General features: G+C 69.1%; 56 protein-coding genes and 1 pseudogene (2 of these 57 running past the window's edge). 39 read left to right on the top strand and 18 right to left on the bottom strand.

What is annotated here, in order from left to right:
• The 5 genes from M9M90_RS03335 to M9M90_RS03315 all read right to left on the bottom strand — a co-directional run.
• Positions 1-797: the beginning of a M28 family metallopeptidase gene (locus M9M90_RS03335; RefSeq protein WP_254835747.1), read on the bottom strand. Its footprint begins 856 nt before the window's first position; the window shows 797 of its 1,653 coding nt (coding positions 1-797); the start codon lies at positions 795-797; its stop codon lies beyond the left edge, outside the window.
• A 166-nt stretch (positions 798-963) separates the two neighbouring features.
• Positions 964-2,835, bottom strand: coding sequence for an ABC transporter ATP-binding protein (locus M9M90_RS03330; RefSeq protein WP_254835746.1), 1,872 nt, complete (start codon positions 2,833-2,835; stop codon positions 964-966).
• Entirely contained in the window at positions 2,832-4,643 is a 1,812-nt protein-coding gene (locus tag M9M90_RS03325; protein ID WP_254835745.1) for an ABC transporter ATP-binding protein, read from the bottom strand. Before M9M90_RS03325 ends, M9M90_RS03330 begins: the two co-directional genes overlap by 4 nt.
• 192 nt (positions 4,644-4,835) lie before the next feature.
• Entirely contained in the window at positions 4,836-5,615 is a 780-nt protein-coding gene (locus M9M90_RS03320) for a DUF1365 domain-containing protein (protein ID WP_254835744.1), read from the bottom strand.
• Positions 5,612-6,949, bottom strand: coding sequence for an NAD(P)/FAD-dependent oxidoreductase (locus tag M9M90_RS03315; RefSeq protein WP_254835743.1), 1,338 nt, complete (start codon positions 6,947-6,949; stop codon positions 5,612-5,614). Before M9M90_RS03315 ends, M9M90_RS03320 begins: the two co-directional genes overlap by 4 nt.
• A gap of 137 nt (positions 6,950-7,086) precedes the next feature.
• On the opposite strand from M9M90_RS03315, the gene M9M90_RS03310 reads away from it, so the two are divergent.
• Positions 7,087-8,121, top strand: coding sequence for a cyclopropane-fatty-acyl-phospholipid synthase family protein (locus M9M90_RS03310; RefSeq protein ID WP_254837211.1), 1,035 nt, complete (start codon positions 7,087-7,089; stop codon positions 8,119-8,121).
• The gene (locus M9M90_RS03305) at positions 8,121-8,537 is read left to right on the top strand and encodes a DUF2177 family protein (RefSeq protein ID WP_254835742.1); all 417 of its coding nucleotides are present in this window, start codon (positions 8,121-8,123) and stop codon (positions 8,535-8,537) included. Before M9M90_RS03310 ends, M9M90_RS03305 begins: the two co-directional genes overlap by 1 nt.
• On the opposite strand, the gene M9M90_RS03300 is transcribed toward M9M90_RS03305, so the two are convergent.
• Complete coding sequence (locus tag M9M90_RS03300) at positions 8,534-10,213, bottom strand: response regulator (RefSeq protein WP_254835741.1); 1,680 nt, start codon at positions 10,211-10,213, stop codon at positions 8,534-8,536. The genes M9M90_RS03305 and M9M90_RS03300 overlap by 4 nt on opposite strands.
• A 35-nt stretch (positions 10,214-10,248) precedes the next feature.
• Positions 10,249-11,751, bottom strand: a complete 1,503-nt coding sequence (locus M9M90_RS03295) for an ATPase domain-containing protein (RefSeq protein WP_254835740.1) — start codon at positions 11,749-11,751, stop codon at positions 10,249-10,251.
• Positions 11,752-12,031: 280 nt separating this feature from the next.
• Here M9M90_RS03295 and M9M90_RS03290 point away from each other — a divergent pair, with 280 nt between their 5' ends.
• From M9M90_RS03290 to M9M90_RS03275, 4 genes are all read left to right on the top strand, one after another.
• Positions 12,032-13,618: an AMP-binding protein gene (locus M9M90_RS03290; RefSeq protein ID WP_254835739.1), complete on the top strand. Its 1,587-nt coding sequence runs from the start codon at positions 12,032-12,034 to the stop codon at positions 13,616-13,618.
• A gap of 162 nt (positions 13,619-13,780) precedes the next feature.
• Entirely contained in the window at positions 13,781-15,073 is a 1,293-nt protein-coding gene (locus tag M9M90_RS03285) for an amidohydrolase family protein (RefSeq protein WP_254835738.1), read from the top strand.
• Between the two features lie 98 nt (positions 15,074-15,171).
• Positions 15,172-16,071: a LysR family transcriptional regulator gene (locus tag M9M90_RS03280; protein WP_254835737.1), complete on the top strand. Its 900-nt coding sequence runs from the start codon at positions 15,172-15,174 to the stop codon at positions 16,069-16,071.
• Between the two features lie 89 nt (positions 16,072-16,160).
• Positions 16,161-17,324, top strand: coding sequence for a DegT/DnrJ/EryC1/StrS aminotransferase family protein (locus M9M90_RS03275; protein WP_254835736.1), 1,164 nt, complete (start codon positions 16,161-16,163; stop codon positions 17,322-17,324).
• A gap of 153 nt (positions 17,325-17,477) precedes the next feature.
• On the opposite strand, the gene M9M90_RS03270 is transcribed toward M9M90_RS03275, so the two are convergent.
• Positions 17,478-19,163 (bottom strand): alpha/beta fold hydrolase, encoded by a 1,686-nt coding sequence (locus M9M90_RS03270; RefSeq protein ID WP_254835735.1) that lies wholly within the window; start codon positions 19,161-19,163, stop codon positions 17,478-17,480.
• Positions 19,164-19,359: 196 nt separating this feature from the next.
• Here M9M90_RS03270 and M9M90_RS03265 point away from each other — a divergent pair, with 196 nt between their 5' ends.
• The 4 genes from M9M90_RS03265 to M9M90_RS03250 all read left to right on the top strand — a co-directional run bounded on the left by M9M90_RS03265 (position 19,360) and on the right by M9M90_RS03250 (position 22,727).
• Positions 19,360-20,325: a zinc-binding alcohol dehydrogenase family protein gene (locus M9M90_RS03265; RefSeq protein WP_254835734.1), complete on the top strand. Its 966-nt coding sequence runs from the start codon at positions 19,360-19,362 to the stop codon at positions 20,323-20,325.
• Between the two features lie 175 nt (positions 20,326-20,500).
• Positions 20,501-21,340, top strand: coding sequence for an alpha/beta fold hydrolase (locus M9M90_RS03260; RefSeq protein WP_254835733.1), 840 nt, complete (start codon positions 20,501-20,503; stop codon positions 21,338-21,340).
• Between the two features lie 14 nt (positions 21,341-21,354).
• Positions 21,355-22,140, top strand: a complete 786-nt coding sequence (locus M9M90_RS03255; protein ID WP_254835732.1) for an SDR family NAD(P)-dependent oxidoreductase — start codon at positions 21,355-21,357, stop codon at positions 22,138-22,140.
• On the top strand, positions 22,137-22,727 hold the full coding sequence (locus M9M90_RS03250) for a histidine phosphatase family protein (protein ID WP_254835731.1): 591 nt from the start codon (positions 22,137-22,139) through the stop codon (positions 22,725-22,727). Before M9M90_RS03255 ends, M9M90_RS03250 begins: the two co-directional genes overlap by 4 nt.
• On the opposite strand, the gene M9M90_RS03245 is transcribed toward M9M90_RS03250, so the two are convergent.
• Complete coding sequence (locus tag M9M90_RS03245) at positions 22,678-22,908, bottom strand: DUF4342 domain-containing protein (RefSeq protein WP_254835730.1); 231 nt, start codon at positions 22,906-22,908, stop codon at positions 22,678-22,680. The genes M9M90_RS03250 and M9M90_RS03245 overlap by 50 nt on opposite strands.
• Before the next feature lie 129 nt (positions 22,909-23,037).
• On the opposite strand from M9M90_RS03245, the gene M9M90_RS03240 reads away from it, so the two are divergent.
• A complete protein-coding gene (locus tag M9M90_RS03240) occupies positions 23,038-23,784 on the top strand; it encodes a YebC/PmpR family DNA-binding transcriptional regulator (protein WP_254835729.1) in 747 nt (248 codons plus the stop codon).
• A gap of 16 nt (positions 23,785-23,800) precedes the next feature.
• Here the strand turns inward: M9M90_RS03240 and M9M90_RS03235 are convergent, their stop codons facing one another.
• Positions 23,801-24,694 (bottom strand): LysR substrate-binding domain-containing protein, encoded by an 894-nt coding sequence (locus M9M90_RS03235; RefSeq protein WP_254835728.1) that lies wholly within the window; start codon positions 24,692-24,694, stop codon positions 23,801-23,803.
• 112 nt (positions 24,695-24,806) lie between these two features.
• Between M9M90_RS03235 and M9M90_RS03230 the strand changes: the two are divergent.
• The 4 genes and pseudogenes from M9M90_RS03230 (at position 24,807) to M9M90_RS03215 (ending at position 27,982) form a co-directional block, all read left to right on the top strand.
• Positions 24,807-26,225 (top strand): annotated as a pseudogene (locus M9M90_RS03230) (cytochrome P450).
• 154 nt (positions 26,226-26,379) lie between these two features.
• Positions 26,380-26,994 (top strand): PEPxxWA-CTERM sorting domain-containing protein, encoded by a 615-nt coding sequence (locus tag M9M90_RS03225; RefSeq protein WP_254835727.1) that lies wholly within the window; start codon positions 26,380-26,382, stop codon positions 26,992-26,994.
• 67 nt (positions 26,995-27,061) lie between these two features.
• Positions 27,062-27,469 carry a YqjD family protein gene (locus M9M90_RS03220; RefSeq protein WP_254835726.1) on the top strand — a complete coding sequence of 136 codons (408 nt, stop codon included), beginning with the start codon at positions 27,062-27,064 and terminating at the stop codon, positions 27,467-27,469.
• Between the two features lie 45 nt (positions 27,470-27,514).
• Entirely contained in the window at positions 27,515-27,982 is a 468-nt protein-coding gene (locus M9M90_RS03215) for a ribonuclease H (RefSeq protein WP_254835725.1), read from the top strand.
• On the opposite strand, the gene M9M90_RS03210 is transcribed toward M9M90_RS03215, so the two are convergent.
• The gene (locus tag M9M90_RS03210; RefSeq protein WP_254835724.1) at positions 27,979-29,967 is read right to left on the bottom strand and encodes a translation factor GTPase family protein; all 1,989 of its coding nucleotides are present in this window, start codon (positions 29,965-29,967) and stop codon (positions 27,979-27,981) included. The genes M9M90_RS03215 and M9M90_RS03210 overlap by 4 nt on opposite strands.
• A 169-nt stretch (positions 29,968-30,136) precedes the next feature.
• Here M9M90_RS03210 and M9M90_RS03205 point away from each other — a divergent pair, with 169 nt between their 5' ends.
• The 3 genes from M9M90_RS03205 to M9M90_RS03195 are packed head-to-tail and all read left to right on the top strand — an operon-like array spanning position 30,137 to position 32,069.
• On the top strand, positions 30,137-30,841 hold the full coding sequence (locus M9M90_RS03205; RefSeq protein ID WP_254835723.1) for a hypothetical protein: 705 nt from the start codon (positions 30,137-30,139) through the stop codon (positions 30,839-30,841).
• A gap of 54 nt (positions 30,842-30,895) precedes the next feature.
• Positions 30,896-31,252: a TonB family protein gene (locus M9M90_RS03200; RefSeq protein ID WP_254835722.1), complete on the top strand. Its 357-nt coding sequence runs from the start codon at positions 30,896-30,898 to the stop codon at positions 31,250-31,252.
• 34 nt (positions 31,253-31,286) lie between these two features.
• Entirely contained in the window at positions 31,287-32,069 is a 783-nt protein-coding gene (locus M9M90_RS03195) for a site-2 protease family protein (RefSeq protein ID WP_254835721.1), read from the top strand.
• On the opposite strand, the gene M9M90_RS03190 is transcribed toward M9M90_RS03195, so the two are convergent.
• Positions 32,066-32,275, bottom strand: a complete 210-nt coding sequence (locus M9M90_RS03190) for a hypothetical protein (protein ID WP_254835720.1) — start codon at positions 32,273-32,275, stop codon at positions 32,066-32,068. The two genes, M9M90_RS03195 and M9M90_RS03190, sit on opposite strands and share 4 nt — an antisense overlap.
• 59 nt (positions 32,276-32,334) lie before the next feature.
• Complete coding sequence (locus M9M90_RS03185; protein WP_254835719.1) at positions 32,335-33,093, bottom strand: D-alanyl-D-alanine carboxypeptidase family protein; 759 nt, start codon at positions 33,091-33,093, stop codon at positions 32,335-32,337.
• Positions 33,094-33,322: 229 nt separating this feature from the next.
• Between M9M90_RS03185 and M9M90_RS03180 the strand changes: the two genes are divergently transcribed.
• The 3 genes from M9M90_RS03180 (at position 33,323) to M9M90_RS03170 (ending at position 35,331) form a co-directional block, all read left to right on the top strand.
• Positions 33,323-34,453: a L,D-transpeptidase gene (locus M9M90_RS03180; protein ID WP_254835718.1), complete on the top strand. Its 1,131-nt coding sequence runs from the start codon at positions 33,323-33,325 to the stop codon at positions 34,451-34,453.
• 78 nt (positions 34,454-34,531) lie between these two features.
• Positions 34,532-34,852 (top strand): helix-turn-helix transcriptional regulator, encoded by a 321-nt coding sequence (locus M9M90_RS03175; RefSeq protein WP_254835717.1) that lies wholly within the window; start codon positions 34,532-34,534, stop codon positions 34,850-34,852.
• Positions 34,849-35,331: an SRPBCC domain-containing protein gene (locus M9M90_RS03170; RefSeq protein WP_254835716.1), complete on the top strand. Its 483-nt coding sequence runs from the start codon at positions 34,849-34,851 to the stop codon at positions 35,329-35,331. Before M9M90_RS03175 ends, M9M90_RS03170 begins: the two co-directional genes overlap by 4 nt.
• A gap of 57 nt (positions 35,332-35,388) precedes the next feature.
• On the opposite strand, the gene M9M90_RS03165 is transcribed toward M9M90_RS03170, so the two are convergent.
• Positions 35,389-36,021 carry a protocatechuate 3,4-dioxygenase gene (locus M9M90_RS03165; protein WP_254835715.1) on the bottom strand — a complete coding sequence of 211 codons (633 nt, stop codon included), beginning with the start codon at positions 36,019-36,021 and terminating at the stop codon, positions 35,389-35,391.
• Between the two features lie 203 nt (positions 36,022-36,224).
• Here M9M90_RS03165 and M9M90_RS03160 point away from each other — a divergent pair, with 203 nt between their 5' ends.
• The 4 genes from M9M90_RS03160 (at position 36,225) to M9M90_RS03145 (ending at position 39,251) form a co-directional block, all read left to right on the top strand.
• Complete coding sequence (locus M9M90_RS03160) at positions 36,225-36,437, top strand: hypothetical protein (protein ID WP_254835714.1); 213 nt, start codon at positions 36,225-36,227, stop codon at positions 36,435-36,437.
• Positions 36,430-36,741 (top strand): hypothetical protein, encoded by a 312-nt coding sequence (locus M9M90_RS03155; protein ID WP_254835713.1) that lies wholly within the window; start codon positions 36,430-36,432, stop codon positions 36,739-36,741. The genes M9M90_RS03160 and M9M90_RS03155 overlap by 8 nt, the downstream gene beginning before the upstream one ends.
• 100 nt (positions 36,742-36,841) lie before the next feature.
• Positions 36,842-37,912: a DMT family transporter gene (locus M9M90_RS03150; protein WP_254835712.1), complete on the top strand. Its 1,071-nt coding sequence runs from the start codon at positions 36,842-36,844 to the stop codon at positions 37,910-37,912.
• 88 nt (positions 37,913-38,000) lie between these two features.
• Positions 38,001-39,251 (top strand): alpha/beta fold hydrolase, encoded by a 1,251-nt coding sequence (locus tag M9M90_RS03145; protein ID WP_254835711.1) that lies wholly within the window; start codon positions 38,001-38,003, stop codon positions 39,249-39,251.
• Positions 39,252-39,279: 28 nt separating this feature from the next.
• Here the strand turns inward: M9M90_RS03145 and M9M90_RS03140 are convergent, their stop codons facing one another.
• Together M9M90_RS03140 and M9M90_RS03135 are read right to left on the bottom strand one after the other, a co-directional pair.
• Positions 39,280-40,008 (bottom strand): TylF/MycF/NovP-related O-methyltransferase, encoded by a 729-nt coding sequence (locus tag M9M90_RS03140; protein ID WP_254835710.1) that lies wholly within the window; start codon positions 40,006-40,008, stop codon positions 39,280-39,282.
• Positions 40,005-40,847, bottom strand: a complete 843-nt coding sequence (locus M9M90_RS03135) for a phytanoyl-CoA dioxygenase family protein (protein WP_254835709.1) — start codon at positions 40,845-40,847, stop codon at positions 40,005-40,007. Before M9M90_RS03135 ends, M9M90_RS03140 begins: the two co-directional genes overlap by 4 nt.
• 75 nt (positions 40,848-40,922) lie before the next feature.
• Here M9M90_RS03135 and M9M90_RS03130 point away from each other — a divergent pair, with 75 nt between their 5' ends.
• The gene (locus M9M90_RS03130; RefSeq protein ID WP_254835708.1) at positions 40,923-41,849 is read left to right on the top strand and encodes a hypothetical protein; all 927 of its coding nucleotides are present in this window, start codon (positions 40,923-40,925) and stop codon (positions 41,847-41,849) included.
• 121 nt (positions 41,850-41,970) lie between these two features.
• Here M9M90_RS03130 and M9M90_RS03125 read toward each other — a convergent pair whose 3' ends face one another.
• Positions 41,971-42,690 carry a helix-turn-helix domain-containing protein gene (locus M9M90_RS03125; RefSeq protein ID WP_254835707.1) on the bottom strand — a complete coding sequence of 240 codons (720 nt, stop codon included), beginning with the start codon at positions 42,688-42,690 and terminating at the stop codon, positions 41,971-41,973.
• A gap of 110 nt (positions 42,691-42,800) precedes the next feature.
• Between M9M90_RS03125 and M9M90_RS03120 the strand changes: the two genes are divergently transcribed.
• The 13 genes from M9M90_RS03120 (at position 42,801) to tilS (ending at position 54,699) form a co-directional block, all read left to right on the top strand.
• Entirely contained in the window at positions 42,801-43,220 is a 420-nt protein-coding gene (locus M9M90_RS03120; RefSeq protein ID WP_254835706.1) for a hypothetical protein, read from the top strand.
• A 684-nt stretch (positions 43,221-43,904) separates the two neighbouring features.
• On the top strand, positions 43,905-45,068 hold the full coding sequence (locus M9M90_RS03115) for a hypothetical protein (protein ID WP_254835705.1): 1,164 nt from the start codon (positions 43,905-43,907) through the stop codon (positions 45,066-45,068).
• Between the two features lie 257 nt (positions 45,069-45,325).
• Positions 45,326-45,829 carry a crossover junction endodeoxyribonuclease RuvC gene (gene ruvC, locus M9M90_RS03110; protein WP_254835704.1) on the top strand — a complete coding sequence of 168 codons (504 nt, stop codon included), beginning with the start codon at positions 45,326-45,328 and terminating at the stop codon, positions 45,827-45,829.
• Entirely contained in the window at positions 45,826-46,443 is a 618-nt protein-coding gene (gene ruvA / locus M9M90_RS03105; protein WP_254835703.1) for a Holliday junction branch migration protein RuvA, read from the top strand. The genes ruvC and ruvA overlap by 4 nt, the downstream gene beginning before the upstream one ends.
• Before the next feature lie 265 nt (positions 46,444-46,708).
• Positions 46,709-47,749, top strand: coding sequence for a Holliday junction branch migration DNA helicase RuvB (ruvB, locus tag M9M90_RS03100; RefSeq protein WP_254835702.1), 1,041 nt, complete (start codon positions 46,709-46,711; stop codon positions 47,747-47,749).
• 224 nt (positions 47,750-47,973) lie between these two features.
• A complete protein-coding gene (gene ybgC, locus M9M90_RS03095; RefSeq protein ID WP_305885135.1) occupies positions 47,974-48,408 on the top strand; it encodes a tol-pal system-associated acyl-CoA thioesterase in 435 nt (144 codons plus the stop codon).
• Positions 48,409-48,509: 101 nt separating this feature from the next.
• Positions 48,510-49,211 (top strand): protein TolQ, encoded by a 702-nt coding sequence (gene tolQ, locus M9M90_RS03090; protein WP_254835701.1) that lies wholly within the window; start codon positions 48,510-48,512, stop codon positions 49,209-49,211.
• A 3-nt stretch (positions 49,212-49,214) separates the two neighbouring features.
• A complete protein-coding gene (locus tag M9M90_RS03085) occupies positions 49,215-49,697 on the top strand; it encodes an ExbD/TolR family protein (protein WP_254835700.1) in 483 nt (160 codons plus the stop codon).
• A gap of 7 nt (positions 49,698-49,704) precedes the next feature.
• Entirely contained in the window at positions 49,705-50,502 is a 798-nt protein-coding gene (locus M9M90_RS03080) for an energy transducer TonB (RefSeq protein ID WP_254835699.1), read from the top strand.
• 20 nt (positions 50,503-50,522) lie between these two features.
• Positions 50,523-51,818 (top strand): Tol-Pal system beta propeller repeat protein TolB, encoded by a 1,296-nt coding sequence (gene tolB, locus M9M90_RS03075; protein WP_254835698.1) that lies wholly within the window; start codon positions 50,523-50,525, stop codon positions 51,816-51,818.
• Positions 51,819-52,007: 189 nt separating this feature from the next.
• A complete protein-coding gene (gene pal, locus M9M90_RS03070; protein WP_254837209.1) occupies positions 52,008-52,496 on the top strand; it encodes a peptidoglycan-associated lipoprotein Pal in 489 nt (162 codons plus the stop codon).
• Positions 52,497-52,621: 125 nt separating this feature from the next.
• Positions 52,622-53,458, top strand: a complete 837-nt coding sequence (ybgF, locus tag M9M90_RS03065; protein WP_254835697.1) for a tol-pal system protein YbgF — start codon at positions 52,622-52,624, stop codon at positions 53,456-53,458.
• A complete protein-coding gene (tilS, locus tag M9M90_RS03060; protein ID WP_254835696.1) occupies positions 53,446-54,699 on the top strand; it encodes a tRNA lysidine(34) synthetase TilS in 1,254 nt (417 codons plus the stop codon). Before ybgF ends, tilS begins: the two co-directional genes overlap by 13 nt.
• On the opposite strand, the gene M9M90_RS03055 is transcribed toward tilS, so the two are convergent.
• On the bottom strand, positions 54,696-54,964 hold the final stretch of the coding sequence (locus M9M90_RS03055; RefSeq protein WP_254835695.1) for an alpha/beta fold hydrolase. Its footprint extends 589 nt past the window's final position; 269 of the gene's 858 nt are visible here — the last part of the coding sequence; its start codon lies beyond the right edge, outside the window; its stop codon occupies positions 54,696-54,698. The two genes, tilS and M9M90_RS03055, sit on opposite strands and share 4 nt — an antisense overlap.

Below are 54,964 nucleotides of genomic sequence, written 5' to 3'. Positions count from 1 at the left end.
GCGGCGACCTTCTGCGCCTCCAGGTCGAGGCCGGCCTTGGCGAACAGGTCGGCCGCCGCCTCGCGGGTCAGCCACCCCTGCAGCAACAGCTTGTCCTTGGCCGGGTCGGCGCGGACGATGTCGAAGGCTTCGCCATTGGAGGCGATCACCGTCGACCAGCCATAGCCCGCTCCCGGCGCCTCGTGGACGATAAGGGCGCCCAAGGCGCCTCGCCGCGCCGCCTCCTCGTACTTGTAGGTCCAGCGGGCGTAATAGGTGGCCGCCTGGCCGCCGAACGTCCCGGCCACCGGCTCACCGGCCTTGGCCTCGAAGTCGGGGTCGCTGATCAGGAAGACGGCGATCTTGCCCTTCAAGTCGACGTCCTTGTAGTCGTCCCAGCCGCGCTCCGGGGCGGTGACGCCATAGCCCACGAAGACCAGCGGCGCGTCCTTGATCGCCACCCTATCGACCGGCCGCAGGGTCGAGACCGAGATGTCGGTTCCGCGCACCAGGGGCCGGACCGCGCCGTCCTGGCTGAGCGAGATCGTCGAGGCGCCTGGCAGCTCGAACTTCACCAGGGCCACGTCCTGCGTCCAGGCGCCCTTCTCGCCGGCCGGCTCCAGGCCCAGAGCTGCGAACTCCTGCGTCAGATAGGCGATGGTCTTGGCCTCGCCGGCCGAGCCAGGGCCACGTCCCTCGAACTCGGGCGCGGCCATGGTCTTGACGATCGCCGACAGCCGCGCCGGATCGATGGGGCCGGAGTCCTGGGCCTGGGCGGCGGTGGCGAACAGCGAGAGTGCGAGGGCGGTGCGGAGCATGGGGGAGACTCTGACGACGGCGGGAGGGTCAATATAGTCAGATGCTCCCCCTCTGGGGGAGCTGTCAGCGAAGCTGACTGAGGAGACATTGACCCTTGCCTGTGGGCTTCAACCCCCTCCACCGCTTCGCGGTCCCCCTCCCCCAAGAGGGGAGGATCTAGCTCGCTCAGGTCCGCGTCGCGAACTCCGCGTCGCCCGTCACCGCCACCACCTGGTCGTCGAACGAGGCGTGGGCCGAGGTGTAGAGGTGGGCGTACAGCCCGCCATGGGCCATCAGCTCGTCGTGCGGCCCCTGCTCGAGGATGCGGCCCTGCTGCAGCACCACGATGCGGGCCGCGTCGCGGATGGTGGCCAGCCGGTGGGCGATGACCATGCAGGTGCGGCCGGCGAACAGCACCTTCAGCGCCTTCTGGATCGCCTGCTCGGTGAAGCTGTCGATATTGGCCGTCGCCTCGTCGAGGATCAGGATCTGCGGGTCGGCCACCAGGGCGCGGGCGAACGAGATCAGCTGCCGCTGGCCCATGGAGATGTTGCGTCCCCGCTGGCCCAGCATGGTCTGGTAGCCCTCGGGCAGCCGCATGATGAAGTCGTGGGCCGAGACCGCCTTGGCCGCGGCGATGACGTCCTCGGTGGTGGCGCCTTCGGTGTTGTAGCGGATGTTCTGCTCGATGGTGCCGGTGAACAGGAACGGCTCCTGCAGCACCATGCCGATGGTGGCGCCCAGGCTGTCGAGGGTGACGTCGCGCACGTCGTGGCCGCCCACCAGGACCTGACCCTTGTCGACCTCATAGAAGCGGTGGGTGAGCGCGATGATCGAGGTCTTGCCCGAACCCGTCGGCCCGACCAGGGCCACCACCTCCTTGGGCCGCACCGTCAGGCTGATATCGTGCAGCACCGGGCGCTTGGGATCGTAGCCGAAGGTGACGTTCCTGAACTCGACCGTGGCCGGGATGTCCTTCAGCGGAATCGCGTCGGGCTTGTCCTGGATGGCGATGGAGACGTCCAGCACCTCGAAGATCCGGTGCCCCGCGGCCATGGCCCGCTGCATGATCGTATACTGCATGGACAGCATGCGGACGGGATCGAAGAACCGCTGCACATAGAAGATGAAGGCGACCATGACGCCGACATCCAGCCGCCCGCCCAGCACCGCGCCGCCGCCCACCACGATGACGATGGCCACGGCGAAGCCGGTCAGCACGTCCACCGTCGGCACCATGATCTGGGTCATCCAGGCCGCGCCGTTCTGCGCGTCCATGTTTTCGCGGGCCTTCTCCTTGTAGAGCTCGAAGTTCACCGCCTCACGCCGGGTCTCCTGCACCGTGCGGATGCCGTTGATGTTCTCGGCCAGGGCCGAGTTGGCGGTGGAGGAGGCGTCGCGCGCCTCCCGGAAGCTGGACTTCGAGAACGGCAGCCAGATCGCCCGGATCAGGATCAGGGCCGGCAGGACGGTGAGGGTCAGCAGGCCCAACTTCAGGTCCATGCTGAGCAGAACCGCGGTGATCCCCACCAGCATGACCACGTCGCCGATGGCGCCTGTGGAGCTCTCCAGGAACTCCTGCAGGGCGTTCACGTCGCCCTGCAGCCGGGCCATGATCCGGCCCACATGGGTCTTGTCCATGAAGGACAGCGACACATCCTGGAAGTGGTCGAACATCTTGCGGCGGATGTCGAAGATCACCCGTTGGGCCAGCCGCGCCGACAGCCACTGCTCCATGAAGAAGGCGATCGAATAGACCACCACCAGGGCCGCGAAGGCCAGCAGGGTGCGGTCCAGCTTGGCCCCGTCCCCGGCCACCGCCGAATTGACCGCCTGTCCGATCAGGGCCGGGATGGCCACCACCGAGATCGCCGCCACCAACACAGCGACCACCGCCATGGCGAAGGCCTTCTTGTGCGGCTTGAGGAAGACGAAGAACCGCCGCGCGACCTTGGTGTCGAAGGTCCCGAAGATGTCGTCGCCCTCGGAGGAGCCCAGGGAGGCGCGCGGCTGGCGCGGCGCCTCGTTCGAGGGGATGTCGGCCGTGATGTCGCTCATCCGCGGACCTCCTCGGTCTCGAGCACGGGCGCATCGTCCAGCACCGCCTCTGCGTCGGAGCGGGTCTGCAGCTCATAGAGATCAGCATAGACCCCACCCTGCCGGACCAGCTCGGCATGGGTCCCACGCTCCACCACCTGGCCGTCGTCCAGGACGATGATGTGGTCGGCGTGCATCAGGGACGACAGCCGGTGAGCGATAACGATGGTGGCCTTGGTCTGGGTGGCGTGGGCGAGCGCGTCGCGCACGCGGCGTTCGGTCACCGCGTCGATGGCGGCCGTGGAGTCATCGAAGATCATCACGCCGGGGCCCGGCACCACGCCGCGGGCGATGCTCATCCGCTGTCGCTGGCCGCCGGACAGGGCCACGCCGCGCTCGCCGACCCGGGTCTCATAGGTCTCCGGCAAGCCGGCGATGTGGTCGTGGATCTGGGCGGTCTTGGCGGCGTCGACGATGCGATCTTCGGCCGCCCAGGGATCGGCATAGGCGACGTTGTGGCCGATGGACGAGTCGAACAGGAAGGCCTCCTGCTGCACCAGGCCGACATATTCCCGCAAGGACGCCAGGGTCACGTCGCGGATGTCCTGGCCGTCGATGGTGATCGCACCGCCGGTGACGTCGTAGAAGCGCGGGATCAGGTTGGCGAGGGTCGACTTGCCGCTGCCCGGCGGCCCGACGACGCCCAGGGTCTGGCCCGCGCGCACCTCGAAGCTGACATCCTTCAGGATCTGCTTGCCGCCCGGGTCGTAGGCGAAATCCACATGGTCGAAGCGCAGGGTTCCCTTGGTCGGCGCCAGCGCCTTGGCGCCGGGCGCGTCGGCGATCTCCGGCTCCAGATCCAGCACCTCGAACAGCCGCGCCCCCGAGGAGGTGGCCCGCGCCGCGGCGTTGAAGATCATGGCGATCTGGCGGATCGGGGTCTGCAGCAGGGTCATGTAGGTGAGGAACTCGGTCAGCTTGCCCACCGACATCGTCCCGTCGATCACCTTGTGGCCGCCGTACCAGAGCAGCAGGCCCATGGAGCCGTAGAACGACACCTGCATCACCGACACCGCCCGGAACCGCAGGGTGATGCGCTTGTAGGAATAGTGGAGCGCGTCCAGCGAGGCGGCGTCGAACTTGGCCATCTCGAAGCGCTTGCCGGCGAAGGCGCGAACCACGCGGATGCCCTGCAGGTTCTCCTCCATGGTGAGCGTCAGGATCGCCATCAGCTCCTGCACTCGCAGCCAGGTGACCCGCAGCAGGAAGCCCATCCGCCCCAGCGCCGCGCCGGCGATCGGCACGAAGGCCAGGCCGATCAGCCCCATGACCACGTCGGTCGACAGCATCATGTAGCTGGCGAAGCCGAGCAGCAGGGTGAGCGTCAGGGCCTGCATCATCCCGCCCTGGATGAAGACCCGCGCCCCCTCCAGATCGAGCATGCCCCGGGTGATCAGGTCGCCCGAATGGATGCGGTCATGGAAACCGAAGCTGAGCCGCTGCAGCTGCTGGAAGAAGCGCAGGCGCAGGTCGTAACCGACCTGCTGGCTGACATATTCCCCGTGATAGCCGGCGGCCATGGTCATCAGGCCGCGCACGATGGTGGCGGCGATCACCAGCAGGGCGGTGCCCCACAGCGCCGCCTGAGCCTCCCCCGCATGGCCGGCGCCGGCCGTGAGCAGCACCTGGGCCTGATCGACCGCGTTGCCGAACAGGCGCGGCAAGGTGAGGCTCGCCACGGCGGACCCCAGCGAGCAGATAATGGCCAGCGACACGCGACCCGGATACTTCAGGGCCAGGGCGGTGATCCGCTGCAAGACCCTGGGCATCTGACTGACATCCACCTTCGGTGCGGAGTCAGAAGGTCCCGCCCTCCGCTGGGAGGGGGGAGAATCACTCATCACAATTTCCATGTCCGAGTATGGAAACTATTTTGCGGCGCCGGTTCCCCGTGCGCCAGACACGATTTGACGACACAGATGAAATATAGATTTGTCCGTATGCGCCGTTCTAGGCGCGCTTCAACCGCCTGCGGGCGAAGGATTGCGCGCCCGGACGACGGTGACCGGAGCCGCCGGCGGCGCGGGCCGCCGCCGCACTCGCTCGCCCTTGCGCCAGATCTTCAGGGCCTCCCAATGGATCGCGGCCATGACGCCCAAGGTCATCAGGGGATGGTCTCGCCAAGCCCGGAACAGAGCGCGGTCCGAGAGCTCCACGCGCCTTCCCCCGAAGGCCGTCGCCAGCACCAGGCCATCGGCGTCATAAACATCCACGCCAACCGAGACCCGCTCGCCCGGAGGCGCGATCCGAAAGACGTAGGAGAGCTCCATGTCCATGAACGGCGAGACAAAGAAGGCCTTGTCACAGCCTTGCCGGCCGCCGGCGTCGATCACGTAGCTGTGCCGCTCGCCGAAGGTGTTGGTCACCTCATAAAGGATCGCCGACAGGATCCCGTCTCGCCGGTGGCAGAAATAGACAGTGAGCGGATTGAACACGCCGCCCAGGATTCGCGGCATGGCCAGCATCCGCACCGCCCCGCCGTGGGCGACGCCGGCGGCGGCGAGATGGGCCTCCACCTGGGCCTTCAGGTCCGCCCCCGAGCCGTTCAGATGATCGGCCTCATGGAAGCCGGTGAGCGCGAACCGATTGTGGGCGAACAACCTCAGCCCCCGGTCCAGGGCGGAGATCTCGTCCAGATCCAGCAGCAGCATGAAGATGCGGTAGCGCAGCCGATGCGCCCGGGGCTTGACCCGCGTGTGGGTCACGACGCCCGGATAGATTCCGGACGCGAACGGCGTCACGCGGCTCGCTCCAGGGGCTGCGCCGGTCGCGCATGGATGCGGCCCGACTCGTCGTCGACGGTCCAGGGCCGGCGCACATCACCCAGCGTCTCGGCGACGGCCAGGCCCGACTGCAGGGCGTCCTCGTGGAAGCCGTGGCCGAAATACGAGCCGCAGAACCAGGTCCGACGCACGCCCTGCAGCGACCAGAGTTGTTCCTGGGCGGCGATCGCCCCGGCGTCGAACAGCGGGTGGTCGTAAACGTCGGTATGGATCACGGTCTCGGGCGCGATCTCGCGGGTGGGGTTGAGGGTGACGAACAGGTCGCCGGCGTCCTTGATCGACTGCAGCCGGTTCATCCAATAGGTGACGCAGCCCTCATTGGGCGCGTCGCGCCGGCCGATATGATTCCAGCTCGTCCAGGCTGCCCGGCGCCGCGGCATCAGGCTCGGATCGGTGTGCAGCACCGCCAGGTTTCGCGTGTAGCGGAAGGCCGACAGCAGCCGCCTCTCCTCCGGGCCCGCGTCATCCAGCAGCGACAGCGCCGTGTCCCCATGGGTGGCGATCACCACCTGATCGAAGCGCTCGGCATGGCCCCGGGCGTCGCGGATCGTCACGCCTGTCGCATCCCTTTGGATGGAGCTGACCCGCACCCCCGTTCGGATCTCGCCGCCGAAGGCCGCGGCCAGAGGGCCCACATAGGCGCGGCTGCCGCCGGCCACCGTGCGCCATTTGCCGCGCCCGAACAGGCTCATCATCCCGTGGTTCTGGAAGAAGCGGATCAGCGCCGCCGCCGGATAGTCGGCGATCGCGCCCACCGGGGTCGACCAGATGGCGGCGGCCTGAGGGATCAGGTGGTCGTCCCGGAAGGCCTGGCAGTACCCCTTCTCCGTCAGGTAGTCGTCCAGCGAGGTGAGCGGCGCGTCCAGGCCGGCCAGGTCACGCGGCCCCTGGCGGTAGAACCGGTTCACGTCGCGCAGCATCGACCAGAACCGCGCCGAGAACAGATTGCTGAGCTGGGCGAACAGGGCGCCCGAGGAGTACTCGAACTCGCCCTCGTCGAAAGAGACGCTGAGCGCCATGTCGGCGGGGCGGCTTGCCACGCCCAGGTGCTCCAACAGGGCGGTGAAGTTCGGGTAGTTGGGCTCGTTATAGACGATGAAGCCGGTGTCCACCGGGACTGGTCCCTTGCGGCCGGGCGCCTCGGCGGTGTTGGCATGGCCCCCCACGCGATTGTCGCCCTCGAACAGCACGACCTGATGGCGTTGTCCCAGCATCCAAGCGGCGGACAGGCCGGCGATACCTCCGCCGACTACGGCGATGCGAAGCGGAGTCTCGGCTGCAGTCACGGTCACCTGGCTTGGTCCCTTATCCTCGAGCGCGATCGCTCTCCCCTCGGAGCATTACGGTTGCGGCTGGAAATGGATGCAGGCCGCATCCGAAACGGACGGCGGTGCGTATGGCTGATGACGTCCGCACCCGAGAGATCGACATGAGCCTGGTCGCCAACACTATCCATGCCTTCGAGGGCGCGCCCCTACCCGACCTGGTGCGCCGGGCGGCGGTTGACCTGCTGGTCGCCCAGGCCCGCCGTCAGCTGGCCGCCAGCCCTCCCGAGGCGGCGGCCGTCTTCGCCCGCGAAATGGAACTGCGCCCCATCGCCGAGCACACCGGCGCGGCCAATGAGCAGCACTACGAACTCCCCGCCGCCTTCTTCGAGGCCGTGCTGGGGCCGCAGCTCAAGTATTCCTCCGGCCTCTATCCGACCCCGACCACCACCTTGGCCCAGGCCGAGGAAGCCGCCCTGCTGGAGACCGCCGTCCACGCCGACCTCAAGGACGGACAGCAGATCCTGGAGCTCGGCTGCGGCTGGGGATCGCTATCGCTGTGGATGGCGCGGACCCTGCCCATGGCCCGGGTCACCTGCGTGTCCAATTCCGCCAGCCAGGGGGCGTTCATCCGTGCCCGCGCGGCCGAGCAGGGCCTGACGAACCTCACCGTCATCACCGCCGACATGAACGATTTCGACGCCCCGGCCGCCGACTTCGACCGTATCGTCTCGGTGGAGATGTTCGAGCACATGGCCAACTGGCGGGCCCTGCTGACCCGCGCCAGGGGCTGGCTGAAGCCCGACGGGCGGCTGTTCCTGCACGTCTTCACCCACAAGACCACGCCCTATCGCTTCGATGTGGACGACGAGGCCGACTGGATCGCCCAGCACTTCTTCACCGGCGGGGTCATGCCCAGCCACGATCTGGCGGGCCAGTTCCCCGACCTGTTCACGATCGAGGCCGATTGGCGCTGGAGCGGCGCGCACTATGAGCGGACCGCCAACGACTGGCTGGCCAATTACGACCGCAACGCCGCGATGATCCGTACGATCCTGGCCGAGGTCTATGGCGACCAGGCAGTGTTGTGGCGCCGGCGTTGGCGGCTGTTCTTCCTCGCCACGGCCGGCCTGTTCGGCCATCGCCGCGGCGCCGAGTGGGGTGTCAGCCACTATCGGCTGCGGCCGGTGGCGGCCTGATGCTGAAGTTCGTCATCGCCTATTTCGCCTGTGCTGGAACTTTCGCCGTCGTCGATGCGATCTGGCTGACCATGGTCGGCCCCAGGCTCTACCGACCCGCCCTCAATGAGGTCCTGGCGGACGCCTTCCGCTTGGCGCCCGCTGTGGCCTTCTACGTGATCTATATCGGCGGCGTTCTGTTGCTGGCCATTCTGCCCGCCGCGCGGGAGAACGCCGGCTGGACCCGGGCTCTGCTCAACGGCGCCCTGCTGGGGTTCGTGGCCTACGCCACCTACGACCTGACCAACCAGGCGACGCTGAAGGTCTGGTCCACAAGGATCACCCTGGCCGACATCGGCTGGGGGACCTTGCTCACGGCCTGCGCCGCCACGGCGGGATACTTCGCCTATCGCTGGGCGGAGGCGAAGTTCGGCTAGGCCTCGGAGCGTCCCCGAAAAGCCACCACCGTCGGATCGGCGGGCCGCAGGACGGAGCCGACCTTGGTCGCCAGTTCATGATCGTCGAACGGCTTCTGGATGATCCCGCATTCGTCGGCATGGGCGAGCGCCTCGGTGTCGGCATAGCCGGTGACGAACAGGATCGGCAGGTCCGGTCGTCGGGCCCGGGCCTCGCGCGCCACCTCCGCGCCGTTCATCCCGGGCATTGCGAAGTCGAGCAGCATCAGATCGATGTCGGCGCGCCGTTGCAGCATGTCCAGCGCCGCCCCGCCGCTGCCGGCCTCCACCACCGTATAGCCCAGCTCGGTCAGCAGGGTGGCGGTGATCTCCCGCACTGCGCTGTCGTCATCGACCAGCAGCACCACCCGATCGCCATCGGCTCTCGGCGGGACCGCCGCCCGGCGTTCCGTCCGCGGCGCGCTCGCGGCCCGCGCCCGGGGTAGATAGACCTTCACCGAGGTTCCCTCGCCTGGCCGGGTGTCGATGCGCACCCCGCCGCCGGATTGCTTGGCCAGCCCGAACACCTGGCTCAGGCCCAGGCCCGAACCCTTGCCGACCATCTTGGTGGTGAAGAACGGTTCGAAGGCCTTCGCCAAGACCTCGGGGCTCATGCCCGAACCCGTGTCGGACACCGAGACCATCACATATTCGCCCCCCGGAGGCTCCTCGGGCCGCTGTGGTTCTCCCAGGGTCGCGTTGCCGGTCTCGACGACCAGGGTGCCGCCCACCTCCATGGCGTCGCGGGCGTTGATCGCCAGGTTGAGGATGACCAGCTCGATCTGGGTCGGGTCGATCAGCGCGGTCCACAGCTCCGGATGCAGCACGGTCTCGATGCGGGTGGAGCCCCCCATGGTGCTGTGCAGCAGGTCGCGCATGTTGGCGACCGTGTGGTTCAGGTCGACGAGCTGGGGCTCCAGCTTCTGGCGGCGTGAGAAGGCCAGCAGCTGAGCGGTCAGCTTCGCGCCGCGGGAGGCGGCCTGTTCCATCATCTCCAGCCGGCGACGGACGTTGGGCTCCACATCGCCCTTGGCGAGCTGACGGGCGTTGCCGATCACCACGGTGAGCAGGTTGTTGAAGTCGTGGGCCACGCCGGAGGTGAGCTGTCCGACAGCCTCCAGCCGCTGGGCCTGGCGAAGGGCGGCTTCGACCTTCTCGCGCTCCTCTATCTGGCCGAGCAGCTGGCGGTTGGCGGCGGCCAGCTCGGAGGTCCGCTCCTCGACGCGGCGCTCCAAGGTGTGTTCCGCCTCGCGGATCTCCTCGATGCGCTGGCGTGACTCGTACTGCCGCCGACGGCCGCGCAAGGCGGTGCGCGCGACGCTCACCAGGCTGGTGGGGTGGAAGGGCCGCTCCAGGAAGATGACATTGCCGAGGGCCGAGGTGAGCCGCGAGGCGCTGGGGTTGCGTTCCAGGCCGCCGCCGCGCTCGGTAAGCAGGACGAAGGGAAAATCCGACCACGGCGGTTGCTCGCCGACCCAGGCTGCGAGTCCGGAGAGATCGGAGGACTGCAGGGCGTCGTCGGTGACCAGCGCGAATCCCGCTCCATAGGTCAGCTCATGGCACAGGGCTTCCAGCGTCGAGCAGACCAGCACCTCGATGCCGGCCTCGCGCATCAGCGAGGCGGCGATCTCGGAGTCACGACCGAGCGGCGTCAGCACGAGGGCGACTTCCGCTCGGGGATGTCGAGCCGGACTCACGCGCCGGAGTCCGCCAGCAAGGAATGGTTCTGGCCGACATAGGTCGGGACGCCCCGAAGCACGCCCTGGAAACCGACCACGGGCGCGCCGACGGTGAGGCCGTCCGCGCCGATCTGGTATTCCCGGATCGTGTCCTCATGGGCGCTGGTGCGCTTCTTGATCACCGACATCGCCCGCCGCACGCGCCCATTGGCCTCGAAGTAACGCAGCAGGATCACCGTGTCGGCCAGGTAGGTGATGTCCACCGGGGCCTGCATGTCCCCCACCAGCCCGTGCTGGGCGATGGTCAGGAAGGTTGTGACCCCGCTGCGGTTCAGGAACTGCAGCAGTTCGTGCATGTGCAGGACCAGGAACTGCTCTTCCGGCATGGCCGCCTGGTAGCCGTTCAGGCTGTCGATCACGATGGTGCGGAGATCCTTGGCCTCCATGCAGGCTCGAACTCGATGCGTGAACTCCCCCGGCGCCAGTTCGGCCGCGTCCACCTGCTCGATCAAAAGGCTCCCGGCATCGCGCAGGGCTTCCAGGTCAAACCCCAGGCCCCGGGCGCGATCGAACAGCAGGTTGATCTCTTCGTCGAAGACGAACAGCGCCGCCTTCTCGCCCCGCGCGATGGCCGAGGCCACGAACTGCAGGGTCATCAGGGACTTTCCCGCCCCAGCCGGCCCTAGAATCAGGGCGCTCGATCCCCGTTCGACGCCTCCGCCCAACAGGGTGTCTAGGCCCGCCACCCCACTGGGCAGCGCTTCGCGTGTGAAGCTGGCCCGATGCTCAGCGGCCACCAGGCGCGGAAACACCACCAGCCCACCCGGACGGATGGCGAAGTCGTGATAGCCGCCGCGGAACTCCTGGCCGCGATACTTGATGATCCGCAGCCGTCGGCGCTCCTTGCCGTAGATCGGCGCAAGTTCCTCCAGCCGCACGACGGCGTGCGCCACGCTGTGGACAGTCTTGTCCAGGACGTCCGCGGTCATGTCGTCCAAGAGCATCACGGTGGTGTTGTGCTTGGCGAAATAGTGCTTGAGCGCCAGGATCTGGCGGCGATAGCGCAGGGAGCCGCCGGCCAGCAGCCTGATCTCGGACAGACTGTCGATCACCACCCGGGTCGGCTTGGCATTCTGGATCTGGTTGAAGATGATTCGCGTGGTCTCGCCCAGTTCCAGGTCCGACGAATAGAGCAGGCTCTGCTGCTGCTGCTCGTCGAGCAGGTTCTCAGGCGGCGTCAATTCGAAGATCTCGATGAGATCGCTAATCGTCCAGCCGTGCGATCGCGCCGTCTCCAGCAGCTCTTCCCGGGTCTCCGACAGGGTGATGTACAATCCCTTCTCGCCTAGCTCCGCGCCGGCCATCAGGAACTGCAGGGCCATCGTCGTCTTGCCGGTGCCGGGCGTACCCTCGATCAGATAGACCCGCCGCCGGGCGAAGCCGCCGCGCAGGATATCGTCCAGGCCATCTATTCCGGTGCTCGCCAGGTCGCGGACGCCCGCTGCCTTATCCTTCACTCGCTCTCTCGCTTGCCACGAGGCTCCTGGCCCCTTCAGGCGATTTCAACGCCCTGTTTTCGGGCGCGTTCCCGGACCGCTCGGCCGCCCATCCAGTCATTGTTTGGATCGGGGGCGCCGTTGTCCGCGCCGTGAAGCCCTGTCATGGTGGGCTTACGAGACGGAAGGGCCCGCCTCGCCAGCGCATATTTCGCGCCGGATCGGGCCCCACAGATTCGTTTCGCACCATAGAAAAGAGCCGCGCCGCCGTTCCTCCGGCCCGCGGCGACGGGAGGATTTGATGGAAGATTTGAAAGAGCGCGTGAGCCTGGATCAGGCCCTGGAAGCGGCCGCGGCGACCGGCATGACGACGGCGGTCTGGGCCAAGGTGCATCCAGACAAGCCAGCGGTCATCGACCCCAACGGCCGCGTCAGGACCTTCGCCGAGGTCAACGCCAACGCCAACCGGCTCGCCCGCCTCTTCCGTCAACACGGCCTGGAGGCCGGCGATTCGCTGGCCCTGGTCTGCTCCAACCGCGCCGAGTTCGTGGAGGTCCTGGCCGCCACCCTGCGCGCCGGCATCCGCTTCACGCCGGTCAACTGGCACCTGACGGTCGACGAGGTCGCCTACATCATCAAGGATTGCGAAGCCAAGGTCCTGGTCGGCGAGGTCCGCGTGGCCAGCGTCGGGCCAGCCGCCGAGCAATGCCCCGACCTGGTGCTGAAGCTCTCCATTGGCGGCGACATCCCCGGCTTCGTCGACTACGACACCGCGCTCGCGCCGCTCGACGGCTCAGACATCCCTGATCCCATTCTCGGCAACTCGATGATGTACACCTCGGGCACCACGGGCCGGCCGAAAGGTGTGTTCCGCCCGGTTCCCGCGGTGACGCCGCAGGCCATGTACGCCATGCGCGGCTATGATCACGAGACCTCGGTTCAGCTCTGCGCCGGTCCCGCCTATCATGCCGCGCCGCTGGCCTTCGACGTCCGCGCCGCCATGGGCGCCGGCGTGCCGCTGCACTTCATCGACAAGTGGGATTCCGAACAGGTCCTGAAGACCATATCGGAACAGAAGGTCACGCACCTGCACCTGGTGCCGATCATGTTCCAGCGCTTGCTGGCCCTGCCGCCGGAAGTGAAGGCCAAGTACGACGTCAGCCACGTGAAATACATCGTTCACGGCGCGGCGCCCTGCCCGCCCGAGGTCAAGCACGCCATGATCGAGTGGTTCGGCCCGATCCTGTCGGAGTACTATGCGGGCTCGGAAGGCGGCGCGGGCTTCGCCATCAGTTCCGAGGAATGGCTCAAGAAGCCCGGCAGCGTCGGCAAGCGCCCTGCGCTGCTGCAGTGCCGGATCCTCGACGAAGAGGGCAACGAACTGCCCAATGGCGTGCCCGGGGCCATCTACCACCAGCTGCCGCCTGGCGGCGGCTTCACCTACTACAAGGACAACGCGAAGACCGAAGCCTCCCGCAAGGAGGGCTTCTTCACCATGGGCGACGTCGGATATTTCGACGAGGACGACTACCTGTTCCTCACAGGCCGCAACGCCGAGACCATCATCTCGGGCGGGGTGAACATCTATCCCCAGGAAGTCGACAATGAGCTGATCAAGCACGACGCCGTCGCCGACTCGGCCACGGTCGGCGTGCCGCACGACGAGTGGGGCGAACAGGTCAAGGCCGTGATCCTGCTGGAGCCGGGCTACCAGCCTTCCGACCAGCTGGCCCAGGAGATCCTCGACTTCGGCCGCAAGACCCTGCCCGCCTTCAAGGTGCCCCGCAGCCTGGACTTCGTCACCGAACTGCCGCGATCCGAGGCCGGCAAGATCCAGCGCAACAAGGTCCGCGCCCCCTATTGGGAAGGCCGCACCCGGCAGATCTGAAGGCAAAAGCCCCCGTTCACCCCCCCTTCGAGGGGATGAACGGGGGATGCCGGTTCCTGAAAAACAGTCGTTTTGACCGCAAGGCCTTGGCCACCCCGCGGGGCCCCGCATAGGATCGCGCCTTCTCGGGGCGCGGCCTCGAAATCCAGTGGGGCTGACGACGTGAAATACCTGATTTCGGGCGCCGCGCTCGCCGCGACGCTCGCCCTGGCCGCCTCTGCCCAGGCCGCCGGGCCCCTGACCTTCGTCCAGGCCGGAAAGGTGCTGATCGACCCTGCCTCGGGCAAGGTCGAGACAGCCAAGACCCTGGTGGTCCAGGACGGCAAGGTCGTGCGCATCGCCGACGGCTATGTCTCCGATCCCGGCGCCGGCGTGGTCGACCTGAAGGACAGCTTCGTCCTGCCCGGCCTGATCGACAGCCACGTCCACCTGACCAGCCAGCAGAATCCCAACAGCCGCCTGGAGGAGGTCACCCAGTCCTCGGCCGACCAGGCCATGGTCGGCGCGCGCTACGCCCGACGCACGCTGATGGCCGGCTACACCACCGTCGCCGACCTGGGCGCCGACAATGCCGCGATCTTCGCCCTGCGCGCAGCCACCGCCAATGGCGACGTCCCCGGGCCGCGGATCATCGCCTCGGGTTCGGCGATCTCGGTCCATGGCGGCCACGGCGACGTCAACGGCTTCAGCGAGGAGGTCATGCACGTCCTGCGGCCGGGCTCTGTCTGCTCGGGCCCCGACGACTGCCGACGCGCGGTGCGCGAGCAGGTCTGGAAGGGCGCCGACATCATCAAGATCACCGCCACCGGCGGGGTGCTGTCCAACACCGCCGCGGGCCTGGGCCAGCAGTTCTCCGACGAGGAGCTGGCGGCCATCGTCGACGCCGCCCACCGCATGGGCCGCAAGGTCACCGCCCACGCCCACGGCCTCGACGGGGTCAACGCCTTCCTCAAGGCCGGCGGCGATTCCATCGAGCACGGGACCTATCTCGACGCCTCGTCCGTCGCCCTGTTCAAGAAGTCCGGCGGCTACCTGGTCCCGACCCTGATGGCCGGCGACTATGTCGCGCGGGTCGCCGCCGGCCCCGGTAACTTCCTCACACCGGCTCAGTCGGCCAAGGCCCTGGAGGCCGGCCCCAGGATGCTGGACATGGCGCGGCGCGCTCATGAAGGCGGGGTCAAGATCGCCTTCGGCACCGACACGGGGGTCTCGGCCCACGGCGACAACGCGCAGGAGTTCGCCCTGCTGGTGAAGGCCGGCCTCACCCCGCTGGAAGCCGTCCAGTCCGCCACGGTGGTCGCCGCCGAGCACCTTGGCCTCTCCAAGGAGGTCGGCGCCCTGACGCCAGGCCACGCCGCCGACCTCATCGCCGTGAAGGGCGACCCGCTCAGCGACGTCACGGTCCTGCAGAAGGTCGGCTTCGTGATGAAGGGCGGCACGGTCCACAAGGACTAGCTGACGGCTCACGGCCGAGAATGTCTTGCGCCGGCCCACCGGCGGGGGCGCCGCAAAGCCTGGACCTCGGTTAGATTGCGATTTATCGAATTCACGTCATGAGTGAATTCGATCTCAATCAAATACGTCGGCTGGACGGCGGCCTGCTGCTGGTCTTCCGCGAGCTGCTCCGCTGCGGCCGGGCCAGCGAGACCGCGCGCCGCCTGGGGCTCACACCATCGGCGGTCAGCCACGCCCTGACCCGCCTGCGCGACCTGTTCGACGATCCGCTGTTCGTGCGCCGGCCCCACGGCCTGGAGCCGACCCGCCGCGCCCTGGAACTGGGCCCGCGCATCGAGGCCTTGATCGAGATGGCCGGCCAGGCGCTCAAGCCCCATGACGGCTTCGATCCCGCCCGCAGCGGCCGTCGCTTCAACATCGCCGCCCCTGAGTTCGTCACCGCCCTGATCGGCGGACCGATGATCGAGGCGCTGCGCCAGGAAGCGCCCGGCGTTTCCTTCGCCATCGGACACGCGGCCCAGGCGGCGGCGCTGGACGGGCTGCGCCGGGGCGAGGCCGACCTGGCGATCGGCCGCTTCGGGGCCCTGCCGGCCGGCGTAACCGCCGAGCCCTTGTTCTCAGACCGCTACTGCGTGGTTGCGCGGCGCGACCATCCGACCCTCAGGGGCGACATAGACTTGGCTGCCTACAACGCCGGCCGTCACATCTTCGCCTATGCACAAGGCGAGGTGGGAGTTCAGGCTTCGGAGACCGCGGACACTGGAAACATGGTCGCCGCCGTTCCCGGCTGGCTGACCGCCCTGGACATGGTCTCGGTCACCGACGCCCTCGCCACCTGCCCGGAACGATTGGCCCGGCGATACGCCGAGCGGCTGGGTCTGCAGATCCTTAAGGCCGACTTCGAGCTCTGGTCCTTCGACATCCAGGCGGTGCGCCGCGAAGGCGCCGATCCGGGGGTCGACTGGTTCCTGGGTCTCGTACGGGCCACGATGGCCTGAGCGGACGCAAAAATCCGTCACCAAGCGTGTTTGGCTCCGATAGACTCCCCATGCCATGAAGCGCGCCGCTTCAATCGCCGGATCGCCAGATGCCCATTCCGTTCATCGACCTCCAGGCCCAGCGGGCCCGCCTCGGCCAGCCGCTGGAGGACGCCATCCTCAAGGTGGTGCGCTCGGGCGCCTACATCATGGGGCCGGAGATCGCCGAGTTCGAACGGGCGATGTCCGACTATGGCCAGGCGCCGTTCGTGCTGTCCTGCGGCTCGGGGACCGAAGCCCTGGTTCTGCCGCTGATGGCGTGGGAGATCGGGCCGGGCGACGCGGTCTTCTGCCCGTCCTTCACCTTCGCCGCCACCGCCGAGGCCATGCCCCTGGTCGGCGCCTCGCCGGTCTTCGTCGATATCCTGCCGGACACCTACAATCTCGACCCAGCCAAGCTGGACGCCGCCGTCGCCGCGGTGAAGGCCGAAGGCAAGCTGACCCCAAGGGCCGTGATCGCCGTCGACCTGTTCGGCCAGCCGGCGGACTATCCGGCCATCGCCGCGGTGGCCCGCAAGCACGGCCTGAAGCTGATCGCCGATTCCGCCCAGGGCTTCGGCTGCACGCTGAACGGCCGGCACCCGATCCATTGGGCCGACGTCACCACCACCAGCTTCTTCCCGGCCAAGCCGCTCGGCTGCTACGGCGATGGCGGGGCGGTGCTGTGCAAGGACGAGCGGCTGAACGACCTGCTGGTCAGCCTGCGCGTGCACGGCCAGGCGGTGAAGTCCGACCTGGTGGGCCGCACCTTCGAGCACGACCCCAAGTACCTGAACCTGCGCATCGGCATGAACAGCCGCATGGACACCATCCAGGCCGCGGTCTTGCTGCAGAAGCTGACCATCTTCGACGACGAGATCCGAGCGCGCAACGAGGTCGCCGACCGCTACGCCCAGGGTCTCGGCGACCTGGTGACCGTGCCGAGGGTGATCGATGGCGGGGTCTCGGTGTGGGCCCAGTACACCATCGAGACGCCGGACCGCGACGGCCTGGCCGCGCACCTGAAAAGCCAGGACATCCCCAGCGCCGTCTACTATCCGATCCCGATCCACAGGCAGGACGTCTATTCGGTCTATCCGGCGCCTGGAGGGCTGCCGGTCACCGAGGCCAAGTCGAAGGTGGTGATGAGCCTGCCCATGCACCCCTATCTCACCCCCGACCACCAGGACCAGGTGATCGCCGCCATCCGCGCCTATGTGAAGCGCAACGGCTGACCTTCAATCGTCGTCCTGAAACGACAACGGACGCAGCCCGTGGGGGGCCGCGTCCGCCTTTGAGCTGTGATCGACCGAAACTCCCCCAAGCTCGGCCTCTCCAGTCGGAGCGAAGGAAACACAGGTGCGACGGCCGCGCATGACGCAAATGGACTATGCCGCGGCGTCGCGCAGGATCTCCTCCCAATGCTTCAAGGCCAGCAGGTGGCCTATGCCCGGCTTGATCCGCACCTCGTGGGGGGTGTCGCCCAGGAAGGCCAGCAGGTCGGGGAGCGGGGCCATCACGTCCTCCGCCCCGTGCCAGACCACCAGCGGCGCCCGCAGCGCGCTTATCGTCTGGTTCTGGCCTCGTCGGAAGGCGCGTACCTCGTCGGCCGGCCCACGGCTCGTGCGCGCCAGGGCCTCGGCCACATAGGCGGAGATGAAGGGCAGCACCTCGGGGTGCGCCTCCACGAAGGCCCGGTCGCTGGGGGAATGGGCGATCGATCGGCGCACCACCTTCTCCACCTGGGCCGGCGAGTTCCGCAGCCGCAGCACCGCGAACAGGGTCTCGACCACCCAGGGATTGCTCTCGATGCGGGCGCGGAACTGTGCGAGCGCGCTGCGAGGGGCGTTTTCCAGCCGCCGGGGCGGCCGGCCGGAATAGAGGTGGACCTGAGTGACCCGTGATCCCAGCCGAATCGCAGTTTGCAGGGCCGAGGGGGCGCCCGACAGCAGGGCGCCGATCTGCAGCTTCCTGAGCTCCAGTCGGTCGCACAGTTCGACCATGTCCTGGGCCACGCCATCGAAACTGTAGTCCGGCCGCGGATCGGACTGGCCGAACCCGGGCCGTTCGGCGCTGATGATCCGCAGGCCCAGCTCGCGGGCCAGCCCATGGGTGCCCGGCGGCATCAGCGACGAGCCCAGGCCCTCGTGGAAGGACAGGATCGCCCGGCCGTCGGGATCGCCATAGTCGCGATAGGCCAGCCGCCGGCCGTCGCCCAGCACGATGCTGCGCACCGTGGGCGCGTCGGCGACAGGGTGCGCAATCTGCGGTTCGGGCCCGGCGGCGTCCATGGCGTTGGCCACGGCCGACAGCTCCGTCAGAGCCCGGATCAGGTCGCTCTGCCGGTTCAACCCCATCTTGTCGAAGATGGCGCGAAGCTGGTTGCGCACGGTGTTGACGCTGACCTCCAGCTCGTCCGCGGCCTCCTTCAGGGTGCGCCCATCCCTCAGCTTGACGGCCAGCCGGACCTCGGCGGCGGTGAGGCCGAAGCTCTCCCGCATGGCCGCCCACAGCCGCCCAGTCTCCTCGATAGCCGGGAACACGACTGCGAAGGCGTCCTCCGCCAGCTCCGCGGGACCTACCCCGCCGGGCAGGTCGCGGGCCGGGATCAGGTAGGCGAAGCGCGGGCCCTCCTCGGCGTCGCGCTGCAGCTTCAGGATGATGCGACCTCCGGCCAGACCACGGGCCTGGCCCAGCGCCTGGGTCAGGGCCTCTCCGTTCGCCGGATCGGAGAAGGCTGGCGCGTCTCCGAGCCGCAACTGGCCCAGGCCATCCTCGATCACCGCATGGGCCGCCGGGTTGGCCGCGATCGCCCGCCCCTGCGGCGACAGCACCATCCAACCGATGTCGCGTCGGAGTTGGTGACCGGCGCCCGGCCCCTCGTCGGCCCGGCTCAGCAGGCGGGCGATGTCCTCGCTGTGAGCCAGGTCGCGGATCGACTGGACGGAAGGGTCTTCATCCTCGCCCTCGGCGCCCAGGGCGTCGATGAGCTGTTCCCAGTTCTCCAGGTCCGCGGCGATCCGATACATCGCCTCGATGACCAGGGCGGCCTTGGCGTCTCGTTCGGCGTCCATGCGATTGGGTCGCCAGTTCCTGCGGGAGAATCAGGTCTCGACCCTAGCGAACAGAACCGCCGAACACGACAATCTAAACACTCCCGGCGCTGCGCCCGCCAAATCCGCAGGCGACGCCGGGCTTTCCCTTGCGCGGCGCCCTTCCGCCCGGTTAGCTTCCGGTCAAACATTTGTTTAAGTTATTGGGAGAAGGCGCATGAAGGCGGCGGTCTATTACGAGAACGGCGGTCCCGAGGTCCTGAAGTACGAGGATGTCCCCGACCCCGCCTGCCATCCCAAGGGCGTCGTGATCCGCGTCGAGGCGGTGGCCATCGAGGGCGGCGACACCCTCAATCGCTGGCGCGGCCCGCTGATGACCGTTCCCCACGTGGTCGGCTACCAGGCCGCCGGCGAGATCGTCGAAGTCGGCGCCGAGGTCACCCATCTGAAGGTCGGCCAGAAGGTCGCCACCGTGAACAACTGGGGCAGCCATGCCGAGCTGCGCTCGGTCCCCGCCCGCAACTGCTGGCCGATCCCCGACGGCTTCGACGTCAAGAAGGCCGCGGCCATCCCGGTGACCTTCGGCACCGCGCACGATTGCCTGTTCGAGTTCGGCCGCCTGAAGAAGGGCGAGACGGTCCTGGTCCAGGCCGGCGCCTCGGGCGTCGGCGTGGCCGCTATCCAACTCGCCAAGCGCGGCGGGGCCAGCCTGATCCTCGCCACCGCCTCCTCCGACGAACGGCTGGAGCGGCTGAAGCCGCTCGGCCTCGACCACGGCATCAACTACACCCGTGACGATGTGGTCCGCGAAGCCAAGCGTCTGACCGACAACAAGGGCGTGGATGTCATCGTCGACTCGGTCGGCGGTCCCACCCTGCAGGGCTCGATCAACGCCCTGGCCTATCGCGGCCGGGTCTCCATGGTCGGCGCCGCCGGGCGCGAGCCCATGGTGGTGGATGTGGGCTCGATGATGGGCGGCAACCGCTCGCTGTCGGGCGTCTTCCTGGGCGCTGAGATCGGCACGGACCGCGTGCACGACAACATCCAGCAGCTGATCAATGACGCCGCCAAGGGCGAACTCGAGGTGGTGGTCGACAAGGTCTTCAAGCTGTCGGAAGCCGCCGAGGCCCACGCCTATATCGAAAGCCGCGCCGCCGTCGGCCGCGTTGTGCTGGTGCCGTAGCCGCGAACGACGAATGATAGATGCTCCCCCTCTGGGGGAGCTGTCGGCGAAGCCGGCTGAGGGGGACTTGACTCGCTTTCGGGCGTTTCAACCCCCTCCGTCTCTCCGCTTCGCTCCGAGCCACCTCCCCCAAGCCGCTGCGCGCTGGGGGAGGATCTGAGGAGGAAGGACACCCATGCCCCGCGCGAAAAACGGCGCCGTCGAGATCGAGTACGAGAGCTTCGGCCCCGCCGAAGCGCCCGCCGTCCTGCTGATCAACGGCTTGGGCTCGCAGATGACCCGCTGGCCGGCGGCTTTCTGCGAGAAGCTGGTGGCCAAGGGCTATCGCGCCATCCGCTTCGACAACCGCGACACCGGGCTCTCCACCTGGTTCAAGCCGGGCGAGTCCTATTCGCTCTCCGACATGGCCGCCGACGCCGTGGCGGTGCTGGACGCCGTCGGCGTGAACAAGGCCCACGTGGCCGGGGTCTCCATGGGCGGCATGATCGGCCAGGCCGTGGCCATCGAGCATCCGGACCGCGTGCTGTCGCTGACCTCGATCATGTCGGCCAGCGGCGCGCCGGGGACCATGGACCCGACCCCGGAGGCCGGCGCGGTCCTGACCACCGCCCCGCCGGATCCCGAGGCGGACCGGGAAGCCTTCATCGCCCATGGTGTGAAAAACGCCCTGACCATCGGCAGCCCAGGCTATCCCTGGCCCGAGGGCGCCCTGCGCGAGCGGGTCATCGCCGAGCATGGGCGAGCCTTCAATCCCACCGGCTCGGCCCGCCAGATGGCCGCTATCCGCGCAGACGGCGACCGCACTGAACGGCTCGCCAAGCTGAGTGTCCCCACCGTGGTCCTGCACGGCGACGACGATCCGCTCGTTCGGCGGGTCGGCGGCGAAGCCACCGCCAGCGCCATTCCCGGCGCCGAGCTGCGGGTGATCCCCGGCATGGGCCACGATCTGCCGCCGGCCCTCCACGACATCTTCATCGACGCCATCCTGGCCGCCGCCGCGCGCGCCCAAGCTTGAACAAGGAAACCATCATGGGACGACTTTCCGGCAAGACCGCCGTCATCACTGGCGCGGCCAGCGGCATCGGCCGGGCCAGCGCCATCCTGTTCGCGAAAGAGGGCGCGAACCTGGTCATCGCCGACAAGGCCGAGGCGGTGAACGACACCGCCAAGCTGGTGACCGACGCCGGCGGCAAGGCGGTCGCCATGGTCGGCGACGCCGGCGAGGAGGCCTTCGTCGAGAGCCTGATCGCCCGGGCGGTCAAGGATTTCGGCGGGCTCGACATATGCTGGGCCAATGCCGGCGTCTCCGGTGGCTGGACGCCCTTCGACGAGCAGGACGGCGCCTTCTGGGCCGAGATCCTGCGCATCAACCTGATCGGCGCTTTCCTGGCCGTGAAGCACGCCTCGCGCGTGATGATCCCGGCTGGCAAGGGCTCGATCATCTGCACCGCCTCGGTGGCCGGCATCCGCTCGGGCGCGGGCGGCTCGCCCTATTCGGCCTCCAAGGCCGGCGTCATCAGCCTGGCCCAGACCGCGGCCAACGAGTTCTACGGCACGGGCGTGCGGGTCAACGCCATCTGCCCCGGCCTGATCGAGACCGGCATGACCCAGCCGATCTTCGACGGCGCCCGGGCCCGCGGGAACGAGGACAAGATCGGCCAACTGAACCCGCTCACCCGCGGCGGCGTGCCCATCGAGATCGCCAACGCCGCCCTGTTCCTGGCCTCCGATGAGGCCTCCTATGTCAACGGCCACGCCATCGTGGTCGACGGCGGGCTGTCCTCCTCCCACCCGGTGGTCCGCCGCAAGCGATGATCTATCTGGCGCGGCACGGCGAGACGGCGTTCAACGCCGAGGGGCGGATGCAGGGTCACCTGGACTCGCCCCTCACCGAGCGCGGCCGCGCCCAGGCGCAGGCCATGGGCGAGCGGCTGGCCGAGCTGATCGGCGATCCGTCCGGCTGGCGGCTGATCTCCAGCCCGCTCGGCCGCGCCCAGGCCACCGCCAGGGCGATCGCCGCGCGGGTCGGGATCATGACGGAGATCGACCACCGGCTGATCGAGGTGTCGTTCGGCGCCTGGGACGGACGGCTGCGCGCCGAACTGGCGCGAGAGAACCCCGACACCTTCGCCCGCGGGCAGTGGCAGTTCGCGGCGCCCGACGGCGAGAGCTATGAGGCGGTCGAGGGGCGCGTCGCCGACTGGCTGGCCGAGCTGCCGCCCGAGCCGGAGCGCAAGATCGTCATCGTCTGCCACGGCGGATCGGGCCGCGTGGTCCGCGGCGCCTATCTCGGCCTTTCACGCGCTGAGACCTGGGCCCAGGACGTCCCGCAGGACGCCGTCTATCGCCTGCTCAATGGATCGAGCGAGAGAATAGATTGTTCCAGCGTGGCCGCGGAGTGATCCGGGTCGAGAGCACGACCAGCCCCAGGGCCGCCACGGCCCCCAGCAGGAAGGCGCCGGCCACCGCGCCGGAAAGTCCCGCGGCCCCGATGGTCATCGGGCGGCGATCCATCCAGTGGACGACCTCGGTCTCCGGGGGCTCGGCGAGGTTGTCGTCGGTATAGTCGCTGTAGTCGGTCATCTCTGGGCTCCACCTCGTCCATGGGCTCAACCCCCAGGCGCGGCCCTGGTTCCTCCGGCCCGGCTGGCCTTCGCCGCCGTCCAACGCTAGAAGCGCCCACCTGCTGCAAGAAAAGCCAGAACGAGACCCATGGCCGGACACTCGAAATTCAAGAATATCATGCACCGCAAGGGCCGCGCCGACGCGGTGCGGTCCAAGCTGTTCTCCAAGCTCAGCCGCGAGATCACGGTGGCCGCCAAGGCCGGCCTGCCCGATCCGGCGATGAACGCCCGCCTGCGCCTGGCGGTGGCCAACGCCAAGGCCGAGTCCATGCCCAAGGACAATATCGACCGGGCGATCAAGAAGGGCGCCGGCGGCGACGCCGAGAGCTATGACGAGGTCCGCTACGAGGGTTTCGGCCCCGGCGGCGTGGCCATCATCGTCGAGGGCCTGACCGACAATCGCAACCGCGCCGCGGCCAATATCCGCACCATCTTCTCGAAGAACGGCGGCAATCTCGGCGCCTCCGGCTCGGTGGCCTTCCAGTTCGACCGACTGGGCGAGATTACCTACCCCGCCAAGGTGGGCACCGAGGACGCGGTCATGGAGGCGGCCATCGAGGCAGGGGCCCAGGACGTGGAGTCCGACGAGGACGGCCACACCATCTACACCGCCTATGAGGACTTCGCCGAGGTCGCCGCGGCGCTGGAGGTTGCGCTCGGCGAGGCCAAGACCACCAAGATCGTCTGGCGCGCCCAGAACCTCACCCCGATCTCCGGCGAACCGGTGGGCACGTTGATGAAGCTGCTCGACGCCCTGGACGACGACGACGACGTGCAGAACGTCTACGGCGACTACGACATCTCCGACGAGGACCTGGAGAAGTACGGCGGCTGAGACGGCGGAGCTGGCTTCAGCCCCGCCCTGGCGGCGCGGGCGCCTCGGCGGCCTGCTCGACCAGCCAGTCGCGGAACGCCGCCACCGCCGGCTTGACCTCCCGCGAGGGAGTCAGGAACCAGAACCGCGAGGGCGTGGGGGCGAAGCCTAGCGGCGCGGCCAGCCGCCCGGCGGCGATGTCGCCCGCCACATAGATCCACGGGCTCAGGCCCACGCCCATCCCGGCGGCGGCGGCCTCCAGCACATAGAAGACGTGCTCGAACTCCTGGACCTCGGGCGCCGGCGGCAGGGTTATGCCCGAGTGGTTCTCCCACTCGATCCAGGCGGTCTGGCGGGTGCCGGTGGTCAGCCGGGTCAGGCCTTCCAGTCCCGTCGGCCCGTTGCCGACCAGCCGCGGCGCCGTCACCGGTCCGGTGAAGTTCTCCAGGAAGGCCGTGGCGTGAGCCCCGGTGATCGGTGCGGTCTCGTTCACTCGGATGGCCGCGTCGAACCGCTCGCGGGCGAAGTCCACCGGGGCGTAGGACTCCGTCACCCTGACCCGCACGCCGGGATGGAGCGCGTGGAAGGCCGACAGGCGCGGGATCAGCCAGCGGATGGCCAGGGTGCCGACGCAGGAAAGATGCAGTTCCTCGTGCGCCGTGGACTTCAGGTCGGCGACCGTCCGTTCCACCTGATCGAAGGCGCCCGACAGTGTCGCGGCCAGCCTCGCCCCCGCCTCGGTCAGTTTCAGCCGGTGGCGCGGGCCTTCGGTGAGAACGAGGCCCACGGCCTCTTCCAGGCTGCGGATCTGGCGGCTTACGGCCCCGTGGGTGACGCACAACTCGTCGGCCGCGAGAGTCATGCGACCCCGCCGTGCGAAGGCCTCGAAGGCCCGAAGCGCCGTCAGCGACGGTAGCGAACGCTTTTCCACGACCCCGCCCCCTGTGATCTCAGCTCACAAGCATATCGCGGTTATATCGTTTGGTGCAATGCAGCATCGCGCCCCATCCTAAGGTTGTCGAAAGGCTCGCAAGAACAACGCCATGACGGATATCAACTTCGCCGCCCCCCTCGCCCAGGACATGTCGCCGCCGCGCGTACCTCCCACGCGCTTTCGGCCCGCCGCGCCGGATCAGACCGACCACTGGCCGACCCTGCTCGACCTGTTCCTGGGCGAGACCTCGCGCAATCCGCTGGTCGGCTGGCCGAAGGAGACCTTCGACCTCTTCAATCGCCGGACCAAGGTCCTGCACCTGACCTATCACGGCATCAGCGACCCCGAGGGGATCAAGCGTGTCTTCCTCGACAACGCCGCCAACTATCCCAAGCCCGGCCTGGTGCGCAGGATGGTGGCGCCCGCGATCGGCGAAGGCCTGTTCTCCGCCGAGGGTGAGTCGTGGCGCGGCCAGCGCCGGCTGATGGCCCCGGTCTTCACGCCGGCGGCGCTCGCAGGCTTCAATCCCACCTTCGCGCGCGTGGCCAGGCGCACCGCCGACCGCTGGGCCATGGCCTCGGCCGACCAGGTCGACATCGCGGCCGAGGCCACCCGCACCACCTTCGAGATCATCGACGAGGCCCTGTTCTAGGGCGCGGCGGGCCTGGCCTTCCATGACACCGCGCCGCACCTGGACGCCGTGATCGCCGCCACCGCCGAGTACCGGCTCGGAATCCTGTTCGGCATGCCCTGGCTGGACAACAGCGCCATCCAGCGTCGCGGCGCGCGCGGCCGCAAGGTGCTGCTGGGCAAGCTCGCCGACTTCATCGCGCGCCGCCAGGCCAGCCGCGCGCCCACCGACGACTTCATGACCCGGCTGCTGGACAGCTTCGCCGAGCATCACGAGCCGCGGGCCGCCGCCAAGCTTGCCCTCGACAACGCCGCCACCTTCTTCGTCGCCGGCCACGAGACCACCGCCAACGGCCTGGCCTGGGCCATCTACCTGCTCAGCCGCGACCCCCAGGCCCAGGACTGGGCGCGCGAAGAATCCCAGGCCGCCTGGGACGCCGGCGGGTCCCCCGCCGAGATCCTGGCCCGCCTGCCCTATCTGCGGATGGTCTGGGACGAGACCCTGCGCCTCTACCCGCCCGTCCCGCGCATGGACCGGCAGGCCCTTGAGGACGACGAGATCTGCGGTCAGCCGGTGCGCAAGGGCGAGATGGTCAGCGTCTGGCCCTGGGTGGTCCATCGCCACCGCAAGCTCTGGGCCGAGCCCGAACTGTTCAATCCGGAGAACTTCGACCCCGAGGCCAAGGCTCAGCATCACCGCTTCCAGTACATCCCCTTCGGCGCCGGGCCGCGCATCTGCATCGGCATGGCCTTCGCCCAGGCCGAGGCCCTGCTGATCCTCTCCCACTGGCTGGCCCGGTTCCGGTTCCGCCCGGTCGAGGGCCACACAGTCACCCCGCTGGCCCACGCCACCCTCAAACCGCTCGGGGGCATGCCGATGATCGTCGAGCGGGTCTGACGGGTCGCGGGGGGGTGGTCGGGGACAACCCGATTGAGCCAATTCCCCCCACGCGGGACGGGGCAAGGTTAATTCGCCCGCCGGCGCCTGAATCAGCTTGGCCATGGCGCCGGGCACGAGCGAGATCGCCGCCAGTTCGAGTCGGGTGACGATCATGAAGTCGGTTCTCGGGGCGCTGGCCCTGGCGTTTGTGGTCCTGGCGGGTCCCGCCCAGGCCAAGCTCATCACCTTCGACGACCGCGCGCCGGTCGCCCAGGCCCTGACCTCCTATGAGGGCCTCGACTGGGAGAACATGAGCACCCTGGGCGCCGTCTGGTACACGGGCTTCGAAGACACCGGCTTCGGCCACGGGACCGTCTCGCCGGAGAACGTCGCCTTCAACGCCGGCGGCGACGTGGTGGGCGCCGTGTCGCTGGCCACGGGGACCTTCGACTTCGACAGCGCCTATCTCACCGCTGCCTGGATCGACGGCTTGCAGCTGCGCATCCAGGGCTTCAACGACGGGATTGAACTGTTCTCCCAGGTGCTGAACCTCGACACCGCCGGGCCGACCTTCTTCGCCGCCGGCTGGGGCGGCCTCGACAAGCTGACCTTCACCACCTGGTACGACGGCTGTTCCTGCAAGGGCCGCCAGTTCGTGATGGACAACCTAATGCTCACCTCCGAGGTCCCCGAGCCCTCGACCTGGGCGATGCTGGTCGTCGGTTTCGGCGGGGTCGGGGTGCTGATCCGCGGGGCGCGCCGCCGGGACCAGGCCGCGACCGCCTGACCCAGGCCGGAACTGCTGGGACCGTAAGGCCGTTGTGTCTCCCGAAGCTTCAGGAGAACCCCAGGCCATGGTCGACCAGACGAACACCCAACCCACTCACCTGGCGGGCCCCGGCCCCGAATTCGACAAGTTCGAGGACGCCGCCGCCAAGCTCCAGTCGGCCGAGCCCAAGGGCAAGGGAAAGCGCGGCGCGGCGCTGAAGCAGGCCGCCGCCCCCCTGGTCGGCGCCGCCACCGAACTCGCCCACGAGGCCAAGGTGGCCCTCGGCGAGAGGGCCAGCGTCCTGCAGGCAAGGGCTCAGGAAGGCTACGACGTCGCCCGCGAGCAGGCCCGCCGCCGACTGGGCGAGGCCGAGACCTTCGTCCACGAACGCCCCTACGCCTCCCTGGCGGTGGCGGCCTTCGCCGGGTTCCTGATCGGCCACATCATCTCCAACGCCAAGACCAACGTCGTCTATCTCCGCGACGACCGCTGACGTCGGCCCTAAGAATCTCGTGGGCGGGGTGCTACAGCCCCGCCCATGAGCGCCATCCGCCTCTGGACCCTGTCCAGCCACCACTCCGCCTTCCGCGTCGGCGGCTGGGCCCATCTGCGCAAGACCGCTGAAGGCCTGGCCGGAGCGGCCGGCGGGGCGCGTCACATCACGCCGGAGCGCACGGTCCTGGCCGGGCTCGCCGCGGCGCTGAAGGACCTGCCGCCGGGCGCCGTCGTCATTCACGCCGACAGCCCGATCGTCCTGGGCCGGATCCGGGCCGTGATCCTGGGCGAGGCCGCCGACCCGCCGGAGGCCGACCTCGACCTCTGGGCCCAGGTCCAGACCGCGCTCAAATCTCGCACCGCGACTTTCGTCCGCGCCCCGGTCACGCCGAACACACCCCAGGCCTTCGCCGCCGCCTGGGCTGAACTGGCCCGCGACAAGGCCAAGACCCATGGCCCCTTCACCCACCCGATCCCCAAGCCCAACCTCGCTAAGGTCCAGGGGCTCTAGCTGAGCCGCCGCTTGAGGTTCAGCAAATAGACCTTGCGGTCGAGCGGGTCGTGATCGGTTCGAGGCCGCGAGGGAACCTGCCCGCGCACCGGCTGGTGCTGGTGGAAGCTGGTTTCCAGCACCCCCTCGCCACGGGTCAGGGTCGGCAACTTGAGCTGCAGCTCGTGCACCCGCGCCGCCGGGATCTCGCCTTCCAGCCGACAGGCCTGGCCCCTCGGGACCTGGGTCCGCGGGATGGCCTCCACCTGGGCCAGGACCGAGAGGATCGATCCCAGGGTGTCGGCGGGAACGTCCAGCTCGAAGCGCTGCATGGGTTCGCAAACCGCGACCCCGGCCTGCTTAAGGGCGTCCATCAGCACCAGGGGCGTCAGGTTGCGGAAGTCCCCCGCCGTGCTCGACATGCTCTTGTCGAAGATGGCGTGGGAGTGGCTCTGCCGCGGCTGGTAGCCGGAGTGGGTCATGGTCACCACGCAGTCGGTGACGGCCCAGCCGTGCAGGCCCTGGCTCAGGGTCTTGAACACGGTTTCCTCCACCGCCCGGTGGAAGGCGTGCGGGATCGAGCCGAACTCCACCTCCAGCCGGAACGTGACGCCCGAATCGATGGGCGCCGGGTCGATCCGCAGGCCCACCGTGGCGAGGAAGGGGTTGGGCGGTTCGCGCAGCACCTCCACCGCGCAACCGGTCCCCACCGGCCGCTCGATGCAGATGGTGGTGGTCTCGCGGAACGTGACCTCGACGCCGTAGTCGCTGGCCAGGGTCTCCTGGATGACCTCCTTCTGCACCTCGCCATAGAGCGAGACGTAGATTTCCTGGCGGACGTCGTCCTGCCGCAGGTTGATCAGCGGATCCTGCTCCGCGAGCTGGACCAGGGCGCCCAGCAGGGCCCCGCGCTCGACGGGATGGCGCGGCGCGATCACGGTCTCCAGGGTCGGCGGCGCGAAATGGCGCTGGACCGAACCCTCTCGCGGCAGGCCGATCGCATCGCCGATCTGGATGTCGCCCAGGCCCCAGAGCTTGCCGATCTGACCGGCGGCCAGGCAGTCGCGCTTGACCGCGCCGCCGCGGTCGAAGACCCCGATGGCGGTGACCCTGGCCTCCCTGCCCTGGCCGAACCGCAGACGGTCCCGGGTGCGCAGGGTTCCGGAGAACATTCGGACATAGGCGATCTTCTCGCCCGCGGGACCGCGCTCCACCTTGAACACCGCGCCGGAGACCGGGCCGTCGCCCTCGGCGCGCGCCCTCGGCAGCAGCCGGGTCGCCCCGGCCATCAGCGCCTCCACCCCGGAGCCGGTGATCGCCGAGCCGAAATAGACCGGGTGGACCAGGGCCCGCCGGGTCTGGGCGGCCAGCCCCTTTCGAAGCCGGCCAGGCGAGAGCGCGCGCGCCCCGTCGAGATAGGCCGCCAGCATGAGGTCGTCATGGTCGGCCAGCCGCTCGACCAGACGCGCCCGGAAGACCGAGTCCTCCGGTTCGAACGGCGTGAAGCCGGCCTCCCGCCCACCAAGATTGCGCGCCGATCCCATGGCGATGATCGCCGGGGTCAACCGCTCGGAAATCGCCTGCAGCACCGCCTCGTCCTGCGCCCCGCCGCGGTCGATCTTGTTGACGAAGATCAGCGTCGGAATCCGCAGGCGCTGCAGGGTTCGCATCAGGATGCGGGTCTGGGCCTGCACCCCCTCCACGGCCGAGATCACCAGCACCGCGCCGTCCAGCACGGTCAGCACCCGCTCCACCTCGGCGATGAAGTCCGGGTGGCCCGGGGTGTCGATCAGGTTGACGGTGACGTCGCCGACCACGAAGGAGGCGACCGCGGTCTTGATGGTGATCCCGCGTCGTCGCTCCTGGGCGAGCGAGTCGGTCTGGGTGTCGCCGTCGTCGACGCTGCCGATCGCCGCGATGGCGCCGGCCTCGTAGAGCAGCCGTTCGGTGAGGCTAGTCTTGCCGGCGTCTACGTGCGCCAGAATCCCCAAGTTGAGCGTGGGCATAGAGCTTCAAATCCTGTCGATAAGAGGAATCTCCTTTCGCGATGGACATGAAGCTTCGGCGCACGTGGCTCTCCGGGATCGGTTGTTCGGACGTTCAGGACAACAGAAGCGTGATCCGATGGCAACCGGGCCCTGGCGCAAACCTTCGCCTTGGGTAGGAATGGGCGCCGTGAGTGACCTCGCCGCCATAGCGCGCCTCCTGACGCCCTTCCGCCCGACGGCCGGCCCCTTCGTGGTTGGGATCACCGGCTCGGTGGCGGTGGGCAAGAGCACCTTCGCCCAGGCGCTGAAGGCGGCCTTCGAAGCCGACGAGCAGGGCGTGGACCTGGTCTGCACCGACGGCTTCCTGCATTCGAACGCCCGGCTGGAGGAGCTGGGCCTCACCGCACAGAAGGGCTTTCCCGCGAGCTACGACCACGCCGCCCTGCGCGCCGCCCTGGAAGGCGTGCGCCGCGTGCCCACCCGCTTCCCCGGCTACAGCCACGTGACCTACGACGTCGATGAGGCGCTGACCCGCGAGGTCGCCCCGCCGGACGTGCTGGTCATCGAGGGCCTGACCCTGCGCCATCCCCTGACCGGACCGCCCGGCCTGCTGGACGCCCTGGTCTATCTGGAGGCCGATGAGGCCGACCTGGAGCGTTGGTTCGTGGCCCGTTTCATGGGCCTCTGGGACCTGGCCGAGCATGACCCCACCTCGTTCTACGCCCGCTTCCGGTCCATGAGCCGCCCGGAGGCGCAGGCCTTCGGCAAGATGGTCTGGGACCGCATCAACCTGCCCAACCTGCGCGACCACATCGCCCCGGCACGCGCCCTCGCCGACCTGGTGGTCCGCAAGGCCGGCGACCACGCCATCACCGGCGTCGAGAGGCCCTAGCTCCCGACAGCGGATTGCGGCAGGTTGACCGCCACCCATGGTGGAGCTTGATCGATGCTGCTCGTCCTCGCCGCACTCGCACCGGCCTCGGCCGTCGCCGAGGCTCCGGCCGCCGATCAGTCCATGGCCGGCTACTTTGTGCGCGTGCCGACGCCGCGTGAACTCGCCTCGGCCGGCTCGCGGGCGGGGCGCGGCGGTCACATCGCGGGCCGCGCGGTGCTCGTTTGCCTAGTGAAGGCGGATGGCAACCTCACCGAATGCAGGATTGAGGACGAGACGCCCACCGGCGCGGGGTTTGGGGCTGCGGCTATGAAACTCAGATCCAAGTTCAAGCTACGCCCCACCACGGCGGACGGAGTATCCGTTGAGGGCGGATCAGTTCGAATTCCCCTGAGTTTTGCGCCGCGATAGGCTAACTCGCCCCACCCCCTCGATTGGAGCCCCCTTGGCCGACGCCGTCCTGCCCACGACCGAACGCCCGCCGATCAGTCCCAACGCGCTCATCCTGCTGGCGGCCTGGATCGTCTCCGGCTTTGCCCTCGCCCTGGTTCCCGAGGCCACCGGCCCGCTGACCTTCGCCTTCGTCGTCCTGGGCTGGATCGCCGCGGTGGTGGTCCATGAGTTCGGCCACGCCTTCACCGCCCACAAAGCCGGCGATCCGACCATCGTGGAGAAGGGCTACCTGACCCTCGACCCGCTGAAATACGCCGACCTGGGGACCTCCATCGTCATCCCGGTCATCGCCCTGGTCCTGGGCGGCATCGGCTTTCCGGGCGGGGCGGTCTATCTGCGCGAGGACATGATGCGCTCGCGCGGCTGGCGCTCCCTGGCCAGCCTGGCCGGGCCGGTCGGCACCTTCGTGGTCCTGCTGGCTCTGGGCGCGGTCATCCACCTCGCCGCCCCGGCCCTGCCCGGCGGCGCGGCCAATCCGCTGGTCGCGGCCCTGGCCTTCCTGGCCTTCCTGCAGGCCACCGCCCTGGTGCTGAACCTGTTGCCGGTTCCCGGCCTCGACGGTTTCGGCATCCTGCGCCCCTGGCTGCCCCAGGCCGTGCGCGAGCGGCTGCGCCCCATCGAGGGGATCGCCATGCTGGCCCTGCTGGCCCTGCTGTTCTTCGTGCCGTTCGCCACGGCCCTGTTCTTCGCCGTGGCGCTGCTGCTCACCGACATCCTGGCCCTGCCCCGCGAGCTGATCCAGGCCGGTTGGGACGCCTTCAAATTCTGGACCTAGGCGTGGGCCTCGCCCGGCTCGGCGGCGCGGGCGCTTAGCCGCCCTGCGAAGGTGCTCACATGCCGCGCGCCCTGCCACAGTTCCGCGCCGAAGGCGTTTACCAGGCGCGAGGCCCGCTCCAGGGCCTGGGCCTCCGAGGCGCACGACCACTCCTCCGCATGGGCCACCTGGCCCGCGGAATCGAACACGTAGAGCCGATAGTCCATCTCGCCGTCCTCCGTCCTGGAGGACCAACCTCGCGGGCCGGCTGGCGGTTCCACGGCCGTCAGGGCGCCTCTCCGGTCCATTCCCAATGCCAGGGCTCGAAGGCGTAGCCGGCGAAGCCGAACCGCCCGGCATTGACCACCAGCCAGCGGTACGCGGCCATCCGGCTTTGGGCCAGGCGGTTGGGATCGGCGCTGGAATCGGGACCGTAGCCCTCGGCCTGGCCCACATAGATGTCCATCGCCAGGCCCGTCCGATGGGGCGAGCAGGTCGCCCGCGTCACCCCGTTGCAATCGCCGTCGCGCTCGCATCGCGCCGCGTCAGAGGCCGGGCTGCGGAACCCCGAATAGATCTGCAGGAACCGTGGATCGGCGGCGATCTCCGGCGACTCGGCCCGGGCCGCGGCGACCATCGCCCGATAGGCGGCCAGCGCCCCGGGCCGAAGCTGCACGGCCTTGCCGCCGTACCCCTCCCCCGGCCGCGCGTCGGCCAGTTCGGTCGGCGGATCGGGACATACGCCGCGGTCGAGCACCGCCACGATCGGGCGCCGGGCCTGGACGGCGATCTCGACCGCCTGGAGTGCGGCCTCGGTCATCACCCCGTCTGGCGCGCCGCCCGGCGGCCAGCCGGCCAGGGCCTGGGCGAAGCCCGGGGTGTCAGGAGCGCAGCGCGTGCCGATCTCGCGGGCGGCCACGGGGGCGTAGGTCTCCCACCCTGCCTCGGGGCGACCGAACACCGACAGGTTCATCCGGACCAGGCTTTCGGCGTTGGCACGGGCCGCCTCCGCATAGGCCGGGGCGGCGCAATCGCCCGTCGCCACGGGGGGTGGAGCCGGAAAAGTAGGCGGCGCTCCAGGTGGGGCGGCGAGCGGCGGCCGCTCCGCCGGCGGCGGGGATGGCTGGCGCTCGGACGGGGCGAAGCATCGGGCCAGGGCTAGCGTCCCCAGCCCCAGGATCACCAGGCCAAGCGCGACCGCCCGGAACCTCCCCGCTTTTCGACGCTTCCCAATCACGGCGGCGATTGTGCGCCGGATACCGTCGAGATCACAGATGCGTCTTCGCTCAAGCTTCGCACTTATTGGCCTGACCCTGCTGGCGGGCGCCTGTTCTGACGCCCCCGCCGCCAACGAGGTGGCCGCCGCCGGCGCCATGCCGCCGATCAAGGGCGCCCAGGTCGGCGTACTCCCGGCCGGCTCGGACATCGCCACCGCGCCCCTGTCGGTCCCGGCTGTCCCGGCCTCGGCCTCCCCGCTGGCCCAGGCCGTGGACGCCGCCGCCTTCACCGAGACCGCCGACCCAAAGGCCGCCAGGAACCTGCTGATCCGCGCCCAGGTCCTGCTGGACCGCGCCCATTTCTCGCCCGGGGTCATCGACGGCCAGGCGGGCGAGAACCTGCGCCAGGCGGTCGCCGCCTTCGAAAAGGCCAAGGGCCTCACGCCCGATGGTAAGCTGGACGCCGAGACCTGGACCGCGCTCAGCGCCGCCGACGCCGCCCCGGTAATGATGGACTACACGATCACCGCCCAGGACGTGGCCGGCCCGTTCATCGACAAGGTCCCCACCGAGCCCAAGGCGATGGCAGCGCTCAAGACACTCGCCTACACCAGCCCCCTGGAGCTGCTGGCCGAGAAGTTCCACATGGACGAGCCGCTGCTGAAGGCGCTGAACCCCGGCGCGGACTTCACCAAGCCCGGCCAGGTCATCGTGGTCGCCCAGCTCGGTCCCGAGACCCTGCCCGCCCAGGTGGCGCGCATCGAGGTCGACAAGGCCGAGCGCGAGGTGCGCGCCTATGACGCCCAGCAGCGCCTGCTCGCCGTCTATCCGGCCACGGTCGGCTCGGTCAGCCGCCCGGCCCCCAGCGGGGAGTGGGCGGTGCGCACCGTGGCGGCCGAGCCCACCTGGAACTACGACCCCAAGCGCCTGACTTTCGGCGACGGCAAGGAGAAGCTCTCCATCGCCGCGGGCCCCAACAACCCGGTCGGCTCGATCTGGATCGACCTGACCAAGGACACCTACGGCATCCACGGCGGACCCGACCCTCGCCTGATCGGCAAGCGCGACAGCCACGGCTGCGTGCGGCTGACCAACTGGGACGCCGAGGAACTGGGCGCGGCGGTCAAGCCCGGGACCGTGGTGGTGTTCACCGGTGCCGAGTCCACCACCGGCAAGACCAAGGCCTGATCCCTTCCACAGTCGCGGATTCACCCCTCCGTTCGCCACGGCTTGACATGTGACCTTATGGTCACCTATTGTCCGCCCGTGACCGACGACGACCTGGTTTTCAAAGCGCTTTCCGATGCGACGAGGCGGTTCCTCCTCGACCTCCTCCACGCCCGTGACGGGCGCACGCTCTCCGAGCTGGAGGCCGAGGTGGCGATGAGCCGCTTCGGTGTGATGAAGCATCTGAAGCTGCTGGAGGCGGCCGGTCTGGTGGTCACGCGCCGTTCGGGGCGCGAGAAGCTGCACTACCTCAACCCCGTTCCCATCCGCCTGATCCACGACCGTTGGATCGGCAAGTACGCCGAGCGTCCCCTCTCGGCGCTCACAAACCTGAAAGCCGACCTGGAGTCCGACACATGAGCGACACCACCCAGATCTTCGAGATCTACATCAAGGCCCCGCCCCAGAAGATCTGGGACGCCATCACCAGTCCGGAATGGACGGCCAAGTACGGCTATCAGGCTCGCGCCGAGTACGACCTGCGCCCCGGCGGCGTCGCCCGCCACCACGCCACCGCCGAGATGGTCCAGATGGGCCTGCCCGAGGTGATCATCGACGGGGAGGTTCTGGAGGCCGATCCGCCGCGCCGCCTGGTCAACACCTATCGCTGGTTGTTCAGCGAGGAGAACAAGGCCGAGGGCTTCACCCGCATCACCTGGGAGATCACCCTCACCAGCGCCGGCTTCTGCAAGCTCACCGTCACCCACGACGTCGCCGGCGCCCCGCTGATGGCCAGCGCGATCCGCGGCGACTTCTCCGAGCAGGGCGGGGGCGGCTGGACCTGGATCCTCAGCGACCTGAAGTCGCTGCTGGAAACCGGAGCCACCCTGAGAGCCTGAGAACTTCCCTAGACAGATGGAACGTCCTTCTTCCGTCCCGGGAGAAGGACGCCTCCCCTACCCGTCCATCAGCACGATATCCCAGCGGTACTTGCCCGCCCCGGCCGCGGCCGCCACCGAGGTCCCGGCCTCGCCGCCGAGATCCTTGTAGAGCTGGTCCCCGGCGTTCAGCGTCGCCTCATCCGGGAAGTACATCTGGGCGCTCAGCCGGTGGGCGGTCCCGCGCACGTCGAAATGGATATGCGGGGTGCGCAGGCCGATCGGCGAGTCGTAGGCCGCCGGCTTGACCGTGGTGATCCGCCAGCCGCCGTCCTTGTCGGTGCGCAGGTTGGCGAAGCCCTGGAAGTTGGGATCCAGCGGCGCCTTGCTGATATCGTTGGGGTGGGCGTAGCGGCCCGCGGCGTTGGCCTGCCAGATCTCGAGGTTCGCGTCGCGCATCGGCGCCCCGTGGCGGTTCAGCACCCGGCCCGACACCTCGATGACCTCGCCCAGGGCGCGGGCCTTGGCGCCCTTCAGCCAGACCAGGTCGGCGTCGGCCTCGGCCAGGTGGCTCACCGGATAGAACGGCCCCATGGGCGACTCCGCCGTCCCCGCCGGCGGCGCCTGCCCGTGCGCGCCTCGCCCGCCGGCGGCCAGCGCCGCCCCGGCCATGACGGCGAAACCCCGACGCGAAACCAGAAGACTGCTCACTGACACCTCCCCATCTGCGTTCATCCCGGACGCGATTGGATACCCTTGGTCGGCCAAGTCCATTGGAACTTGTTCAACTTTCCGCGGGCCGCCGGCCCTCTCACCCTGAGGCTGCGCCGCCGCGCGAAATGCAGCCGGGGCGGACTCGCCGCGCCGCTGATGTTCTGCTTTTGTTCACGTCAACATTGTCAGCAGGAGCACCCATGACCAAGGTCCGCTACACCGGCGTCGCCGATCCCAAGGCCGCCTTCGAGGCCCTGCGCGACTACCACCACGCCCTGGTCAAGCTGCAGACCCGGTGCCGGCCGTTCGGCGCCGACTACCTGGTGATCCTGGCCGCCAAGGAGGCCCTGGAGACCGCCGCCTTCCACTTCACCCGCGACAGCGGCTTCTACGCCGGCAGGCCGCATGGCTGACCTGCGCCCGCTCGCCAACCTCGCCCAGGCCCGGCTGGAGGACGCCCGCCGCTATCCGGGCTGCGTCCTCATGCTGGCCTGCGCGGGCTGCGGCTGGGCCAGGGGCTATGACGTGGGCAAGGTCATCAACCGCCTCTACGAGCTCCGCGACGGCGGCTTCACCACCCTGGTGGCGGACGTGGCGGGCTCGGTGAAGCGGTCATGCCCGACGTGCAAGGCGAGGAACTGGGTGACGAAGCTCGCCTACCCGGCCCACATCGACGCGCGGGAGACCAGGCGGCTGGCCGGGCGGTATCGGAATTGACCAGCGGCCAGGCGCGCGGCGACAAAACGGGTTCTTCCACTTCACGGACCTGATCGCCTAGGGTCGACCCGCTTCCCGCCGCTCGAACCCCGCCAGGTCCATGTTTCGCAATCTCATCGCCTGGCCCGGCGTCCCTCTGGCCATGGGGTCGGCGGCCCTGTTCGGCGCCAGCACGCCGTTCGCCAAGCTGCTGCTTGGAACCGGAGTCAGCCCCTGGCTGCTCGCGGGCCTGCTCTATCTGGGGTCGGGTCTCGGCCTGAGCGTGGTCCACCTCGGTCGCCGGCGCTTCGGGATCGCGCCCGCCGAGGCGCCGTTGCGGCGCGGCGACCTGCCCTGGCTGGCGCTGGTGATCCTCAGCGGCGGCGTCATCGGCCCCGTGCTCCTGATGATCGGCCTGACCACCACCGCGGCCTCCACCTCGGCGCTGCTGCTCAACCTCGAGGCCCTGGCCACCATGGCCATCGCCTGGCTGGTGTTCAAAGAGAACGTCGACCGCCGGCTGCTGGCCGGCGCGGCGGCGATCCTGGCCGGCGCCGTCGTCCTGTCCTACCAGGGCGGCCCCACCGGCTTCGGCCTGGGATCCCTTGCCATCGCCGGCGCCTGCCTGGCCTGGGGCGTCGACAACAATCTCACCCGCAAGCTCAGCGCCGCCGACCCGGTGCAAAGCGCCATGGTCAAGGGCCTGGTGGCCGGGGCGGTGAACTTCGCGCTCGCGCTCGCGACCGGGGCGCAGCTGCCGCCCCCCGGCCCCCTGCTGGGCGCCGGGATCGTCGGCTTCCTCGGCTACGGGGTGAGCCTGGTGATGTTCGTCCTCGCCCTGCGCCACCTCGGCGTCGCCAGAACCGGCGCCTACTTCTCGACGGCCCCCTTCATAGGGGCGGGCCTGGCCATCGCCATGTTCGGCGAGCCCTTCACCGTCCAGCTGTTGGTCGCCTCAGTCCTGATGCTGATCGGCGTGGCCCTGCACCTGACCGAGGGGCACGAACATCAGCACGCCCATGAGCCGATGGAACACGAGCACCGCCACATCCACGACGCTCACCACCGCCACGAGCATGGGCCCGCCGACCCGGACGGCGAACCCCACACCCATGTCCATAAGCACGGGCCGCTGACCCACAGCCACCCCCACTACCCCGACATCCATCATCGGCACGGACACGCGCACTGAGTCTCGCGGCACGCCACGACAGCCGCTTGCGGAACATCCCACCCCCCGCCGTGTTCCGCTGGTCCGCACCCCAACCCGGACCCGCGACATGCCGCTGTTCTTCGTTCTCCGCATCTTCACCAGCCTCCTGTCGCTCGCGATCCTGGGCGGGGCGGGATACCTGCTCTGGAGCTGGTGGCAGGGGGAGTGGCTGACCAGCCCCGACGGGGTCCTGTTCCGCGTCCGCGAGGACTGGCGGCTTTGGACCGGCATCGGGCTGGCCGCCTGGTCGCTGCTCGGCCGGGTCGTCCTGACGCCGCTGCTCGCCAGGCCCGACAAGCGGGTCACGGCGCCTCAGCGGGGCGCGGCGCGGGTGCTGGCCGGGCCAAGCGGATCGTCGCTGCACGTGGAGACCCATGGCCGCCTCGACGGTCCTCCCATCGTCTTCACCCATGGCTGGGGTCTGGACAGCACGATCTGGCGCTATGCCCGCGAAGACCTCTCCGACCGGTTCCGCCTGGTGCTCTGGGACCTGCCGGGCCTGGGCGCCTCGAAGGCCCCGCGCGGCGGCGAAATCTGCCTGCCCGACTTCGCCAGGGACCTGGAGGCGGTGCTCGCCGCCGCGGGGGACAAGCCCGCCGTCCTGGTCGGCCACAGCATCGGGGGCATGACCATCCAGACCCTGGTGCGCGACCACCCGGCGATCCAGGACCGCATCGCCGGCGTGGTGCTGCTCAACACCACCTACACCAACCCGCTGAAGACCATGATCCTCAGCGGCCTGGTCCAGGCCCTGCGCAAGCCGGTCCTGGAGCCCCTCATGCGGCTGACCGCCTGGCTGCAGCCCCTGGCCTGGCTGATGGCCTGGCAGAGCTATCTCAGCGGCTCGGCCCACCTGGCCAACCGGCTGGGCTTCGGGCGGTTCGTCACCCGCAGCCAGCTCGAGCACGTCACCCTGCTGGCCACCCGCAATCCGCCCGGGGTCCAGGCCAAGGGCAACCTGGCCATGTTCGACTGGGACGCCACCGGCGCCCTGATCGGCTTCGACAAGCCGGTCCTGGTGATCGGCGGCGACAAGGACATCGTCACCAAGCTGGAGGCCAGCCGCGTCATCGCCCAGGAGACCGCCGGCGCCCAGTTGCGGGTGATCGAGGACGTCAACCACCTGGGCTTCCTGGAGCGCGCCGACCTCTACAACAGCCTGATCGCCGAATTCGCCCTGTCGGTTCAGGGCCGCAAGACGGTCGATCCGCGCAGCTTCGTGGCCGGCGAGGCGGGCATCGGCGCCGAAGCGGCCGGCGCGGCCGGCGAGCCGGAGCCGCGCTGGGAAGGCCCCCGGCCCGGCCAGCCCCTGCACTAGCGTTCCGGCCCCCGGTTCAGGGCCCCGTTCAGGCCCCCGTTGAGGCCTTGACGAAATAGCCGCCGGGGGCCGAGGCCCAGCCGAACTTCTCGATCCGGGGAACGGCGCCCTTGAAGAACTCCTCCACCGCCTCGGACTCGCCCGGCCATTCGCGGATGGCGTACTCGTCGAACAGCACCACCCCGCCGGTCAGCAGCCGCGGCCAGAAGGCCTTCAGCGCCGCCAGGGTCGGCTCGTAGAGGTCCATGTCCAGGTGCAGCAGGCTGATCCGCAGGCCCGGGTTCTCGGCCACGTACTGGCCCGCGGTCTGGCAGACGTCGCCGTCCACCAGCTCCACCCGCGGCCGCTGGGGCACGAAGCTGTCGGCGTTGAAGGCGTCCACCAGGGCGAATAGCGTGTCGCGGAAGGCCGCCGGGTTCCAGCCCTCGGCGGTGTTGCCGACCCGGGAGTCCAGGCCGTCCTTCGCCGTGCGGTCGGCCAGGCCCCGGAAGTGGTCGAAGCCCAGCACCTTGCGGGTGCGGTCGCCGGGACAGAAGGTCTCCAGGAACCGCGCGAAGCTCAACAGCGACGAGCCCTTATAGACCCCGCACTCGACGATATCGCCCGGCAGGTCGGCCACCATCTGGAACACCTCGTAGTGGGCGAAGGCCTTCATGAAATGCATGCGCCGGCCGAACGAGCCCAGGTTGGCGATCAGGTCATGGTCGTCCAGGTGCAGCTTGAGCAGGGCGCGCAGGGTTTCATCGGCGGGGATCATTCGGTTTCCTCGTATTCGACCAGGTCGGGATGCAGCGCCTTGAAGGTGTCGAAGCCGTCGGCCCGGCGATTGGCCCAGCCGCGCGCGACGCACTCGGGCGCCAGCAGGTCGCCGAAGCGGACCTGGATGGAAAAGCGGTGCCGGGGCCCGGGATTGAAGCCCGAGCGATGCACCAGGCGGTTGTCGAACAGGGCCACGTCGCCGGGCCCAAGCTCCAGGGTCTGGGCCTGCGCGTCGAACCCGGCCTGCAGGCGCTGGGCGATGAAGGCGTCGCGGGTCCCCAGCCGGTTTCCCGCCGCGTCGCGCTTGTAGCGGATTTCCACCGGATGGATCTGGTCCGACAGGGCCGGCGCCGCCTCCACCCCGCCATTGGCCGCGCCGCTGGGCGTCAGCGGCGTCCAGGCCGTGACATAGGCGCCCGACAGCATGTTGTACGGATAGTCCTGGTGCCAACCGAAGCCGCGCCAGTGCTCGCCGGCCAGGTCCATGCGGAACACCGCGTGCTGGAAGGGGCTGTGCAGGCGCCTGGCCCCCGTCATGGCCTGGGCCGCCGCGGTCAGTTCCGGGGCGGTGACCACCCTCTGGAACACCAGGGTCTCGCGGAAGCCGTCATAGACCGCGCCCAGCCGCCGGCGCTCCTGCCCGCGCAGCCGATCCACCCGGCCATCGATGTCGCCCGGCTCTCCACCCCCCGCGCCCATGGCGTCCAGCATGTCGCACAGGGTGGCGACCGCCTCGTCCACCAGGGCGGCGGGCAGCAGCTTCGGCGCGATGCGCAGCAGCTCCCCCGCCGGGGGCCGGGCGCTGTCGGATGACGGGCGAGGAAGGGTGTCGGTCATGGGCCCGGCGACACTAGGCAGAACTGGTTAACCATATCTGTGTAGCGCTCGGGCCGACAGTCTACGGAGGGGACCATGACCCTGCCCAACACGGCTCTGGCGCCCACGGCGGCCGAACAGGACCTGATGCTCCACGGGTCTCATGTCTTCCCAAGGCCGGTGGATCCCAGGGCCGCCGCGAGCCTGCTGGACGAGATCCGCGCCGACCGCGGCTTCGACGCCGGCCTGTTCCTGGACGAGGCCGCCTTCCGCGCCGACCCGCAATATACCGGGGTCAATCCTCGCCCCGGCCGCAACCTGCTGGACCGTTTCGAGGCCCGGCTCGGCTTCCTGGAGGCCGATCCCCGCATCGTGGACGCGCTGACCGCCGTGCTGGGCCAGGGCTACCAGATCATGAACCGCAAGATCGTCTGCGGCGTGCCCGACAGCGCCGTGCCGGCCTGGGTCAAGACGATGATCGCCGGCAACCCGGTGAACAATCTCGGCGCCTTCGTGCGGCCGGAATATCGCGACGTCACCTATTTCTACGGCATCGATTTCCACCAGGACCTGATCGACTTCAAGGACCGGGAGGCCGATTTCGTCACCCTCTACTGCTACCTCCATCCCGTGGGTCGCGCCGATGCGCCGCTGTTCCTGCTGGACGGCAGCCACGCGCTCGGCGCCACGGTCTTTCCCCATGACCTGCGCCGCGCCGAGGGGGAGGTCTGGACCTATGGCGACCGCCGCGGAAACGAGATCCCCGTGCGCCAGCGGGTGCTGACCGGCGACACCGGCTTCACCGCCATGTGGCATCCCTGCACCCTGCACGGCACCCAACCCGACGCCGCCGACCACGAGCGGATCTCCCTGCGCTACCTGCTCTCGCGCGGCCCCGGCCCCGCGGGCCTCGACGCCGTCAACGCCGCCCTCAAGGGTCCCCTGCGCCTCTCCGACACCCGCGTCGACCTGGCCCAGGACGGCTCGGCCGCCATCCGCGCCAACACGGTCAACCAAGCCTAGGGTCGATTGAGCGCCACGTTCCTTCTCCCCTTGCGGGAGAAGGTGTCGGGCGAGGAGCCCGACGGATGAGGGGTCTCTCAGAACCCTCCGGCTAGCCTTCGACCTAGCCGCGACTCACACATCAGACCGATAGGTCTATCGACCCCTCATCCGACCCCGCTCTCGCGGGGCCACCTTCTCCCGCAAGGGGAGAAGGAGACCACGAGCCGACTTCCGCAGCCGCCTCCGGCCGGTCATCCGGGTCCCAGGCCTTGGCCGACAGCACCGCGGTCCGGTGGCGCACATGCTTCAGGGCCGCGCGCAGGGTCGAAGGCTTCGCTCCGTCGATCAGCCCGATCAGCCGGTCGCTCAGCATGTCGGCCTGCAGCCGCCGGCTCAGCCCATAGTCCGCCGCGAACGCCGGATAGCGGTGCAGCCAGTTATAGACCGTCACGATCGTCGGCATGCCGCGATCGCGGCAGATGGCCGCCAGGCTGCGGCCCTTGATCAGCCCCAGGCAGATCGCTTCGGCCCGCGCCTCGGAATAGGTGCTCACCGAACCCGGACAGTTGCGCTTCTTCACCTTGGGCGGCCTGGCCGCCCGCCGCGCCAGCATCTCCTGCGCCCGCCTGCGCCGCGCCTCGCGCCGCACGATGTGGAAGGCCTCGCCGAACTGGGGGTCCTTCTCGGCCCAGCGATAGACCGTCGGCGGCGTCGGCATCCCCGGCCGCCGGCAGATGGCGTGCAGGCTCTCGCCCCGAGCCATAGCCCGCAGCACCTCGGCCCGCAGTTCGACCGTGAAACCGCTGGTGAAGGCGGGCGTCACGCCCTTGGTGGGAGGTGTCCAATCGGCGAGCGCCATGCCGGTGGAGGTTAGGCTAGGTCGGGGAGACTGGCAAGAACAAACCGGGAACTATTGTAGCTTCGCGCATAGCATGCAGAACTCGACGAACCGTGCTTGGGATGGACGACTTGAAGGCGCTGCTCATCATTTGCCTCGTGGCCTTATGTGTCCCCGCCCAGGCCGGCGCCCGCGCGCGACCGTCGTCCGATCTCACCTGCCCGGTCCGCGACGGCCTAGAGGTCACCGCGATCGAGGACCCCATCTCGTGGGCGGCCTCCGGTCCCGTCGTGAACGTGCGCGTCCTGGAGTCCCTCCGGCACATGTTCGGCGGAAAGGACAAGGGCTTCGCCGTGGTGCGGCTCAAGCGGACCTTGAAAGGCGCGCCGCGCAAGGGAACGGTCCGCATTCCGTTCAGCTACGTTGAGACCGACACCGGACCATTCATCTCCGGCTACTTGCCCAAGCGCGGCGAGACCTATCTGGTCTGGCAGGCTGCCGATGGCGCCGTTCGAGGCAAGCTCGCCTCCTGCGTCACCGGCCTGCCCTAGCTGTCGCCCTTCTCGCCTTGGGAGAAGATGGCCGCTCGGCGAGCGGTCGGATGAGAGGTCTCTCAGAATTCGCCAGCGAGGTCGGCGAAGCCACTTTTTCGGCGACTAAGACTTACAAGTTCCGGCGGCTTGTTTGGCTTTGCACTCATTGCAGAGATCGCCAGAAGTCGGCTTGGTCTCTCGCTCCACGAAGTCGGAAGTCGGCCAGTTCGTGCAATTACGGCACCAGTGCCACGTGTCGCTAGAAGTACGCTTTCTGTATGCCATGAAGAACATCCTTTTGAGCTCAACTGTAGAGAACGTACCGGATTCGTTCGCAAAGTCGAGTCCACTGGTTGTATATCAAATGAATGTGGCGCCAGGTAGCATTCGCCATCCCTCGAACCGACTCGCGGCCGATCGCATCGTCGTCGCGGTCGAGGTGCGGACCATGGCCGGGATCGCCGCGCCGTACGCGCGCCGCCGACAGCCTCGGCGTCGCGTGAGGCGCGCTGGTTGCCTTCGGGCCAAACCACTTCCATCCCTAGGAAGCGAGCCCGGACGTGCTGGTGCTGGGCCGCTTGCTGCGCGGAGTTAACTATCGGGAGGTGGCTGGCAAGCTAGCTGCCATGGAATCCCTGAGACAGACCAGAACATTGAGAACAACATCAGCCGGGGCTGATTCACCGGGGCTTTCTTGATCCAATGTCTGGTCGCCGTTGGGGTTACGTCATTACGGCTGGAGGACTTGCAGCCCTTTTTGGCGTCTGGCTTACCTGGTGGTACTCGTTACCACAGCAGCCACGTATAGCCCGCTATGAAGCCTCTCAAGGACCAGAACGCGGCTACAAGCTCGGCGGCGCTGCCTGCGACCCAAAGCGGCTGAATGCGCTTCCGCCCGAAAAGGCCCCATCCGAAAGAGACCGTTGCGCCCAGATCCGCGAAGATCATCGCGTTCAACAAGCCGTACTCTTCCAAGCGGTTCGAGCGAACGACCTATCCGAAGGGAACCTGCGGGTTGCCCATCAGCAGGCCCGTATTGCGTTCGCTCAGACCATCGCCACCGTGCTGGCCTTCATCGCGGCGAGTGTTGCGGCCGTTTTCGCCGGCCTCGCCGTCTATCACAGCAAGCGGAGCGCAGACGCCGACAATGAGGCCTTGGCGGAAACCAGAGAAGCCGCTGGAGAGGCTAGGGCGGAAGCAGCAAGGCAGGCGAAGCGATACACGGATCAACTCGGTCTTATGGACCAGACCATGCACTATACGGCTGACAATGCTGCCGCTATGGGACGTGTCGCTGACGCCATGGCGACGAATATTGAGAAGATAAACGAGACCGTAGACATAAATAGATCTATAGCGGCCCGACAGAAAATACTCGGGGAAGGTCAACTTCGTGCTTATGTTTCTGTGCAGATTGGCGGCGCTCTATACCAAGACGACAACTATGTTTTCGAGGCTAATCCAGTCTTGTACAACAGCGGCGGAACGCCAGCGCACAAGGTGACTTGGCGTGTAGCGGCTGCGGTGCTTCCCGTCCCGTTGCCGGACGATTTCCGCTTCCCTTTGCCTGAGCGCCCGCGCCGCACTGCGCGCAGCCTCTTGCTTCCTCCCCAGCAGACGTTTGAGATGAGAGGGATAGTCGACGGCCGGATTGAGCCCGGCGAGGTCTTGAGGACGAAGCTAGGCTTCGGCCAGGCCCTCTATGTTTGGGGAGTCGTTTCCTACCGCGACATCTTCCGCCGCTCTCACCGCACGACCTTTGCACAGCAGGTATTCTGGCGCCCATCCGGACCAACCGGACCAGATGGCACCACCCCGGAAATTATCCGGGGGAGTTACTTGCCCCATCACAACAAATCCAACTGAGGCGGCCACCGCCCCCGATCCGGGTAGCATGCTTGACTATGGGATCGAGCTTGCGACCTCCCAGCTATCTCCGTCCCCAGTAGCTTGAGGGCCGAGATGCCCGGTAGCCCGTCGCCCACTTGTCCCGGCTGCCCTCCTTCTATTTTCGATCGCACGGGGTTCAGGCTCGATCTCAGGCGCTTCCCCCTCAACGTTTGCTTAACCCCGCCAACGTCCTGTACTCCTACCCGGAACAGATGACGAACGCGCCGATTCCCATGCCCACGCCCCTCCGCATCCTCGGCCTCGATCCCGGCCTGCGCCGCACGGGCTGGGGGGTGATCGCGGTGGAGGGGTCCAGGCTGACCCACCTGGCCCACGGGGTGATCGCGCCCAAGGACAGCCTGCCCTTCGCCGAGCGGCTGCTCTGCCTGTTCGACGCCATCTCCGAGGTCGTCGCCCTGCACGCGCCGCACGAGGCCGCGGTGGAGGAGACCTTCATGAACAACAACGCGGCCTCGGCGCTGAAGCTGGGCCACGCCCGGGCCATGGCCATGATCGTGCCGGCCCGCGCCGGCATACCGGTGGCCGAATACGCCGCCACCGTGGTCAAGAAGTCGGTGGTCGGGACCGGGGCGGCCGACAAGGACCAGGTGGGCTTCATGATCGCGCGCCTGCTGCCCACGGCGGGCAAGACCACCGCCGACGCCGCCGACGCCCTGGCCGTCGCCATCGCCCACGCCCACCACCGCCGGGTCCGCAACATCGGGGCCGCGGCATGATCGGCCGGCTGCGCGGCCTGGTCGCCGAGGTGGGCGAGGAAGACGCCCTGATCGACGTGGCCGGGGTCGGCTATGTGGTCCGCTGCGGGTCGCGCACGCTTTCCCACCTGCCCGCCATGGGCGAGGAGGCGGTGCTGCACGTGGAGACCCAGTGGTCGGAGGCCAACGGCATGAAGCTGTACGGCTTCCTGGGCCGCGACGAGCGCCGGGCCTTCGTCATGCTGCAGGCCATCCAGGGGGTGGGGCCCAAGGCGGCGCTCTCGGTTTTGGACGTTCTGCCGCCCGCCGAGCTCGCCCAGGCCTGCGCCCGCGACGACAAGGCCGCCGTCGGCCGCGCCAACGGGGTGGGCCCCAAGCTCGCCCAGCGCATCGTCACCGAGCTGAAGGACAAGCCCCTGACCGACGGCCCGGTGGCGGCCTTCCACGCCTCGGCGCTCACGTCGGCGACACCGCCGCCCCCGTCCGCCGCCGGCGAGGCGGTGGCCGCCCTGCTGGGTCTCGGCGTCGCCGAGGTCAATGCGCGGCGCGTGGTCGAACAGGCCCACCTGCGGCTGGGCGAAGACGCCACCATCCAGGCCCTGATCAAGGCCGGCCTGCAGGAGCTGGGCCGGTGAGCCGCATCGCAGCCCACTTCCGCTCCCCCCGCTCCTTGGAGGGAGAGGGCCGCGCGAGGCTTTCCAAGATGCTCCCCCACTGGGGGAGCTGGCCCGAAGGGCCTGAGGGGGACTTTGACTCCCTCTCAGACCCGTCGAACCGCAGACCATCAAGGTCCCCCTCACCCGGCCATTCGGCCGGGAGCTCCCCCAGAGGGGGAGCATCTGGCCGCCATGCCCGGCCAGGTCATATGCGACCGCCCCGCCATGAATGGGGAGAGGCGCCATGACCCGGATCGTCTCCAGCGAGCCCCAGGCGCAGGACGCCCCGACCCACGACAAGGCCCTGCGCCCGCAGACCCTGGCCGAGTTCGTCGGCCAGGAGCAGGCCAAGAGCAATCTCAAGGTGTTCATCGAGGCGGCCAAGAGCCGGGCCGAGGCGCTGGACCACGTGCTGCTGTTCGGCCCCCCGGGCCTGGGCAAGACCACGCTCGCCCAGATCGTCGCCCGCGAGCTGGGGGTGAACTTCCGCGCCACCTCCGGCCCGGTCCTGGCCAAGGCCGGGGACCTGGCAGCGATCCTGACCAATCTCGAACCGCGCGACGTGCTGTTCATCGACGAGATCCACCGCCTGGCCGCCAATGTGGAGGAGATCCTCTATCCGGCCATGGAGGACCATGTGCTGGACCTGATGATCGGCGAGGGACCCTCGGCCCGCTCGATCCGCATCGATCTCGCGCCCTTCACCCTGGTGGCGGCCACCACGCGGGCGGGCCTGCTGGCCACGCCCCTGCGCGACCGGTTCGGCATCCCCCTGCGCCTGGAGTTCTACACCCATGGCGAGCTGCAGAAGGTGCTGGCCCAGGCGGCGCTGAAGATGGGCTTGAGCCTGGCGGCCGACGGCGCCGCCGAGATCGCCGCCCGCGCCCGGGGCACGCCGCGCGTGGCCGGCCGCCTGCTGCGCCGGGTTCGCGACTTCGCCGCCGCCGACGGCGTGGTGGTGATCGACGGCAAGGCCGCGGCCCGGGCGCTCGCGCGCCTGGACGTCGACCCCGCCGGCCTCGACGCCCTGGACCGCCGCTACCTCACCGCGCTCATCGACAACTATGGCGGCGGCCCCGCCGGGGTGGAGACATTGGCCTACGCCATCGCCGAGGCCCGCGACGCGGTCGAGGACGTGATCGAGCCCTTCCTGCTGCAGCAGGGCTTCATCCAGCGCACCCCGCGCGGCCGCATGGCCTGCGGCAAGGCCTACAGCCACCTCGGCCTCACCCCGCCCCCGCAGATCCAGGCCGGCGGGCAGGCGACCCTGTTCGAGGACGAGTAGGGCGCCGATCGCCACGAACCCAGATGCTCCCCCTCTGGGGGAGCTCCCGGCCGAATGGCCGGGTGAGGGGGACTTTGACTCTCTTCGGCGCGCTTCAACCCCCTCCGGCTCTCCGCTTCGCTCCGACCCACCTCCCCCAAATCGCGCTACGCGCTGGGGGAGGATCTGTCGTCAGCGCGGCTTCGGGGGCTGACCTTGGGCGCGGGCTCGGCTAGATCAGGGCCATGACTTCAGAACCGTCCGCGGGTGTCATCGAGGGCCGCGAGCATGTCCTGCCGGTGCGGATCTATTACGAGGACACCGACTTCACCGGCGTCGTCTACCACGCCAACTATGTCCGCTATTTCGAGCGCGGCCGGAGCGACTTCCTGCGCGTCGCCGGCATCCGTCACGCGGCGCTGCAGGACCAGGACGCGGCCTTCGCCATCGTGCGCATGGAGCTGGAGTTCAAGCGCGCCGCGCGCATCGACGACGCGCTGCTTGTCCGGACCACCTATGACAGCGCCCGCGGTCCGCGCCTGTTCATCGGCCAGCAGATCTTCCGCGGCGAGGAGCTGATCTGCCGGGCCCAGGTGGAGGCGGCCTGCATCGACCTGGCCGGCCGCCCTCGCAAGCCGCCGGCCGGGATGCTGGAACAGTTGCGACCCTACTTCGCTTGAGTTGGTCCGCGTTAAGTCGCGATTAACCAAAAATGGCGGCCTTAAGATCGCCACCGCAGCGAGCTTTGAAGACCAGGCCCGCCGCTATTCCTGGAGCCCGCATGGACGCCGCGCCGATCACCGCCGACAGCTTCTCGTTCATCAACCTGTTCCTGCGCGCCGACTGGGTTGTGAAGGGCGTGATGGTCGGGCTGATCCTGGCCAGCCTGTGGTCCTGGACCGTGATCCTCGACAAGGTGTTCCGCCTGACGGCGCTCAACCGCGAGGCCGACGTCTTCGAGGACGAGGTGGCCTCCGGCCGCCCCCTGGAGGAGATCGCCGCCGACGCCGGGGAACGTCCCGTCCACGCCCTGCCCCGCATGCTGCAGGCCGCCCTGCGCGAGTGGCGCGAGGCCCGCCAGCGCGGGGTCGGCAACGAGAGCCAGGCCGCCTTCCTGATCCAGCGCATCGACCGCCAGCTCGACACCACCATCGCCCGCGAGAGCGCCCGCGTGGAGACCGGCCTCTCCTCCCTCGCCATCGTCGCCACCGCCTCGCCCTTCGTGGGCCTGTTCGGCACGGTCTGGGGGATCATGAAGGCCTTCCAGGCCATCGCCATCGAGAAGTCGACCAACCTCGCCGTCGTCGCCCCCTCCATCGCCGAAGCCCTGTTCGCCACCGCCGTCGGCTTGATCGCAGCCATCCCAGCTTACATCGCTTACAACCGCTTTTCGTCCGACGCCGGACGATATTCGGCCCGGCTGGAAGGCTTCGCCGACGACCTGTCGACCGCGATCCAGCGGCGCCTGGCCGAGCGGGGCTGAGCCATGGCGCTCTCCGCCCACGACGCCTTTTCCGCCACCGGCGGTTCGCGCCGTCGCCGCGGACGCCGCAGCCGCGGGGCGCTGGCCGAGATCAATGTCACGCCGTTGGTCGACGTGATGCTGGTGCTGCTGATCATCTTCATGGTCTCGGCGCCGCTGCTGACCGTGGGTGTCCCGGTGGAGCTCCCCAAGACCGAGGCCGGGGCCATGGAGGACGACTCCGAGCCCGTGACGGTCTCGATCCGCGCCGACGGCTCGCTGTTCATCCAGGAAGACCCCGTGCCCTTCGCCGGCATGGCTCCGCGCCTGCGGGCCATGGTCGGGGAGAACGCCGCCAAGCCGATCTATGTCCGCGCCGACGGCAGGTCCTCCTACGAGGTCGTGGCCCAGGTGATGGCGGCGCTGGCGGCTTCCGGCTTCACCTCGATCAACCTGATCACCGATACGGGCGGGCCTTCCTCGGGCGGCGACGCCCGCAAGCGCTGAGGCCGGGATGGCGTCGCGCAGCCGCGAATTCTCCCCCGCGATGATCGCCTCCCTGGCCCTGCACCTGGGCGTGTTCGGGCTGGCCTTCGTCACGTGGCCGTGGACCCGGGAGCTCTCGGTCGGCGCCTCGGTGCCGATCAACATCGTCTCCAACGCCCCCGACACCAACCTGCGCCAGGCCGTGCAGGCGCCGGAACAACAGACCGCCCAGACCGAACAGCCGGTCCCCGACGCCCCGGCCGAGGCGGCCGCACCGGACCCGGCCCCGATCCCTACGCCGCCCACGCCCAAGCCCGCCCTCGCCGCGCCGCCCAAGCCCACTCTGAAGGCGCCGGCCAAGCCCGCGCCCAAGCCGCAGAAGACCCCCAGCCTCGACCTCGACGCCCTGGCCGCCGACGTCGCCAAGGCCGCCCGCTCGTCGGGATCTCGAACCTCCTCGGCCGCCAAGGGCCCTGCCCGCCAGGAGACAGCGAAGGTCGCCCGGCCCGACATGGGCGACGGCATGGCGGCCAACGCCCTGAAGGGGCTCGCCGACGAACTGCAACGGCGCTGGAACCCCAATTGCGAGGTCGAGGGCGGACGCTCGGTCAAGGTGCGGGTGACCTTCACCCTGGGCGCCGGCGGCCAGGTGATCGGCCAGGTCGAGGCCGGCGGCAAGGAACGCTCGCCCAACGCCGTCGAACAGGCCGCCGCCGAACGCGCGATCCGCGCGGTCTACCAGGCCGCCCCGTTCAAGAACCTGCCCCGCGACTTCTACGGCGACCGCATCGCGGTCAACTTCAACGCCGCAGAGGCCTGTTCCTAGGCCTTCAGGAGAGACGACCGATGCGACTGAAATCCCTTGTCCTGGCGATCTTGGCGGTCCTCGCCGCGACGCTCGCCAGCGCCCCGCCGGCGGCCGCGCAGATCGAGGTGGACGTCAATCGCGGCGACGTCCAGCCCCTGCCCGTGGCCATCCCCGCCTTCGGCGGCGCCCGCGGCGCGGAGATCGCCCAGGTCATCACCGCCAACCTGGAGCGCTCGGGCCTGTTCCGGCCCGTCGACCAGGCCGCCTTCATCGAGAAGAGCCTGGACGTCAACGTCCAGCCCCGGTTTCCCGACTGGAAGGCGATCAACACCCAGGCCCTGGTCAACGGCCAGGTGACCGTCGAGGGTGGCCGGCTGACGGTCAATTTCCGTCTCTGGGACGTCTATGCCGAGCAGCAGCTCCTGGGCCTGCAGTTCACCTCCACACCGGAGAACTGGCGGCGCGTGGCCCACAAGATCTCCGACGCTGTCTATGAGCGGCTGACCGGCGAGAAGGGCTATTTCGATACCCGCATCGTCTTCGTTTCCGAGAGCGGCGGGCGCCTGAACCGCGTCAAGCGCCTGGGGATCATGGACCAGGACGGGGCCAATCCCAGCTACCTGACCGACGGCTCCTATATCGTCATGACGCCCCGGTTCTCCTCGACCAGCCAGGAGATCACCTACATGGCCCTGCGACCGGAGGGCTCGTCGATCTACCTCTTCAACCTTGAGACCGCCCGGCGAGAGTCCCTCGGAAGTTTCCCCGGAATGGTCTACGCCCCGCGCTTCTCGCCGGACGGCGGGCGCGTTGCCTTCTCGGTCGAGCGCAACGGCAACAGCGACATCTATGTGATGAACCTTCGCAACCGCGCCGCGGCTAAGCTGACCTCGGACCCCTCCATCGAGACCTCGCCGTCCTTCTCCCCGGACGGGACGCGGATCGTTTACAATTCCGACCGCGGAGGAAGCCCGCAGCTCTACGTCATGGGGGCTGACGGATCGGGCGCGCGGCGCATCTCGTTCGGCTCGGGTCGCTACACAACCCCGGTCTGGAGCCCGGTGGGCGACTTCATCGCCTTCACCAAGCAGGTGGGCGGCCAGTTCCACATCGGGGTGATGAAGCCTGACGGCTCGGACGAACGGTTGCTGACCACCAGCTATCTCGACGAGGGCCCCACCTGGGCGCCCAACGGCCGGGTCCTGATGTTCAGCCGGGAAACGCCTGGCGGCGCCCCGCGTTTGTGGACGGTGGACATCACCGGTCGGATCCTCCGGCCCGGCCCGTATCCCGGCTCGGCCTCGGACCCGGCCTGGTCACCGTTGTTGAATTAGTCGTTTGAGGTATTGGCGCGCCAAGCGGGCCATCACCGGATTGTTAGGCCTTCAAAAAGCCGAATAGGTGCAGGTACTCGGGACGTCTGGGAACCGCCGTCGTAAACATCAGAAGGAGAAGCCCACGTGCAGAGCTTCAACACCAAGGGCGCCGTTCGACTGGCCCTGATCGCCGCCGCGGCGCTGTCCATGACAGCCTGCGCGTCAAAGCCCAAGCCCCAGCCGACCGCTCCGACCGCGCCCGCGCCGTCGGCCCCCGCGCCGACGGACTCGGCCCCGGCTCCGGCGCCCGCGCCCGCCGGCGTGGTCCCGGGCTCGACCCAGGACTTCGTCGTCAATGTCGGCGATCGGGTCTATTTCGATCTCGACCAGTACGATATCCGCTCCGACGCCGCCCCGGTGCTGGACGCGCAGGCCGCATGGCTCGTGCGCTATCCCGCCGTTCAGGTCCGTATCGAAGGCAATGCCGACGAACGCGGCACCCGCGAATACAACCTCGCCCTCGGCTCGCGCCGGGCCAATTCGGTGCGCGAGCATCTGGTCAGCCGCGGCGTCGCCCCGAACCGCATCTCCACCGTGTCGTTCGGCAAGGAGCGCCCGATCGATCCGGGCACCAGCGAAGAGTCCTATCAACGCAACCGGAACGCCGCCACGGCGATCACCGGCGGTGCGCGCTAGTCCTAGAGCGTCCTGAACATGCGGGAGGGGGTCCCACCCGGGGCCCCCTCTTTGCGTTTCGCCTCGAACTCCCGTTTGCTGCGGGAGCCGCAATTCGGTCGCCCGAACCAGGTTAGAATGACGCCATGATCTTCCGCCGCCTCGCCCTGCCCCTCGCGCTCGCGCTGTTCTCCACCACCGCGCTCGCCCAGACCCCGATCGACCCGCTGGACGCCCGCGACGCGCGGCGTCTGGACCGCATGGAGCAGGTGATGCGCGAACTGCGCGCCATCGTCTTCCAGGGTCGCGACTCCGGCAAACCCGTGGTGATCCAGCCGGCCGAGACCGACTACCAGCTCCAAGAGCTGACGCGACGCCTGGGCGAGCTGGAGCAGAGCCTGACCCGCATCACCGGCGACCTCGAGACCGCCGCGCGCGACGGCGAGTTGGCCCGACGCGAGAACCAGGCCCTGAAGAGCCAGATTAAGAGCCTCTCCGACAAGATCGCCACGCTTGAAAACCGCGCCGCTGCGGCCGAGGCGCCGGTCGACGCCGGTCTGCCGGCTCCGGAGCTGTCCGGCGCGCCGCCGACCCAGACCGCCACCGAGACCTTCAACCAGGCACGGCAATTGATGCTGAGCGGCGACTATGACGGCGCCGAGACCGGCTTCCGCGCCTATGTCGCCCGCTATGGGGACAGCCTCAAGGCGCCTGAGGCGCGCTACTGGCTGGGCAAGACACTGTCGGCGCGCGCAGCGCACGCGGAGGCGGCTGGGGCCTATATCGGCGCGATCCGCGGCTGGCCTAGGACACCCTGGGCGCCAGACGCCGTGGTCGAGCTGGCCCGCGCCCTGATCCAGATCAAGAAGCCCGCTGACGCCTGCCAGACCCTCGCGGAGTTCTCGCGCCGCTACCCGAAGGCGCCGCCGGCCGTGCAGGGCCGCGCCGCCGCGGCGCGCAGCCAAGCCAAGTGCGCGGCCTAGCCCGCGCCCACGACGATCTCGGCTGCGGCGGCGTCCTCGACCGCCGCCTTCGCGCCGACAGCGACCGGCCCCTGGCCGTGGCCGTCTCCGGCGGCGGCGACTCCGTCGCCCTGGCCCTGCTCGCCGACGCCTGGGCCCGCGCGCACGGTCGCAGACTGTTGATCCTGACGGTCGACCATGGGCTCGGACCCCTGAGCCTTGACTGGACCCAGGCCTGCGCCAACCTCGCCGCCCGGCTAGGGGCGGGGTTCCAGGCGCTGAGCTGGACCGGCCGCAAGCCGTCGACCGGCCTGCCCGCAGCCGCGCGGGAGGCGCGACACCGGCTGATCGCCAACGCCGCGCGCCGGGCCGGAGCGCGGGTCGTGCTGATGGGTCACACGGCCGGTGATCGCGCCGAGGCTCAGGCCATGCGCGGCGCGGGCTCGACCACGCCCAGCCCGCGCGAGTGGGCCCCTTCCCCGGTCTGGCCGGAAGGCCGTGACGTCTTCCTCCTGCGCCCCCTGCTGGGCGCGGGGCGCGCCGAGATCCGCACCTGGCTCACCGCCCGCGGCGAGACCTGGATCGACGACCCAGCCAACGACGACCAGCGCTTCGCCCGCGCCAGGGCGCGACAGGCCCTGGCCGCCATGGCGCCGGTCTCACCCGATCCCGTCTTGGCGTCGGCCAGGCCAGCAGGGTTGGCCCTGGCCGTCCACGCTGATGTCGGCACGGGCCTGCTGACCCTGCCGCGCGACGCCCTGCGCCAGGGCGAGATCGCGGCTTTCGTCGGCGCGGCCTGCCTCTGCGCGGCGGGGGCCTCCCGACCGCCGCGCGGTGACCGAACCGCCCGACTGGCGCACCGGTTGCGGAGCGAGGAAACCTTCGCCGCCAGCCTGGCCGGGGCGCGCATCGAGGCCGGCGCCGCGGAGGTCCGGTTCCTGCGCGAGCCCGGCGAGATGACCCGGCGGGGCCTGGCGCCCCTCGAGGTTTCGCCAGGATGCGCGACGGTCTGGGACGGGCGCTTCGAGATCATCGCCGACCACGTGGTGGCGATCCGGCCGCTCGCGGGGTTCGCTGCGCGACTGTCGTCCCGCGAGCGCCAGGGTCTGGCCGGCCTGCCGCCCAGCGCCCGCCAGGGGCTGCCGGTCGTGGTCGACGGCGACCGCGTCGCCCTGGCCGCCGGCGTTGCCGGCGTCAGCGTCCGCGCCCTGGCCCAGGCCCGCCTGCTGGCCGCCTGCGGCGCGGTGGATCGCGAGCCCTAGGCGCAGAGCATATGCTCCACGCCCTTGACGATGGGATCGGCGAACCGTTTGCCGAGCAGGCTGGCGTGGTTGGCGCCGCGCACATGGTCCACATAGCCCCGCGTTGAGGCCAGGGCCGGGGCCACCTGCAGCCGCTTCAACGGCGCGGCGAACCGCTCGTCCCCGGCGGTGACCACGGCCACCGGCAGGTCAGGGTCGAAGGGCGCACGGCCCATCAGCGAGGTGCGCGGCCACTGCTGAACCTCCTCGGCCGCCCACTTGGTGT

The organism is Phenylobacterium sp. LH3H17, assembly GCF_024298925.1.
Classification (GTDB): Bacteria; Pseudomonadota; Alphaproteobacteria; order Caulobacterales; family Caulobacteraceae; genus Phenylobacterium.
The sequence above is the reverse complement of the archived record's forward strand: the minus strand, read 5'-3'. Positions and strand labels throughout refer to the sequence as shown.

What these genes read in the sequence shown, in the direction of transcription:
- M9M90_RS03325 (WP_254835745.1), bottom strand. Translation starts at nt 4,643, where the DNA reads ATGCCCAGGGTCTTGCAGCGGATCACCGCCCTGGCCCTGAAGTATCCG.
- M9M90_RS03170 (WP_254835716.1), top strand. Translation starts at nt 34,849, where the DNA reads ATGAGCGACACCACCCAGATCTTCGAGATCTACATCAAGGCCCCGCCC.
- M9M90_RS03290 (WP_254835739.1), top strand. Translation starts at nt 12,032, where the DNA reads ATGGAAGATTTGAAAGAGCGCGTGAGCCTGGATCAGGCCCTGGAAGCG.
- M9M90_RS03310 (WP_254837211.1), top strand. Translation starts at nt 7,087, where the DNA reads ATGAGCCTGGTCGCCAACACTATCCATGCCTTCGAGGGCGCGCCCCTA.
- M9M90_RS03245 (WP_254835730.1), bottom strand. Translation starts at nt 22,908, where the DNA reads ATGACCGACTACAGCGACTATACCGACGACAACCTCGCCGAGCCCCCG.
- M9M90_RS03225 (WP_254835727.1), top strand. Translation starts at nt 26,380, where the DNA reads ATGAAGTCGGTTCTCGGGGCGCTGGCCCTGGCGTTTGTGGTCCTGGCG.
- M9M90_RS03210 (WP_254835724.1), bottom strand. Translation starts at nt 29,967, where the DNA reads ATGCCCACGCTCAACTTGGGGATTCTGGCGCACGTAGACGCCGGCAAG.
- M9M90_RS03220 (WP_254835726.1), top strand. Translation starts at nt 27,062, where the DNA reads ATGGTCGACCAGACGAACACCCAACCCACTCACCTGGCGGGCCCCGGC.
- M9M90_RS03085 (WP_254835700.1), top strand. Translation starts at nt 49,215, where the DNA reads ATGGCGCTCTCCGCCCACGACGCCTTTTCCGCCACCGGCGGTTCGCGC.
- ruvB (WP_254835702.1), top strand. Translation starts at nt 46,709, where the DNA reads ATGACCCGGATCGTCTCCAGCGAGCCCCAGGCGCAGGACGCCCCGACC.
- M9M90_RS03330 (WP_254835746.1), bottom strand. Translation starts at nt 2,835, where the DNA reads ATGAGCGACATCACGGCCGACATCCCCTCGAACGAGGCGCCGCGCCAG.
- M9M90_RS03275 (WP_254835736.1), top strand. Translation starts at nt 16,161, where the DNA reads ATGCCCATTCCGTTCATCGACCTCCAGGCCCAGCGGGCCCGCCTCGGC.
- M9M90_RS03130 (WP_254835708.1), top strand. Translation starts at nt 40,923, where the DNA reads ATGACCCTGCCCAACACGGCTCTGGCGCCCACGGCGGCCGAACAGGAC.
- pal (WP_254837209.1), top strand. Translation starts at nt 52,008, where the DNA reads ATGACAGCCTGCGCGTCAAAGCCCAAGCCCCAGCCGACCGCTCCGACC.
- M9M90_RS03135 (WP_254835709.1), bottom strand. Translation starts at nt 40,847, where the DNA reads ATGACCGACACCCTTCCTCGCCCGTCATCCGACAGCGCCCGGCCCCCG.
- M9M90_RS03250 (WP_254835731.1), top strand. Translation starts at nt 22,137, where the DNA reads ATGATCTATCTGGCGCGGCACGGCGAGACGGCGTTCAACGCCGAGGGG.
- M9M90_RS03265 (WP_254835734.1), top strand. Translation starts at nt 19,360, where the DNA reads ATGAAGGCGGCGGTCTATTACGAGAACGGCGGTCCCGAGGTCCTGAAG.
- M9M90_RS03140 (WP_254835710.1), bottom strand. Translation starts at nt 40,008, where the DNA reads ATGATCCCCGCCGATGAAACCCTGCGCGCCCTGCTCAAGCTGCACCTG.
- tolB (WP_254835698.1), top strand. Translation starts at nt 50,523, where the DNA reads ATGCGACTGAAATCCCTTGTCCTGGCGATCTTGGCGGTCCTCGCCGCG.
- M9M90_RS03305 (WP_254835742.1), top strand. Translation starts at nt 8,121, where the DNA reads ATGCTGAAGTTCGTCATCGCCTATTTCGCCTGTGCTGGAACTTTCGCC.
- M9M90_RS03155 (WP_254835713.1), top strand. Translation starts at nt 36,430, where the DNA reads ATGGCTGACCTGCGCCCGCTCGCCAACCTCGCCCAGGCCCGGCTGGAG.
- ruvC (WP_254835704.1), top strand. Translation starts at nt 45,326, where the DNA reads ATGCCCACGCCCCTCCGCATCCTCGGCCTCGATCCCGGCCTGCGCCGC.
- M9M90_RS03215 (WP_254835725.1), top strand. Translation starts at nt 27,515, where the DNA reads ATGAGCGCCATCCGCCTCTGGACCCTGTCCAGCCACCACTCCGCCTTC.
- tolQ (WP_254835701.1), top strand. Translation starts at nt 48,510, where the DNA reads ATGGACGCCGCGCCGATCACCGCCGACAGCTTCTCGTTCATCAACCTG.
- M9M90_RS03080 (WP_254835699.1), top strand. Translation starts at nt 49,705, where the DNA reads ATGGCGTCGCGCAGCCGCGAATTCTCCCCCGCGATGATCGCCTCCCTG.
- M9M90_RS03125 (WP_254835707.1), bottom strand. Translation starts at nt 42,690, where the DNA reads ATGGCGCTCGCCGATTGGACACCTCCCACCAAGGGCGTGACGCCCGCC.
- ybgF (WP_254835697.1), top strand. Translation starts at nt 52,622, where the DNA reads ATGATCTTCCGCCGCCTCGCCCTGCCCCTCGCGCTCGCGCTGTTCTCC.
- M9M90_RS03190 (WP_254835720.1), bottom strand. Translation starts at nt 32,275, where the DNA reads ATGGACTATCGGCTCTACGTGTTCGATTCCGCGGGCCAGGTGGCCCAT.
- M9M90_RS03240 (WP_254835729.1), top strand. Translation starts at nt 23,038, where the DNA reads ATGGCCGGACACTCGAAATTCAAGAATATCATGCACCGCAAGGGCCGC.
- M9M90_RS03260 (WP_254835733.1), top strand. Translation starts at nt 20,501, where the DNA reads ATGCCCCGCGCGAAAAACGGCGCCGTCGAGATCGAGTACGAGAGCTTC.
- M9M90_RS03160 (WP_254835714.1), top strand. Translation starts at nt 36,225, where the DNA reads ATGACCAAGGTCCGCTACACCGGCGTCGCCGATCCCAAGGCCGCCTTC.
- M9M90_RS03180 (WP_254835718.1), top strand. Translation starts at nt 33,323, where the DNA reads ATGCGTCTTCGCTCAAGCTTCGCACTTATTGGCCTGACCCTGCTGGCG.
- ruvA (WP_254835703.1), top strand. Translation starts at nt 45,826, where the DNA reads ATGATCGGCCGGCTGCGCGGCCTGGTCGCCGAGGTGGGCGAGGAAGAC.
- M9M90_RS03150 (WP_254835712.1), top strand. Translation starts at nt 36,842, where the DNA reads ATGTTTCGCAATCTCATCGCCTGGCCCGGCGTCCCTCTGGCCATGGGG.
- M9M90_RS03115 (WP_254835705.1), top strand. Translation starts at nt 43,905, where the DNA reads ATGTCTGGTCGCCGTTGGGGTTACGTCATTACGGCTGGAGGACTTGCA.
- M9M90_RS03270 (WP_254835735.1), bottom strand. Translation starts at nt 19,163, where the DNA reads ATGGACGCCGAACGAGACGCCAAGGCCGCCCTGGTCATCGAGGCGATG.
- M9M90_RS03145 (WP_254835711.1), top strand. Translation starts at nt 38,001, where the DNA reads ATGCCGCTGTTCTTCGTTCTCCGCATCTTCACCAGCCTCCTGTCGCTC.
- M9M90_RS03280 (WP_254835737.1), top strand. Translation starts at nt 15,172, where the DNA reads ATGAGTGAATTCGATCTCAATCAAATACGTCGGCTGGACGGCGGCCTG.
- M9M90_RS03255 (WP_254835732.1), top strand. Translation starts at nt 21,355, where the DNA reads ATGGGACGACTTTCCGGCAAGACCGCCGTCATCACTGGCGCGGCCAGC.
- ybgC (WP_305885135.1), top strand. Translation starts at nt 47,974, where the DNA reads ATGACTTCAGAACCGTCCGCGGGTGTCATCGAGGGCCGCGAGCATGTC.
- M9M90_RS03200 (WP_254835722.1), top strand. Translation starts at nt 30,896, where the DNA reads ATGCTGCTCGTCCTCGCCGCACTCGCACCGGCCTCGGCCGTCGCCGAG.